This is a genomic window from Methylosoma difficile (genome assembly GCF_054657615.1).
The window spans coordinates 171,097-228,767 of the sequence record NZ_BAAHYJ010000005.1; the positions used below are offsets into that span (position 1 = coordinate 171,097).

Below are 57,671 nucleotides of genomic sequence, written 5' to 3' on the forward strand. Positions count from 1 at the left end.
AAGCGACCCAATGGGCATTAGCGAAATTATCGACCACTTTGTTGCTCAACGAAATGGGTTGCGCCGTTACAGAAACGTCGGCTGAGAGCGTTATTATCAAGCGCTAAGCTTTTTTTGTGGATTACAAACCTTCCCACGGCGTATAAAGCCCCGTTACATCAACGCCGAACATATCCAGTACCCGCCCGACAGTCTCGTTCACCATTCCCATCATAGAATCTGATTTGCTGTAAAACGCTGGCATGGGCGGAAACATAATCCCGCCCATTTCGGTGACGCTTGCCATATTGCGGATATGGACTAAGTTGAGTGGCGTTTCGCGCGGCATGACCACTAAGCGGCGGCGTTCTTTTAGCACCACATCGGCAGCGCGGGATATGAGATTGTCGCCAAAGCCATGGGCAACGGCGGACAACGTCTTCATCGAACACGGCGCAATAATCATCCCCTCAGTTTTAAAACCGCCACTGGAAATGCTGGCGGCAATATCGTTGACACCGTGGACAACATCGGCAAGTTCGTAGAGCGCCGCACGTTTCATGTCCAGTTCGTGTTTAAGGTTGACCACACCAGCCGATGAAATAATCAAATGGCTTTCCCATTGTTCTTGCTGTTGCAATACTTGCAGCATACGCACACCGTAAATTGCCCCGGTTGCGCCGGTCATACCAATAATCAGGCGTTTTTTTGCATTCATAGGGATGCACCAAAGCGGCCTGTGGCTGCAAATTCATCAGTTGCCGTTACCAGCGCGTCGATCATTTCCTCGTGCTGGGCGACATGACCAGCATTGGGCAAAATCACATAATCGGCGTGAGGCATGGCTTTGTGCAAACGCAAGCCCGCTTCAATGGGGCAAAGAAAATCTTGGCGACCGTGGATGATGCGCGTAGGGATGTGCTGCAACAAGCCGCAATTGGCGAGGATTTGATTTTCGCTGATGAAATAACGGTGTTTGGCAAAATTCAGTTCCATGCGGATTTGCTTAAAGGTCTGTTCGCTGATTTGCAGTTCCCTGACTTGATAGGCGTTACCCAACGCGGTTAATGCCCCCCAATTTAACCATTCTTGGGCGACGCGGGTTTGCGCTTCCTCATCACCCCCCCAAAATACACGGCATAGGCTGTCCAGCAAATCATCGGTGTCGGGATCAGGCAAACTGTTGATGAGCTTCTGCCATTGTTCGGGAAACAAGCGGTTGGCGCCGTCTTTGGCGTACCAATCCAAATCTTGCTGCCGTGCCAAAAACACGGCACGGACCACTAAGCCTGCCACATGCGCGGTATGTTGCTGGGCATACAACAGCGCCAGCGCACCGCCCCACGAGCCGCCAAATACCAGCCACTGTTCAATGCCTAATTGCATACGGATGCGCTCCATATCGGCGATCAGGTCTTGCGTGGTGTTGCCTTCCAGCTCGCCGAACGGCAACGATTGCCCGCAGGCGCGTTGGTCCATCAAAATGATGTGGTATTTTTCGGGGTTGAAAAATCGCCGATGGTCAGGTTTTGTGCCGGAACACGGGCCGCCGTGCAGAAAAATGACGGGAATGCCATCGGGGTTGCCGCATTGTTCGACATACACTTGGTGTACCGAGCCGGTTTGCAGAAAAAAAGTTTGGAACGGTTGGATTTCTGGGTAGAAAGTTTTCATGCTTAAGTGTGTGGGTTTAAAAATCAGTGTGGCTGGCGGCGTGTTTCAGTTTGTTGCCGCCATTGTTCGAGTTGCTGCGCCGCTTGTTTGACCGCTTCGGCAAAGGCGTTGACAGCACCTGCGGCATCGGCAGTTTGGCAAGCCTGTTGTAAGTCGAATTCGCGACGGCTACGGGTTGATTCGGAGGCTTCGCCTTGTTCGGCGATAAAGCGTAACGCCACTGTGGCTGTTTGGGCGTTGCTGAATTGCTGTTCAAAAGCCAATAAATGGATCGCCACCGGCGAGTCCAGTTTGATGCCTGCCGCCAGCCATTGTTGTTGCAGCATTTCAGGTGGCGGTGCAAGCCAGCGGTCAAGCTGATAGGTGCGCACCGTTGTTGGCGATGCGTACAGAAGGCGGTAGCGGATGGCGGTGTCCCAAAGCCATTTGGGCGCATCAACTGTCAGCAACGGTTGCGCGGCGTTGGTCACTTTCGGCGTTAGCATCACGCCAAAATCATGCAAGGCGGGTGCGGGTTTGTTGCTGGCGCAAGCGCTTAGCAGCGTGACCAGCAAGGTGGATCTCAGTAATAATCGTTTCATTTCGGTTCCTGATAGCCCGGTTCACCGGGTCCTGGCGCGCTGGGTTCGGAGCCTAGCAAAATGGCCTGTGGGTTGGCTTCCAGCAAGGCCGCCAGTTTTTGCACTTGGCGGCTGGTCAGTTGCAATTCGTCCAAGACTTGATTGACTTTCGGCAACGTGGTTTGTACCGCCACATCGCCCGCTGTTTTGGTTGTGTCGATCAGGCCGGCGGTTTTTGTACCTAAGGTTTTAACTTCCTTGCTTAAAGATTGCAGTTCTAAAGACAGCTGGTTGATATGCGCCAAGGTGCTGCGGGTGTCGTTGGTCAATGCGGGCACACCAGCCAAAGCCTTATCGACGCTGTCTTCCAAACGCCCCAGTTTGTCACTTAAGTTTTTCAGATTAACCAATATACCGCTAATATTTTTTTCGTTCTCATCATTTAACAAGGCGCTTAGGCGCAGCATTAAATGGTCGGCTTTTTTCAGCAAGACTTCGCCGGAATTCAGCAATTTGTCGGTTAATGAAGGCCGAAGCGGAATGCGGTAGAGCGGATTGTCGCCGGGCTGCAAAGGTTGGGGGATTGAGCCATCATCTTCCAATTGGATTTGCGTCAGGCCGGTGACACCTTTTAGCTGCAAGGTGGCGTATACGCCTTTGCTCAGCACAATCTGCTTGTCGATTTCGATAGGTACTAAAATGATGCCCGAATTGTTCGGGTCGAATAAGACTTTGCGGACTTTGCCCACGGCAATGCCACGGAAGAATACGGTCGATTCCGGATTAAGGCCCGATACCGAAGCGTGTGTCGAAATGACATAAGGGGTGCGTTCTTGGTGCAAGGAACCCAGCCAATAAACGCCCGCGATTGCCGCGCTGAGCAAACCCACTAAAAACACGCCCGTCATTAGGGCATGGTTATTTCTGCCCATTTGTTACCTCTGGTTGAAAGACCCGCTGGGCGCGGCGGTTATGGAAAAATTGCCCAATAAACGGATGCGGACACGCCAGCACTTCTGGCAATGCGCCCATTGCAATGAGTTGCTGGTCTGCCAGCACCGCCACTTGCGTACATAAATCCCGCAGAATATCCAAATCATGGGTGACCATGACCACGGTAAAGTTCAGCTCCCTGTGCAGTTCTGACAACAAACTGACAAATTCTTCGCTGGCAATCGGGTCTAGCCCTGAGGTCGGTTCGTCCAGCAACAACAAGCTGGGTTCCAAAATTAAGGCTCGCGCCAAGGCGACGCGCTTTATCATGCCGCCAGACAAGGCCGCCGGTTTTAAGCTGGCATCGGCTGCCGACAGCCCGACCCGCTCCAGCTTCATCATGACCAAGCGCTGAATCAGCCCGCTATCGGTAAACCCCAGTTCCCGAAGCGGAAAGGCTATGTTTTCGAACACATCCAAGGCGCTAAACAATGCGCCTTTTTGGAACAGCACGCCGCTGATACGCGAAGTGGCTTTATCCAGCGTACCCTCGATTTTCGGCAAAACATGCCCCATCACAAAAATATCGCCTTGGCTGGGTACTTGTAGGCCAATGATTTCGCGCAGCAATGTGGTCTTGCCGCAACCCGATGCGCCGACCAGACCTAAAATTTGCCCGTGCCGTAAACAAAAGCTTATGTCTTTATGGATCAGTTTATCGCCAAAGCGCGTCCAGACGTGTTCAAAGCGGATGGCGCAACGGTTTTCAGTGTTAGCGGTCATGGCACGCCAACATGCATCAGCAAAATGGCGAACACGGCATCAATCATGATGACGGAAGTAATTGAGGCCACTACCGAATTGGTGGTTTCCAAACCCAGGCTTTCGGTGTTGGGTTTGATGCGGAAACCAAAATGGCAAGCGACGAGGGCAATCATCAAACCAAACACCACGCTTTTGCCGAAACCGATGACAATGTTGACCACCGGCACCACTTCCGGCAATTTTAAAACAAACAATTGGCTGCCTATGTCCAGCGTGCTAAACGCCGCCACCATGCCGCCCAACAAAGCCGCAGCGCTTGTCCACACGCTAAGCAGCGGTAAAGCCGCCGACAACGCCACCACTTTGGGCAACACCAAACGCAAGGAATGGGCAATGCCCATTGCTGACAGCGCATCCAGCTCTTCGGTAACGCGCATAATGCCGATTTGCGCCGTCATCGCCGAGCCTGAACGGCCCGCCACCAAGATTGCCGCTAATAAAGGCCCTAATTCGCGGATGATGCTCATCCCTAAAATATTGATGATATAAATCTCCGCGCCGAACATTTTCAATTGCAGGGCGGATAGGTAACTTAACACAATGCCGATCAGAAAACCGACCAGCGCCGTGATGCCTAACGCCCTGACACCGGCATCGTAAATGGTGGTGGAAATTTCCCCCCATGGTGTTTCTTTGGGGTGGAGCAGCAAATAACCGATGTCCAAAACCAGCTGGCCCAGCAGTACCAACAGGCTTAACAGCTGATCCCAAAAGCCAGCCAACACACAACCCCAAGCGCTGAACGACCCTTTGGGCGTTGGCATGATAGGCAGGCTTTGGGTTTGCCAACGGACAAAAAGTTGCCGATGTTCCGGAGAAATTTGCATATTGGCAGGCCATTGTTTGCCCCACGCTTGCCAAAGGATGAGCGCCGTTGCGCCATCTAAACTGTCAATGGCGCGTAAATCCCAATTTTGGCAACGGTTTTTGCCCAGCTGTTTCAGCGCCGCCCTTAGTTTTGGCGCTTGGGCAATGCCGTTCAAATGCCAAGCACCTGACAACACGGCATGGCGTTCGCCATTGGCCTGTTGTTCAATTACCAAGACAGGCAATTGGCCCGAATAATCTGCTTGCTTAGACATCTGTTAACCCGCCACGATAAGTTTGCAGTGTATAACACGCCGCCAGTAAATCCCAAGCCAAGGCTTAACGGTTATCCTCACCAGCCACCAACCATTGGCAAGCGCCGCTGTCTTTTTGGATGGCTTCCAAACGCGATTGATGCGCGGCAAGTTCGTCTTCCTGGCAAGCAATCACTTTCAGGCGCGGTCGGTCGGTGGGCAATTGTGAAACGCTTGCCGCCAAAGCCGCCGCTGCCGACTCGCTGGGATCGACATCCAACAGCGACGACTGCCCGCCGGTCATCAGCAAAAATACGTCCGCCAAAATTTCCGCGTCCAACAGCGCGCCGTGCAGCTCGCGGTGGCTGTTGTCGATGTTGTAGCGTTTGCATAAAGCATCCAAGCTATTGCGTTGTCCCGGATGTTTTTTTCGGGCATAGCTTAAGGTGTCGAACACTTGGCTGTATTGGTCGACTTTGCCCAGCGCCGAAGATTGCCGCGCCAGTTCATGGTTGATAAAACCGACGTCAAACGGCGCGTTGTGGATAACCAATTGCGCGCCACGGATAAAGGCCAGAAAGTCGTCGACGACATCGGCGAAATGCGGCTTGTCTTGCAAAAACGCGCTGGTGATGCCATGCACCGCCACGGCACCTTCGTCAATCTCGCGGTCAGGGTTCAGGTAAGTGTGGAAGCGTTTGCCGGTCAGCCGACGTTTGACCATTTCCACGCAACCAATTTCAATGATCCGATGCCCGTCTTGCGGGTTAATGCCGGTGGTTTCGGTGTCCAGAACCACGAGACGGTCTGCAAAGTTGAGCTTTTCCAAATTGAAGTCCTTTATATAGAAGGTGAGGGGGGATTATAGGTGATTTGCCAAGCGGCAGTTGAATCAAGCCCGCAACTCAGTAACAATGCCCGTTTGAATGCCTTCATTTTAGCAAATCCTATGACAGCAACCCGTCCGATAGTTCTGTGTTTTTCCGGTCACGACCCCAGCGGTGGCGCGGGCGTACAGGCTGATATTGAAACGCTGGTGAGCCACCGTTGCCACGCTGCCAGCGTGATTACCGCGCTGACCGAACAAGACAGCCGCAATGTCAAAAAACTCCTGCCGCAGCAGCCCGAAGACATCATCAGCCAAGCACAGACAGTGTTGGCGGATTTTCCGGTCAGCGCCTTTAAAATTGGTCTGATCGGTCATCAGGAAACAGCTGATGCCATCCACCAGATCATCAGCCAATACCCTGATATTCCGGTCATTTTAGACCCCGTGCTGGCGGCGGGCGGCGGCGCAGGCTTGGCAAGCGAAGCCTTATTGCAAGCCATCGTGGAAAAATTGCTGCCTTGTACAACGGTGCTGACGCCCAACAGCGAAGAGGCTCGAAAGCTGGCAAACACCGACGACTTGCAAGCCAGCGGTTTGGCTTTGCTGGCACACGGTTGCCGTTATGTGCTGATTACCGGCACACATGAAACCACGCCGACCGTCAGCAACCAACTGTTCCACGACCAACGCCTATGGGAAACCTACCACTGGGCGAGGTTGCCAGCCAGCTACCACGGTTCGGGCTGCACCTTGGCTGCCAGCATTGCCGGCTTGGTCGCCCACGGACTGGACCCCATCCAAGCCCTGCAAGAAGCGCAAGAATACACCTGGAACGCACTCGATCACGCCTATTGTCCCGGCCAAGGCCAACACAACCCCGACCGATTATTTTGGATGGAAATCGAATGACCGCCAGCCTTAAATTTCCCAACCGTGGCCTTTACGCTATCACCCAAACTGAAGGCAAAACCCCGGATGCCATCGTTGCCGAGGTTGAAGCCGCTTTGCGTGGCGGTGTCCGCGTCCTGCAATACCGTGACAAAAACCCGCAGGATGCCGTTGCCCTCGCCAGCCGCCTATTGGCGCTTTGCCACCAGTTCCAAGTGCCGTTGCTAATTAACGATAATGTCGAGCTAGCGCAACGCATTGGCGCAGATGGCGTGCATTTGGGCAAAGACGACGGCGACATCGCCGCCGCCCGAAATCAACTGGGCGGTCAAGCCATCATTGGCGTGTCCTGCTACAACAGCGTGGAACGCGCCCTTGCCGCACAAGCACAAGGCGCAACTTACGTGGCGTTCGGGCGGTTTTTTCCGTCCAACTCCAAACCGCTTGCCGCCCCCGCGCAATTGCAAACCTTGCAACAAGCCAAAGCCGTCATCCACTTGCCCATCGTCGCCATTGGCGGCATTTTGCCAGACAACGGCGGCAGCTTATTAAAGGCCGGTGCCGATGTGTTGGCAGTGATCGGTGGCGTGTTCGACCACGCCCCAGAACAATCCGCACAAGCGTTCCAAGGTTTGTTTGTATGAAAACAGCGTTGTTGATCTTGCTGCTGGCGTTATCGGCCTGTGCCGCCAACACACCCACGCAAGCCCCCAACAGCGGCAAACAACTCGCCTTCAACCGCAACAAAGGCAACTGCCTGGCTTGCCACGTGATAGCCGATGGCGAATCGCCCGGCAACATCGGCCCGCCCCTCGCCAACCTGGCTAACCGTTTTAAAAAAAAACAACAACTGCGCGCGCAAATTTGGGATGCCCGGCAATTCAACCCCGACACCAGTATGCCGCCGTTTGGCGCGAACAAAATTTTAAGCGAAGCCGAGCTGAATGAACTGGTGGAATATTTGTGGGGTTTGTGAAGTGTCCGAAATAGGGTTTGGATTTTTGTCTGGTAGATTGGCGCTAGCCTAATACTGATTGCCTATATGTTACTGTTGCTGCTTGGGCTAGCCTTTGTACGTGAGGCGACATATTGGCAAAGTAAATAATTTTTGTATCCCTTAATTGCAATGACACAACCTGTCGCTACCCCATGCTATCGTTTAGCCATGTTCAATCATACGGCAGAACACAATGGCAAAAACAACTGCAAGCTCCCATGAAAAAGTCTCGGTGCGCCTTGCCGAAATTCTCATTAAACTGAATCGGGGCGAAAAACTCGACCCACGCCAACTTGCCGAAGAGTTCGGCGTGACCTTACGCACCATTCAACGTGATTTGCTTGAACGCTTGGCCTATTTGCCGTTCAGCAAAGACCAGCAGTATTTTGTCCTCGACCCTTATTATCTGGGCAAACTCTCCACTGCTGACATTCAACGCTTCGCCAGTCTGTCCGGCATCAAAGCTCTGTTCCCCGCTTTGAGCGATAATTTCCTGCGTGAGATTTTCGACACCCGTGTCAGCCACGCGTATTTAGTCAAAGGTCACCATTATGAAGACCTGCGCGAAAAAAGCGGTGAATTCAAACAACTGGAACAAGCCATCGTCCAGCATCGGCTTATCCACTTCCTCTACAAAGCCAAAACTTACACCTCCATTGCCCCCTACAAACTGGTCAACCATAAAGGCATCTGGTATCTAGCCGCCAAAGACGAATACCAGATTAAAACCTTCTGTTTTAGCCAATTAAAAAGCATCCAGACAGACGAGCGCACCTTCACACCCGAAGCTGATATTAACGCGTTGATTGAACAGGAAGACAGCATTTGGTTTGGTGTGGAAAAACGCGAAGTCGTGTTAAAAATCGACCGCAGCGTCGCCGCTTATTTTAAACGCCGCCCCGTATTGCCCAACCAACAGATTGATAAGGAGCTTGAAGACGGCAGTTTGATTGTGTCAACACGAATTTCTCACGACAACCAAATTCTGCCGATGATTAAATACTGGGTGCCAAATATAACCATCATTGCCCCCAATGAATTGCGCGACAGCTTATTGCAAAGCCTGCGTGAGTATGTGGGCAATGATGAAAATAAGTCCTAAGGCTTTGTCGTCCTAATGTATTGGGTTACGCTACCCTGACAATTATTTTCAGCTTGATTTTTTTAACCATCAATAAACCAAGGAATATCTTATGAGCCATGCACGCAACCCCGTTGTGATCGATAACGCCACAGGCCATATTTTGGCTGATGATGAACAAGAGCAAATATCAGAACAACCCTCAGCCGAAGCCGACCAAGCCACCACGGAACTATTCGGTGACGAAGACAACGCCAAAAAAACCACTGGAGTGATTGTCCATTTTGTCGAATCCTACAGCCGCAACAAAAACATGCTACCGCTTGCAGTCTGGTTGGAGCAAACTTTTAGCGAATATCCCGATATTTGGGCAGATGCAGCAGAACGTCAGGCTACGGCATTACAAATCATTGAAAAAATAGAGCAAAACAACCAAACCAAAGCCGATTTGTATGCCCATTTAGACAAAGGCAAAAGTCGCGAGAGTTGGCTGGCGAAAAAAATCGAACAGGGCGCAAGCAGTGGTGGTGTGGCGGAAGTCGGGACGTATGCACAAAGTATTGATGCGGCACTGGAAACAGCGAATAAAACCATGCGTGAACAAGTGCATAAAAAAGGCCTCGACAGTAATGGTAATCCAATCGTTAATGGCAATTGGCAACTGCACGGCCTCATTGCCGAAGCCGACTTAGCCAACCAATTCAACGTCAACGCCCGTACCTTAGGTTCAAGCTTAACAGCGGAAGTGCCCAGCACCACAACCTTGAACTCACCGGATATTGTTATCAAAGACGCATCGGGCAATGTGCTGGAACATGTCCAAGTCAAGTTGTACCAACCCAATCAGACAGGGCTTAACAGCCTGATCCAAAACATTAAAGAACATAATTACGACAGCCAAACCACCCTTGTCGTCAATAAAGAACACGTTGCCGCCCTACGCGAAAAGTTTCCTGATCTGAAAATCGTCAGCGAATATGAAAAAGGCGGTGTCAATATGAAGGTGGGTGAGTACACCGACTACAAACAGCAACAAGCCCAAGCTCAATTGGAAGCTGAAATTAGACAATACAATTGGAACGATGCCAATCGCCTGACCATTGCCAAAGAAATCGGTAGAAAGGCCTTAATTGCAGCGGCGTTCAATGCAGGTTTCCAAGGCGCACGGATTCTGGGGCGGCGGGCGTGGAATGCGCTGAACGGAAAAGAAAACCGCTCCGCCAACGAAGACATGCAAGAATTTTTCACCGCATCCTTGCAAAGTGCAGTTAATATCGGTGTGCAAGTCGCCGTTTCTGGCGCGTTAGTGGTGGCAGCAAAAAGCGGCTGGCTAAAAATCCTGCAAAACACCCCTGCCGGACAAATCGCTAATATCGCCTATATCGGACTGGAAAATGCCAAATGCCTGTACAAACTCGCCAAAGGCGAACTTAACCCGTTGGAAACACTGGACGCGATGGGCAACGTCACCAGTACCGCCGTGGGTGGTCTTGCAGGTTCGGTAAAAGGCGGCGTGGTTGGCTTCGCCTTAGGCGGCCCGGTCGGCGCATTTGTCGGTGCGGTGGCGGGCGGCATCGCAGGCAGCGCGGTGGGCGATTTGATTTATAACGGGGCGAAAGCTGTTGCCAAAACTGCCGCAAAAGTGGTGGAGTCGGCTTGGGAAGGAGCAAAATCGATAGTGAAAAGCCTTGCTAACACATTGACATATTGGTTGCCTTGGTAACCAGCTAAACCTATTACCTAAACACATCTTCCATTAACTCAACAAAACCAGCCATTATGACTAAAGCGATAAAATTCAACTTACTGTTAGACAAACACCCCGTTAGAGACTTAACTGATTTACGCGCAAATTTCAATTTGGATGATTTATTAACCGCATACCATAGCCAAGTGCTGCACCGTTGGCTGGAAGTGCGCGGGTTAAATGCGGAACTCAGCCAATTGCAGGACATCACGAGTAAAAATGAGCTAACTATTGCCCGCGCCTTATGCCAGTTATTCCATGCAGACATCAGCGAAGCACATATTCAAGCGGCAGTGTATCCATTTGAATTTCGGGAACAGCAGCGGCAACAGCTTGAAGCACTCACTAACCAGCAATTCCAAAGAAATGCGGTCATCAACAGCTATCACGCAGGTTATAAACAACTCTGTGAAGAGATGCTGCAAAAAGCTGAAGATTACCCATTTTTAAAAGCCGCTGTTAATACCCTTTGGACCGATTATGAACAATTGTTCCGGGTGGATTTTGATTTGTTTTTCGCCTTGTTTATAGAAAAAAGCCCGCTGACTCTGTTTACCATGCTGGCAAATGAGGTCTATCGGCAATCGGCTTTGTTTGATAAAGAACGTAAAGAAATAGCTTTTTTAAAAATACCTAACCCTTATACAGAAGAAGAAGGTGGTGTAGTTGCTATGGCAGGTGAGGGTTATGATTGGAAAAAAATTACCGACCAAAAAGTTATTGTAAAAAAAATTACTAATTCGTCGGGTCATGTAAAAATTAAGGAAAATAATTCTGGTAGAGAGTACGCAGCCAATAAGGGTAAATATATTGGACAAATATTCAACGGATTAATTTTTTATTCTTACGGCTCAACGGATGCCATAGAGTACGCATTAATCACAAGAAAATCTCAACCCTTACATCCGCCCTACCAATCCTATACAGGTCATACCGACGGCTATTGGAAAGACTTACAACCCAAAGGCACGAAATGCCTGATCTTAAAAATGGAAGTTGGAAACTTTATCCGCAATGCCAACAAAAACGGCGAAGAATTCAACGCTGAAGCGGTCAATAAAGACTTTTTGATTCTCGATGGCATTGATTACAAAAGTAATAACGCTGACCACGCTTTAATTTACATGGTGATTTAACAATGGAACTGAACGCCACCCAAAAATTAGCCAGTTATGTCGATGCCTTGCGCCCTATCATTTACATCAACAGCTTTGACTTTCAAGCGGTGGATGCTTTAATCGCCTCTGCCCGTAAAGGCTTTGACGTTTATGAATATAACGAAGCCAATAAATATGTCGATTTTGTCACCAAAGCCCCTAAGCACAGCTACGGCTTAAATGATTTTCTTGCGCTGTTGGATGACAATGAAGAGAAAAAAGCCTTTATTATCTTAAAAGATGTCCATCATCAGCTCAATAATCCAGAAATTATTGCCCGTTTAAAATCCATTGCCTTAAAAACTATTTATCAGGCTGATGTGTATGTCACAGTTTTTCTAGTCAATACCACTTTAGTGATCCCGCCCGAATTGGAAGCGATGATTACGGTTTTTGATATTCCGCTACCGAATCATGCGGATATTCTTGCCACGATCCAAGATTATGCACTGGGTTTTAAATTGGCCTTAAGCGAAACGGTCTTAAATGAATTGGCGGTGTCTTTTAAAGGCTTGAGTGATTTTGAAATCCGGCAAATTCTTAATTTGGCCTATCAGGAAAGCGGCACGATAGACGGCAACGATAAGCAGCTTATTTTGAATGAGAAAGAACAAATCATTAAAAAATCTGGGCTGCTGGAAATTATTCATGTTGAAGCGAATTTAGGTAGTGTCGGTGGTTTGGAAAAACTCAAAGATTATCTGACCGCGAAAGCCAAGATTTTTAATAACCTGGGTGAAGCGAAAAAATTCGGTATTGATTTGCCGAAAGGTTTGTTGATTGTCGGAATGCCGGGTTGTGGCAAAAGCCTGACCGCCAAAGCCACCGCCAATTTGTTTGCCGTGCCGCTATTGCGTTTGGATATTGGCAAGTTGATGGGTAAATATGTCGGTGAAAGCGAGGACAATTTACGCAAAGCCATCAAAACCGCCGAAGCGGTATCGCCGTGTGTGTTGTGGATTGACGAACTGGAAAAAGCCTTTGCAGGCGTTGGCGGCACGGGCGGCGGCAGCGACATTACCACGCGCTTGTTCGGCAATTTTTTAACCTGGCTACAAGAGAAAGAAAGTTCGGTTTATGTGCTGGCAACGTCTAACGATGTCTCGCAATTACCACCGGAGTTTTTGCGTAAAGGCCGTTTTGACGAATTGTTTTTAGTGGAATTGCCCAATGCCGAAGAACGCCGTCGAATCTTTGAAATCCACCTTAAAAAACGCGGTAAATTCAGCCAAGCGATTGATACGATTAAATTGCTCAAAGAAACCGATGGCTTTAGCGGTGCGGATATTGAAGCGGTGGTTAAAGAAACCATTGAAGCGGCGTTTGTTTCCGATGATAAAACCGTAACTACCGAGAAGTTGCTTACGGCTATCAGGGAAACAAAATCCATTTCCGTAACGCTGAAAGATAAAATTGAAGATTTGAAAGAAATATTTAAGAAGTTTGATTTTAAGGCGGCGAATTGAGATTGAAAAAACTTTTCGTGTGAACCTCAGGCACAGAAGTTTGAAAATCGGTCTGCATAGAAAATCATAAGCAAAGTCAAATCTAGAACTTAGCAGCCAGCCTTGAGGATGTCCGCTTTACATTGGGCGGTCGTATACATTAATTTTTAAAAAATATTCAACCATGATTCCAGCAAAGCATTGGGTCGAAACGCTCACACACACAATTCATCGATATTTCATATGGATAATTATCACTTCCTATTTTATCGCTGCCTTACTGCCAGGATTCGGTATTTGGATTCGTGAAGTTGGGTTGGGTGGCATCGTTTTGTTTCAAAATAAAATAGATTTTTCCTTACCGCCACTGATGCTCTCGTTATTGTTGTTCAATGCAGGTCTTGGGGTCAAAACCAAGGAGCTTACCCAATTGGCACACAAGCCCTGGGTGCTATTAAGCGGTTTATTGGGCAATGTAGTGACTTTATTATCGGTATCAGCTTCATTATGAAGTTCTGGCATAACCCAGAAGAAGTACAGCATATCCTTGTTGGACTCGCGTTGGTCGCATCTATGCCGATTGCTGGAGCGTCCACGGCATGGGCTCAGAATGCCAATGGCAACCTTGCTTTGAGTCTAGGCTTGGTATTGCTCACCACCTTACTCAGCCCATTACTCACACCACTAGTTCTGCATGCTGTCGGCTTCGTGACCACAGGTGATTATTCTGAAGATTTACACGAAATTGCTTCTGATGGTGTGATAACGTTTCTGGGTATTTGGGTCATCCTGCCGTCCTTGCTCGGCATTTTGGCGAATCTCCTCATCGGTGAATCACGACTTGCCAAGGTAAAATCCCCTATAAAACTCATAAACTATTGCATCCTGTTGTTGCTGAATTATTCCAACGCCTCGTTAAGCCTGCCCAAAGCATTGTCGCAACCTGACATCGACTTTTTGGCCATTATGTTGGCAATTGTTGTTGCTCTGTGTCTTGCTACATTTGCTACTGGTTATCTGCTGGCGAACATTTTCCGTACAAACCGCAAAGATATGGCTTCGTTGATGTTTGGTCTTGGCATGAATAACAATGGCACAGGGCTAGTGTTGGTATCAGTCGCTTTAGCCGACCACCCGCAAGTCATGTTGCCTATTATTCTTTACAATCTCGTCCAGCATCTCATTGCTTCATTTGTTGACTTTGCTTTGTTTCAGCGTGGAGCAAGCGCGTAGGGTTCGCATCGCGTACCTTTTAAAAATTTTCGTTATTTTGTTTTATTCACAGCTTCAAGCCTTCGCTGGGTTTTTTCTGGTGGTACACCTTTTAGCTCTGCGTTGGGCGTAGTCGTTTCATGAACTTACCTCTGTGTTTCATCATTTTAACGGTTCTAATCATGGGTTGTAATTCAAATGCCAATGAGCCTGACAACCAATTGATCCAACAAAACTTCCAACAGCACTTTAGCCGTTATGAAGAGCTGCTGAAAATGTTCCGCGCGGATTCGGCTGAATCGAATGTTAGTTTCGTGAGCGCGGAAGACCCAAGTCGCACACGGTGCAACCTGAGTCCGAGTAAAAATAGTTGCAGTTTAAATATCGGAAGGTGGAAAAAATACCAAAACCTCCTGCGGCAATCGGGTGTTCTTTGGATTGAACACAATAGCCCAACCGATCCATACTATTTTGTAACTTACTACGAACCCATGCTTATGAACGCCAGGTTGAAAGGGGTTGTTTTTTCTGAAGAAAAATACCCTCAGGATTCTGCATATCATTCAAATCAGCAAGGGTGGCCTATTCAAAATGGGTGGCATGTATTTCTAATAGTAGATGGGTAGTTGTTTTGTGTTGCTGGTTGTGGTTTTTTTCGGCGCTGCGTTTTTCAGCTTAGCGTTCGCAAATTTGTTAATCAGAAATTTAGATGTGGTGCTAATCGCACTTCAGAGCAAATTGGTCTGTTTTGAAATTCAAATTTAATTCAAGGTAAGTGGCTTCGCGAAAGCCCATTAGGCTTAGTGTACATTACCGTAACATTGGGGGTGCTCGTGTCATTCATTGCTGTACTCTTTGCTATCGCAGCCCTTTGGGCTCTGGTGTCCGGTCAAGCTCGTTGGTTTACAGGCGACGTTACACGGAAGAACAATCCCATCGCTTACTGGAGTTCTGTACTGGTATGTGCACTGGTTGCCGGACTATTCCTATCTCTTGGCCCCGTGCGCTAACACGGAAGTTTAGGTGATGTTATGAACTCAATCGATGGATGTAGCCCGATGTGTTGGGGTTTGTTCATCACCCCAATCTACGATATTAAGTACCGTTTGAATTAAAAACCAACCTCTGTAAGGTACCCATCGCGTACCTTCTCAAATCTTTCCGTTGAACTTACCTTATAGAGGTACGCAATGCGTACCCTACCGCCGGATACCTGACCGCTCTAGCTGATTTTTATCTTGATTGATGAGCTGGGTTTGTATGGCACATTGTTTTCAGGCATTTGTGATGGATGCCGCAGCTGATAAAATCTGTGCGATCACCCGCTAACTAAAAGCCAAGCCTATGCAACCTTTTCGCCGACAATTTTTAAAAAACACGCTGGTGTTATTCGCCAGTGCTTGGTTTGCCCCTGTAGCCCAGGCTTTATGGCCTGCGGAAAGCTTTAAACCGAACCTGCTGGAGGCCACGCTTAAGCAGTTGTTCAACGGCAAAGCCATCACGCCAACGGACAAAATCGACATTAAAATCCCGTTGATTGCCGAGAATGGCGCGGTGGTGCCGATTACCGTCACCAGCAGTTTGCCTGCCGTGCAAAAAATCTATTTGTTGGTTGAAAAAAACCCCATTCCGCTGGCGGCGGTGTTTGCTTTGTCGGAAGGCTTGCAGGCTTTTGTGTCGGCGCGTTTAAAAATGGCGGAAACGTGCGACGTGTGGGTGGTTGCAGAAACGGCGGAGGCGTTGTTTAGCGCCAAGGCCAATGTGAAAGTGACGATTGGCGGCTGTGGGGGCTGATATGGCAAGCATTAAAATCCGCGCGAAATTGCTTGATGGCAATACGCAAATCCGGCTGCTGATTGCCCACCCGATGGAAACGGGACGCGCCATCGACAAGCAAACCCAACAAAGTATTGTCGCGCATTTCATCCAAACGCTGACGGTGCGCCAAAACGGCAAGCTGATCGTGCAAACGGAGATGGGGTCGGGCATTTCCAAAGACCCGTATTTTGCTTTTATGGTCAACGGCGGTCAGCTGGGCGACACCATTAGCGTGGAATGGCAAGACAATTTGGGGCAGCGCGATGCTGTTAGCGATACGGTCAAATGAGGCGTGTTTTAGCCGTTGCGCTGCTGTTGCTTACCCTGCCTTTGGCGGCGGATCCGCTAAGCGACCAAAACCAGTGGCGGCAGTATTACCAAAGCCGCTTTCCGCAACTTCAATTGCAAGATTATGCCCATGGCGTGTATGCCATTGATGAGATTGCCCGCAGTTCCTGGCAGGCCATCGAAGAATTCCCGCCTTACCAACCCGCCATCGACCACGGCGAGGTTTTGTTCAACACCGCTTTTAAAAACGGCAAGCGTTACGCGGATTGTTTTGATAACCAAGGTTTGGGAATTGCCCAAACGTATCCCCGTTGGGATAGCCGCAAAGGCAAAGTGCTGACGCTGGCGCAAGCCATTAACGATTGCCGTGTCGCCAACCATGAAGCGCCGCTTAATCTGCTAAAAGGCGAAATTACTGAATTGTTGGCTTATCTGGTGTTCACCTCGCGCGGCAAAGCCATTGACGTGGTTGTGCCGGATAACGACTCCCGCGCTTTGGCGGCTTACCAGCAAGGCAAAGATTTTTATTACCAACGCCGTGGGCAATTAAATTTTGCCTGCGCGACTTGCCACGTGCAAAACGTCGGCAAAAAACTCCGCACCGAAATCCTCAGTCCGGCATTAGGACACACCAATGGTTGGCCCACTTACCGCCTAAAATGGGGGGAGATGGGCACGTTACCGCGCCGTTTTCTGGAATGTCTTGAACAAATCAAAGCGGCTGACGAGCCATTACCGCCGCAAGCATTGACGAATTTGGAATATTTTTTGACGGTGATGGGCAACGGCATTGCCATCACCGGCCCGAGTACCCGCAAGTAGGCTTCTTCGCGCTTTTCTGTGCAACATACAGAGAATCTGCCGTTGTCGAATAGTTATTCTATGATTTGCTTGGCTAATTGGCAGCCTGCTTCATACAGCGGGTGGATGACAAAGTTGGCACCCAAGCCTTCCAGCTTCTGTTTTTCTTCGGCATGGAAGCAAATCGTGCCAATTTGTCCGGTGAAGCCTTTTTGGCGTAATTCGCTGACTGTTTTGCAGCGCAGCCCGAATTCTGGCATGGTCAGGATAATGCCTTTTAAGCGGTTTAGCGGCAAGCGTTCCCATAATTCGCTGTCTTCGGCGTCGCCGTAAACCACCCTTAAGTTTTTGCCGATCACTTTTTTTAGCACAATCGGGTCGGAATCGATGCCCATCACCCGTTTGTCTTCCTGATGCAATGTCAAATAAGCCGCCACACCCATGCGTCCCATGCCCACAATCAGCCATTCTGCCCGACCAATGGTTTCAGGCAAGCGGTCCGGATGGCCTGATTTTTTCTCAAAACGCGACAGATAAGGTTCAAGGATTGAAAAAATCGGTTTGGAAAAACGGTTTAAAGGCGCGGCTAACGCCAGCGAGCCGGCAACCGCCAAGCTGATGATGGTTTTCCAATCGGGCGACAACAGGTGCGAGGCAACCATCGCATCGGTGGTGATTAAGGCAAACTCACTGTAAGTCATCAGCACCAGCGAAGACACAAATGCGGTTCGGGCCCGTAAGCCGGACAATAAAAACAGCATAAAAAACAAAATGCCTTGCAGCGGCAAAAACAGCAAAAGCTTCAAGGCTTCAAGCAAGTCGTGTTGGTTAGGCAATTCCGCCAAGCCGATCTGTAGAAAAAACGCCACCAACAACAACTCTTTAATGCTCCAAAGCTGATGCGCCAAATCTTCAGATTTAGGGTGCGACGCTAACATCACGCCCGTCAGCAAGGCGCCAATATCAGGCGCAATGGCAACCGATTCCGCCAAAAAACCTCCGCCTAAAGCCAAGGCAACACCCAATAGCAAACGCAATTCGGCAGCATGGCTAATGGTGAGGAAAAAATGGGCGACAGGTCTTAATAGCGGCAAGAGCAGCAAACACAATGCCCAAGGCGAGGGCTGTTTGCCTTCTGCCAAAGCCAGCAGGGCAATGGCGACAATGTCTTGAAAAATCAAAATACTCAGCACGTCACGACCATGCAGGCTGGACAGTTCGCTACTGTCTTCCAAGACTTTGGCTGCCAGCACCGTGCTGGAAAAAGCCAAGCTTGTTCCAAGGATTAACGCGCCGGTGACTTTTTCGCCCAAGCCAAAAAATACCGCGCCAGATACTGCGCTGACTATCAGCAAATGCAGTCCGCCCACGCTTAAGACTTCGCGCCGCAACAGCGAAGTTAATTTGATTTTCAAACCCACCGTAAACAATAAAAGCTCAATGCCAATATCAGCCCAGTGGCTTAGGTTAGGCATTGCACCAATCTCAAAGGCATTGAGCGCATAGCCTGCCAGCAGATACCCGACTAACGGCGGGAACGACAGGCGGCTGGCAATCAAGCCCGCCAGGTAGGCAGCACCTAAGCATAATAATTCTTGCATAACTCTCCGTACTTGAATGGGGGTAGGGTAGGACACATGGGTTTTAGTATTGGGGTTTTAGGGTAGATAAACAAGCAATCTACAGCCATTTTTGCCCATCCGATTAAAGGGTCAAAAAAACAAACCTTGGTTGATTTGAACCTTCCGAATATTTCCCCGCTTTTGTATATGTTTCATAAATAACATAAATTCAATGTCTTATGTTGATTATTGAAGTTGGCACATTAATCGCTTACTGTCTTATAGCCGCCTCAATACAGCTGTGGAGAAGGACGATAGCGGCTTAATTTTCTAAGCACCGGTTGTTTGGAAAACCAAAATTTGCGTAGGGCTTACCGAATAAGCCTTCAAAAACCACTAAAAACGGATAACGACATGAGCAAACACCACTACAAATTACTCGGCGCAGCGATTATCAACTTGGCTGTTATGACAATGTCGCCTGCTGCACAAGCGGTTGACGATCTGGCCCAAGACTCCGGCAGCTGGTTGCAAGCAGTAGGCGAGGGTAGTTTGAAAGTGCTAGACCCCAGCTTGGAAAAAGGCCGTATTTGGCTGGAGGGGCAATCACGGTTTAACAATGATTTCGACCATTGGTACCAAGGCATGGTGCGGACAGCGGTGGGCTATTCGCTGAGTGACCGCGCCACGATTTGGGCGGGCTACACTTGGTTGCCCACGCAAAACATCGGTAAAGACTTGGTTTCGCAACAAGATGTCTGGCCTGCATTCCGCTACGTGATGCCAACCAGCATGGGTACTTTGTCGTTTAGGACAATGGTGGAAAGCAACTTTATCCAAGGCAGCGAAGTGCGCGTACGCCCCCGGCAAATGATTAAGCTGATCCATCCGTTAGATGTTGAACCGCGCTTAAGCCTGATTGCGTGGGATGAGTTTTTTGTCCGCATCAACTCCACCCAATACGGCGGGCAATCGGGTTTCGACCAAAACCGCGCTTTTGCCGGTTTAGGATGGACGTTCAACAAAAGCGTACGCGGCGAATTGGGTTATATGAACCAATATTTGGATGACAATACCCATAACAATAATACGATGCGTCATTTGCTGATGGCCTCGGTGTTTGTCAATTTTTAACGGGCTTTCATGTTAAAGGCGTAAAACATTCCTTTAACGCCTTTTAAATAAACCAAACCATTCAATAACGATGAAAAACACCGCCAGCACAAGCAATCAAAATCCGACCAAACCTTTTTGGTGTACATCCGTTGTTGAGCAATTTGTCGAACTCGACACTTCGTTACAAGGCTTAAGTGCGGGTAAAGCTCGGCTAAGATTGGCAAAAGTCGGTGCAAACCGTTTAAATAAAGGCAATGAAACCAGTAATTTACGTTTGTTTTTGGCACAGTTTAAGAATGCCATCATTTTAATTTTGTTGTTTGCGACCGCCTTGTCGTTTTTTTTGCACGAACACGTCGATGCCGCCATTATTCTGGTCATCGTCATGGTGAGTGGCTGTTTGGGGTTTTGGCAGGAGAAAGGTGCGGCGGATGCCATTCGGCAGCTGCTGGCGATAGTGCAAATAACCGTGCGGGTTTTACGCGACGGTGTCGAGGTTGATATTGCCGCCGATTTAATCGTCCCTGGCGATCTTGTCGTTTTACACGCAGGCGATGTCATTCCGGCAGATTGCTTGCTCATGACAGCTGACAATCTGTTTGTAGATGAAGCCATCCTGACCGGCGAAAGCTATCCTGCCGAAAAACTGCCCGGTGTCTTGGCAAAAGATACGCCGCTTAGCCAGCGCAGCAATGCGTTATGGATGGGTACGCATGTGCAAAGTGGTTCGGCGACCGCCTTGGTGATTGCCACCGGTGCCAACACCGAGTTTGGCAAGCTTTCGCAACGGCTTAAATTTAAAGCCCCGGAAACCGATTTCGAACAAGGCGTGCGGCATTTTGGCTATTTGTTGATGGAAGTGACCTTAATCTTGGTCATCCTGATTTTTGCCGTCAACGTTTTCCTTGCCAAGCCCGTTATCGACTCGTTCTTGTTTGCGCTGGCGTTGGCGGTGGGATTGACGCCACAATTGCTGCCGGCGGTCATCAGTGTCAATTTGGCGCGTGGTGCCAGCCGGATGGCGGAGAAGAAGGTGATTGTCAAACAGCTTGCCGCCATTGAAAATTTTGGCAGCATGAATGTGCTGTGTTCAGACAAAACCGGTACGCTCACCGAAGGTGTGGTGCATCTGCACGGCGCATTCGATGTGAATGGTCAGGTGAGCGATAAAGTCGCCCGTTATGCTTATATTAACGCGATGTTTGAAAACGGCTTTGCCAACCCGATTGACGAAGCCATCCGCCTAGACCGCCAATTTGATCTGCAAGGATTTGAGAAGCAAGCAGAAATTCCTTACGATTTTTATCGCAAACGCCTCAGTATTTTAATTTCCGAAGGGACAAAAGCCACACTTATTACCAAAGGCGCGTTGGCGAACATCCTTAATGTGTGTTCCGAAGTGGAAATGGCGAACGGAGAAATTCTGGCGATAGACGATGTTCGTGCGCAAATTGACCAAGATTTCCAGACTTACAGCCGTGAAGGCTACCGTACTTTGGGCTTGGCTTATAAAAGTATGGGCGAGTCGGGTAAGTTGGAGAAAAGCGATGAAGCTGACATGCGCCTGCTGGGTTTTTTGCTGTTCCGCGACCCACCTAAAGCCGGTTGTGCGGAAACCATCACGCAGTTGCGCGATTTAGGCGTTGCCCTAAAAATCATTACCGGTGACAACCGCTTGGTAGCGGCTACCATCGGCAAAGAGCTGGGCTTAGGTGGCGAGTCATCGGCTAGCCACCGCGAACTGGCTGCCCATGAAATTTTAACCGGGCCTGAAATTGAGGCGATGGGTGATCTGGCTTTAATCAACAGAGTCGGTACCGTGCATTTGTTTGCCGAAGTGGAACCCAACCAAAAAGAACGCATCATCATTGCCCTAAAAAAAGCCGGTTATGTGGTTGGCTACATGGGCGATGGTATTAATGATGTATCGGCTTTACATGCCGCTGATGTCGGCATCTCGGTTGAAAGTGCTGCCGATGCCGCCAAAGAAAGCGCGCAAATCGTCTTGTTGGAAAAAGACTTGAGCGTGCTGATACACGGCGTCAAAGAAGGCCGCATTACCTTCGCCAACACCCTGAAATATGTGTTTATGGCGACCAGTTCCAATTTTGGCAATATGTTCAGCATGGCGGGGGCGTCGTTGTTCCTGCCATTTTTGCCACTGTTGCCCAAACAAATCTTACTGACCAACTTGCTGACCGATTTGCCGGAAATGACCATCGCCACCGATAACGTCGATAGCGATATGGTGGCCCAACCTCGGCGTTGGGATATTGGCTTTATCCGCAAATTTATGATGACGTTTGGTTTGGTCAGCTCGCTGTTCGATTTTCTGACTTTTGGGCTGTTGTTGTTGATGGACGTCACGCCCGAACAATTCCGCACCGGCTGGTTTGTTGAATCGGTGGTGTCGGCGGCTTTGATCGTCTTTGTGGTGCGCAGCAGCAAACCTTTCTTTAAAACCCGACCAGGCCGCTATTTGCTGCAAGCCACATTATCCATTGTTGTGGTTACTATTGCCTTGCCTTATTCGCCCATTGCGCCACTCATTGGGTTTGTACCGCTGCCCTTATCGCTGATGGCAATGCTAGGCTTGATTGTCGCCTTGTATTTGGCAAGTGCGGAACTGGCTAAAAACATTTTCTATCGGCAGGTAAGGGTTTAGTCATGCCGTGTCTAAAATCATCATTCATAACGAGTACGTTGACATAAATACAGCTTTATCTATTAATTCGTTACCCTTTGTTGCACAGGAGCATCACTTGAAAACACTAAGAGCTTCATCCCTCAGTCCGATTTTTTATCGTCCGGCACAGCTACGCGGCTTGATATTCTTGGGTTTGCTGTTGATGGCCTTGGGCATTTTGGGCGGCATGATCTGGCGTAATCACCAGCGTTTTGAATCGGTGCTGTCTTATGTTGATTATTCGCACCGCATCCAGCGCGTTTCGGCGGGTTTACAGCAAGTGCTGATAGGCTCTCAAACCGAGCAAACTTTGGCGGATGTTCCGGTTGCTTTAGCGCAGACGCTGTCGGAAATGGATGGCCTTATGCTCGACAGCCATTATTTGCTTGAAACAACGCATATCCGCTTGCAACGGGTCAAAAATATGCTGATGGCATTGGAACAATTGGATAATCTGGAAAAAAATGCACGCTTGCTGGAATCGCTAAAAATTATGGGCGAAACCCTGGATTTTGAAACCTTGCAACGTGAAAAGTTGTTGGAAGACATCAATCTTGATACTCAAAATGAGCTGTATATTGCGTTGGTTATTTTTACGGTGATTTTGATTAGCGCCTTCTTTTTCTTGAAGATTCAAATCCTGCATCCGCTCAACGACTTGAGGCGCTTATTGGAACGTTTGACCCAAGAGGATTTCACCCCTATCAACACCGACCATCTCGACCCGTTGCTGTTGCCGGTCTTTGTCAGCTATAACGATATGGTCAACCATTTGGCGGATTTGGAAGAAGCCAACCGTTTGCACGCGCAATCGCTGCAAAAGGAAGTCAAATTGGCGACACAAGCCTTGTTGGAGCAGCAATACAGTTTGGCGCGTGCCGAACGTTTGGCGGCGATTGGCGAAGTGGCGGCGGAGTTGGCGCACGAAATCCGCAATCCGTTGGCGGGCATTCAAATGGCGTTTAGCAATTTGCGCAAGGAAATCGATAATCAAGAACAAAACCAACGCATGGAACTGATTGGCGAAGAGCTAAAACGTTTGGCGAGATTGCTGAATGACATGCTCGACCAAAGCCGGCATTCGCCCGAAGCGTTTAGTGTTTTCTATTTTAAGCGGTTGATTGCCGATTTGACGGTGTTGGCGCGTTATCAAATTGCCGAAAACATCCATTTTTATATCGACGTACCGACGCATTTGTTAGTGAATTTGCCCGAAAGCGGTATTCGTCAGGTGCTGCTAAACTTAATTCTGAATGCGGCGGATGCTTTGGAAGGCAAGGCCGGAACAATCACCATTTGTGCATTGCCACGTCGCGAAAATTTGGAATTGTATGTTCAGGACACCGGCACTGGTTTTTCCGAAGAAGTGCTTAAGCAAGGCATCAGGCCTTTCCGAACCAGCCGCCAGCATGGCACGGGCTTAGGCTTGTCGATGGTGCAGCGTTTTGTCAAAGCCATCGACGGCAGTATCGTGCTTAGCAATGTTTTACCTCAAGGAGCGAAAGTGCTCATCGTTATACCCCATTGTATTTCAGGAGATAAGCAATGAAGAACAACCTTCTCATCATCGAAGATGAGCGACTACTCGGCTCGGAATTGGCCCACCATTACCGGCAACTGGGCTGGGATGTGGTCGTGGCGACCAGCCTGGAACAAGCCCGGCAGCTATTGAATAGCAAAACTATCGAGCCCTTGTTGATCCTGTCGGATATGAATTTGCCCGATGGCAATGCGCTGGATTTTATGGAGGTCATGAAAAAAACCGTCAGTTTTGCGGAATGGCTGTTTTTGACAGGTTATGGCAGCGTACCCGATTCGGTGCGGGCTTTACGCTTGGGCGCGTATGATTTTTTGGAAAAGCCTTGCGATTTGGACCGTTTGGATTTGGTGATCGCCAGTGCCGTCCGCAGTGCCACTATCCAGCGACGGGTGTTGGAGCAAACCCGACAAGGCCATCGGCGCTATTCGCCAGAAGCTTACGCCGGACACAGCAACCAAGCGATTGCTGTGCGTGAGCTATTGGCAAAATTGACAGAAGTACCGTTCAGCGCGCTGATTATTGGTGGTGAGAGCGGCACAGGCAAAGGCTTGGTGGCGCGTATCCTCCACTACGGTGGTACCCGCGCCCAGCAGCCGATGATTGAAGTCAACTGCGCTGCGCTGCCGCGTGAACTGTTGGAATCAGAGTTGTTCGGTCACGAGCCTGGCGCGTTTACGGGCGCCGCCGGACGTCATCGTGGCTTTTTGGAACAAGCCGATGGCGGCACCTTGTTTATGGATGAAATTGGCGAAATGCCGTTGGATCTGCAAGCGAAGCTGTTGAAAGTGATTGAAGATCATAAAGTGCGCCGTTTGGGCAGTGAAAAAGAAATATCGGTTGATGTGCAAATTGTTGCTGCCAGCAACCGCGATTTGGCGGCCATGGCAGAGGCGGGCAGTTTCCGCGCCGATTTGTATCACCGATTGAATGTGTTTAGGGTCAATTTGCCGCCGTTGCGCGATGCAGTCGAAGACTTGGATGAGCTAGTGCCATTGTTTGTCTCCGAATATAACGCCAAAGCGGGGCGGCGGGTCAGCGATATTCCTGCTGCTGTTTGGCAAAAACTGAAAAGCCACCATTGGCCCGGTAATGTCCGTGAATTGCGTAATGTCATCGAGCGTTGCGTTTTGTTTGCCGATAATGCGGTTTTCCCAGGGCAGTGGCTGCAATTGCCAGGCCAGAGCCAAGCCAGTTTTGCGGCGGCAAACCAGAATGCCATTTGTTTGCCCTTGGATGGCACAATGGCTTTGGATGATATGGACAGGTTTATTATCAAAACCGCATTGGAACGGTCCGACAATAATGTTGCAGCGGCGGCACGGGCTTTGGGTACAACCCGCGAAACTTTGCGTTATCGGGTGCGAAAATACAATTTAATAGCCAATGAAAGTGCCAACAAAGAGGAATGATCTCGAGTTTTTGTTAAATTGGCCACAGTTAAAAAATTGATATTTGTTAAATTACAACAGAGGTATAGCTATTAAGGCTTTCATTTTGTTATCAATTACGTTACCATGCGCTTGTAGATCGTCTTATTTTTACAACAAGTTTTGGTTTTTAGATAAATTGCAACAGCGATTCATCTGCCATTCATTGGACAAGCTGTAACTTTAGTCGCAAGAAATTAACCATGCATCTGATGTGATGATTAACTTCTAAATAACACTCGCTGGGTGTCTCTAATTATAACTAACAGAAGCAGGGTCGTTTATCCGTCTGTTGTCAATTTTGATGTCAGTTTTTAACTTCCTTACAGAGGGCTTTTTATGAACAAACAAACTTTACTGGCTGTAGCGTTAACTGCTGCAAGTGCTATGCAAATGGCAAGCGCCGAAGAATTTCTTGATAACAGATGGTACGCCTCGCCATTCGGTACATTCATCTCCCCAGGTGGTAATGACCTTCATCGCGGTCAACATGAAGGTTGGGGCGCAGGCTTAGGTATCGGTAAAATCATCAACGAACATTTCAACGTTGAAGTCAGAGGTATCTACGATAGCTTTGTCAGCAAAGACGGCGATTGGGATTCAGCGGGCGCCACTGCCGACGTGCAATACTACTTGTCACGCGGCAAATTCGCCCCTTACGGCGTTTTGGCCTTGGGTGGTTTGAACACTAGTGTTGGCAACAAAGATGCCGCTTCTTTCATCATCGAGCCAGGCGTAGGTTTGACTTATGAAGTGAATGACAACTTCTTGTTGCGCAGTGATGTCCGTTACCGTTACAACGATTCTGAAACCTTGTTCCCAGGCACTAAAGCAAATGACGAATTCCACGATGTGGTTGTCAACGTTGGCTTTGTTATCCCATTTGGCGCAAAACCAACTGCGGCTAAAGTTGAAATGCCAATGCCTGCACCAACGCCTGCTCCGATTGCCAAAGCTGTCGACTGCTCCACTTTAGATGAAGACGCTGACGGCGTTAACAACTGTGCGGACAAATGCCCAGGCACTATGTCTGGCAGCAAAGTGGATTTCGACGGTTGCCCAGTTAGCTTGGAATTGAAAGGCGTTAACTTTAAAGTTAATTCCGCACAATTGACCCCAGGCGCAATGGCTATTTTGGACCGTGTTGCCACAAGCTTGATGGGCTACCCAGAAAAGAATGAAATCGAAGTGCATGGTCACACCAGCAGCGAAGGTTCTACTGCCCACAACATGAAATTGTCACAAAAACGTTCACAATCTGTGGCGGACTATTTGAAAATGCGTGGCGTTACCAACCGTTTGGTTGCTAAAGGTTACGGCGAATCGACTCCTGTTGCTGACAACAGCACCGAAGAAGGCCGTTCAATGAACCGCCGTGTAGAATTGGTTTGGGGCAACTAAGCTCTAAATTGAAAGCTTAAGAAAAACCCGCCTGATGGCGGGTTTTTTTTTGCCCAAAAATAATCAGAAGCCAAGCCGCCTGGTGTGGGTTTGCGTCATTAAACCTGCACGGCCTGCCAAACCGGCAATAAGCGCGTTTGGCAATGTTGTTCAAAGTCTGCCCCCAAAACCGCCGACAAATCGGCATTGCCATACAGCCGCCGCAGTTCGGGTTCATAACCTCGTTGCATTTGGTAAGCCAGATAATCTTTAGCCGTATCGAGTGGTGATTTTTCTGCCCGCGACCCTGTTTCCAATTTATAAGCCTGTTGCACATAAAGCCAAGCCGCTTCGGTGAAAAAAGCATTCGGTTGCTGCTGGCCTTGTTGGTAAATGGCGAGCCAATCGGCTAAGGCCTCCAAGTCCGCCCATTCGGCGTCAAACCCATAATCGGCATCACTTGCCAAAATCGCAGTGGCTTGCGGTTGCACTTGATTAACCAGCAAGTGGTGCAGCCACGCCCCCAGAAAATCTTTACCTTTTAACGGCGAATAACGGTACAACAAACTGCCGTGCTGTTGGCAATGCGTCAGTTTGCCGACCAAACGGTAATTGCCGATACGCAAATCAATCGCCACGTCCGGTATGGTTTCGCCAAGGTTTTTGGCGCGGATTTTTTCGGCAAAAGCGTCGATGAGGGCTTGCTGGCGGTTAAATTCCAATTCACCTAACGCGCCCGACAGCCACAAGCCTTGCGCCTGTAATTTTTTTACCGACAACGGCGTTTGCTTTAAGGTTTGCTCCAACCAGCTTTGTTCCAGCAAGTAACGGTCTAAGCCGGTGACGGCAAACGGCTCGCGTTCTTCGGCAAGGCTTTCCAAGCCTTGAAAACGCAAACCCAATTGCCGCTGCATAAAATATTTTTGCGGATGCTGGAAAAACGCCAAAAAATCCGCCACTTCAACCACTGTTTCCTCGCTGTCTTCCGGCGCATCCTGATGGCTTTGCCACCATAAGCGGCTTGCTGTTTTTTCGCCCGACAAGGCTTTCGCGGTTTCGCAATCGGCCTGCGAAAAACTGTAAAAACCGTGGCTGCCATCAAAATAGCGCGGGCTGAAGGCTTGCAGCGGGTGCTTAGTGACCAAGCCTTTGAGCTGGTAACTGCTTTCCAGTACCTCCAGCAATTCGCTGATGACCACCGATGGTGGAATGCTGGCGTTGTCTTTAATCGACTGGCCCAGATAAGTGATAATCAGCTGCTGGCGCACCGACAGCAAAATTTCCAGAAACTGATAGCGGTCATCGGCACGGCGCGAGCGGTCGCCTTTGCGGAAATAATCCTTTTTGCCCAGCAAATCAAACGTCGGCAAACGGTCCACTTTGGGAAACTCGCCTTCGTTCATGCCCAATAAGACAATGACTTTGAACGGGATCGAACGCATCGGCAGCATCGAACAAAAAGTCAGCTGCCCGCGCAAAAAGCCGTTCGATGATTTGCGCTCCGCCATCATGCTTTCCAGCCAGCAGACCAACACCGTCAGATCAATGCCGTCTTCATGCTGCTGCAAATCATCGGCAGCCAAATCTGCCAAGAGTTCGTTGATTTCCCGGCGCTCCACCTCGTCTGCCGCCGCCAAGAACAAATCGGCATAGGCATACAGTTGGCTTGACCAGTCTTTTAAAGTTTTGGGTTTTTTTAAAGCGGCGCTGGCGGCAAACAGATTTTGTAAAAAATCCGCCAGACCGCCCAAGGCTTGCGCCGAAGCGCCTTCCAATTCGCTATAAGGCAGCACGCCATCGACAAAATCGGCATCGCTGCCGACCGCGTAACCCATCAGCAAGCGTTCCAGCGTCGCTTGCCAAGTGTTTTCACTCAGCTCGGGCAAGCCCAATTCACGCTTGTGCTGCGCCGACTTGCCCCAGCGTACGCGCGTGTCTTGCAGCCAATGGCGGATCAATTCCAAATCGGTTTCCGACAAACCAAAGCTGGCGTAAACGGCGGGCTGTTCCAGCAAATCCAACACCGCTTGCCAACCGAAACGGCTTTGGCTGACGCTCAGCAGGCGGATCAGCGCATCCAGCGCTGCGTTGCCAAGCCGCAAGCTGCGGTCGGCAACCGCATGTTGGATGTCATCAAACACGGCGGCGATAAACGGCTCGTAAGCTTCAATATCCGGAGCCATCACCACTATATCGCGCAGCTGCAAATCGGGATCGTTTTCCAGCGCGTGCAGCAACAGGTTCTTCACCACTTCCACTTCGCGCATACGGGTGTGGCAAGCGTGGATGCTGATGGACGCGTCGGGGCTTAAGGTTTGTTGGCTTAATGCGTTCATCAGCAAATCGTTTTGCAGATGCTGGAGATTGCTGTCGGCCTCGTTCAGCTCAAAACTGGCGGGTTCGACATCAAACTGCACCTGATCGAGCAACATATCCTGAAACTCGCGCCCTTGCTGGCCTAAAGCCACCAACAACGGATGCCCGCTGAATTCCTCGCTGCGCGCCTGGCGCTTGCCGGGCAAATCCGCCCAAAACTCCTGCGCGGGGTTGAGCAAATACACATGCAATTGGCAATGTCTGGACAAGCCTTGCAGAAAGCTTAAAAACAACGGCGGCAACGTGTTCAACCCAAACACCGACACCCGCTCCGGCAATTGCGCGCTGAATGCGCCCGGTTCGGCATCGGTCATTTTTGCAATCGCCGCCAGCCACAACGCGCCACGGTGCTGGGGGCCGGTTTGCGCGGTAATCTGCCGCCATAACGCCATTTGCCAGACTTCCGCCTCTTCGTTCGGGTAACAGCGCAGGCCTTGCTGCCATTTTGCCAACACATCGGGGCGCATAATTTGGTATTGGTCGAACAATTGCGCCAATTGCTGTGCCAACTGGAAACGCTTTAACGCCACATTGTCGCCCGACAAATACTGCTGCACCGGCACAAACGCTGCGCCTTCAAGCCGCCGCAACAAACTGTCGATACGCCATTGCATCAGATTGCGCTCAAACGCCGCATCGCTTAAACGGCTGTCAACCTGCGCCGCCATCCCGCTAAAAAACTTGCCCGGAAACAAAAACTGATAATTGCCAAACACCTGCAACTCGCTCGCCAACTGCTGCGCAATCCACCGCTCCATGCCTTGGCTTTGGATCAGCAACACTTCCTTGGCAAACGGCGACGACAACGGCGCATAACGGATCACCGCGCCCAAATGGGCAATCAGATTTTCGGTTTTGTTGGAACTGTGCAGGATGAACATGGCGGCAATGTATCTGGCGAGAGTGCAGGGGATTATAACGGCTGAAGATGGGCTTGCTGAAAAAAACGGCGGATTAGTGGGAGTGTGGCTTACGGAATTCGCAAACCTGTTTTTGGATTCCGCTTAAAGATAATGATGGCTTGGAAGAAATTGAACCGTTCCAAAAGGATTTCTGGGATTGCTGATGTGTGGATAGCTTGATGGCTTTCTTTAATCGTTTTAATCGTTGCAACGATTAAAACGATTTGCTAAGCTACCTCAAAACCACCACGAGGAAGCCGCCATGCCCGCCATTCAGCAACTCGAAAAACTTGCCTTACCCAACGCCCACGCCAGCCGTTTAAAACAACTGATCGGCATTTTAAAAACCAACCCCACGCCCAACTTGGCGCAGATTTTCCAAATCCTTTACCCGGAAGCGGACGAAAGCAAAGCCAAAAATGATTTTCGGCAATTGCTATTTGCTATCAATAACGCCCTAAAAGCGCATAACTCGCCGCTTGCCATCAGCACAGGCAACAAACACAAGCCGATCAGCGAACGCCAATTTAGCCTGCTGTCAACAGCGGAAGAATTGGATAAAGAACTGGAAGAATTCCACGAAAACACCGAGCGTTTCAGCGTTGCCGCCAGTTACGCCACCTCACAAATACTGGATGTCATCCCGCAACGCGCCTTAATGCTGCTGAAATGCTTCGTCAGTTACGCGCATGTCGATGCCGAAGACGATAACAAAACTGCCGAAAGCTTCTTTACCTTATTGCAGCAACACCTAAAACCCATACAAAACGTGCAATGCACTATTTGGCGTGATGACGGTTTAAGTTTAGGCAAAAACTATATAACGCAAATTAACCAAGCCTTAGATGAAAGCCACTGCGGCATTTTGCTATTTTCGCCAGGATTTTTTGGCAGCGATTTCATCCGCGACCACGAATTGCCCAAGCTTCTTAAAAAAGCTTATCTCGCGCCACTATTACTGAAACCCATTCTGCCTAAAAAGCACATCCCAGCCAATCTGGAAAAACTGCAATATTTCCATCAAAACAACCAAGCGTTTAGCGAACTCGATAGCGTCGGCAAAGCAGCATTTGTGCTGCAATTTGTTGATAAATTTATTGACGAAGCTATGCAGCAAATTTCAGCACCCACCAACGAAACCAGCCTATCCAGCCCAAAAAAGAAAACCAAAAGCAAATTAAAACCCACAAAAACTTGCGAAGACATCTGCTTGCCAGAAGACCTTGTTCAAGAATTACTAGATACACCACACCGCCCCAACTTCGATGTTGCCAATTTTGACCCCCATCTCCGTGAAAAAATACTGGCGGAATGGCGGGCCCAAACGGGTTTGCTAGGCGAAGCCGCACCCAGCGAAGCAGATAATTCGGTAATTGCGCTCGACAACTTGATGGCATGGTTTCAAGACCCCAGCAAAACCGCCTACGCCACAGTGCTGGCGGAATATGGCATGGGCAAAACCACGCTTTGCCAAAAACTGGTGCTGGATAACCAACACCGCCGCGCCGCTGGCGAAGACGTACCGCCGATTATCTATTTTGACCTTCGCAACCTCCGCGAACGTGCCACCTTAGCCACCGACACCATCGAAACCATTATCAACGAACTGATCCGCCGTAATTTCCAAGACGTCAGCAACCAAGATACTTTTACCGCCCAACAAGTCTTGCAAGCGGTGCGCGAAGACCACGCTTTAGTGATTTTTGATGGCCTTGACGAAGTGCTGACCACTGTCGATAGCCGCACGGGCGACGAATTCCTGCGCACTATTTGGAATGCCTTGCCGCCCAACCATGTTGCCGAACGCCGGAAACGGCAACTGCCTGTCGGCAAATTATTACTGACTTGCCGCAGCCATTACTTCCGCACTGTTACCAAAGAAGCCAATTTTTATACAGGACAAGGCCGGGATGGTTTCCGCGCTCAGGATTACCATGTGTTATGGCTGTTGCCGCTGACCGACGAACAAATCGACCAATACATCGAACAAAACTTTGCCACGCAAAGCCAACGCATTAAAGACGTGATTAAACAAGTCCATAACTTGGGCGATTTGGCGAAACGTCCGTTAAACCTAAGATACATCACCGAATTGTGGCCTCGCTTGGAGCAGCGCAAAACCCAACAAGGTAAGGCTTTACTCGCCAGCGATTTTTACTACGAACTGTTAGAGCAAGTGCTGGAGCGGGATGTCGCCAAAGCTCAATTCAGCCACGCCCACAAACGCGAACTGCTGGAAGCTTTAGCCGCTGAATTGCATCGTCGTGGTATCCGCAGTTGGGCGGTGGACGAACTGGAAGACTGGGCGAAAGATTACATCCACAATAATCCGCGTTGGCTGCGCGATTACGGACTCAGCCACGCAAAACCCAAAGACATCCAACAACGTTTGGAAGAACTGATTGAAGACCTGCGTACCGCCATGCTCATCGTCCGTGAAGGCGAGCAGAATTTCCGTTTTGCCCATACCTCCATCCAAGAATACGCGCTGGCGGCTTATCTTTACCGCGCCTTGAAACAAGGCGATGCCGCTGCCTGGATGATGCCGTTACCGACGGTAGAAACCTTGGATTTCCTCGGCGAACTGTTGCAAGGCGAGCAACAAGCCCTAGCCTTGGCAACTTTGAGTACACTAAGCCAACGCTACCAAGCACAAGCCAGCGAATTGCTGTTCGACTATGCGATTCGCGCCCATCGATCCGGCTATCCGTGCATCAGTTTACGTGGCTGCCAATTGCAAGGTGCAAAGCTAGACCATTTGCACATTCCCGAAGCTGCAACTGCTTTCGATATTAGCCAAGCTGATTTTACGAGTGCCGATTTAAAGCACAGCACTTGGTTTGGGCTACGGGCGGATGGCGCGATTTTCAACTATAGCGATTTGTCGTTTAGCGAATGGCATAACAGCAGTGCCTGCAATGCGCAATTCCAGCGCGCCGATTTAGTATCCTCGGTGTTTAGAAATACCGACTTTAGCGAAGCTGATTTTGGTTTTTCTAACGCAAAAAAAGCCGAATGGCGCCGTTGCCAAATGACAGGTGTGGCTTTTAATAACATAGGCGGCGATTTCGATAGCGTTGCCTGCCGGGTGCAAGGCCAATTACAAGAAGCCAAGCCCCAATCACTTGCCAAATTGGTAACAAACGTAGATTTGATCGACACTAGGTTGGTCAACGATTGTGCTTGGTCGCCGAACGACACGGTGCTGGCGAGTGCGTCCGATGACCACACAGTCAATCTCTGGGATACCACCAGCGGAAGGTTACGCATCTCACTGGTATGCCATGGAGAAGAGGTCAGGCAATGTGCGTGGTCGCCAGACGGCAAAATACTGGCGAGCGTGAGTAGTCACAACACAGTCAAGCTCTGGGATGCCGCCAGTGGCGGTTTGCGTGCCACACTGGTAGGCCATCAAAGCAGGGTAAGCCGCTGCGCTTGGTCGCCGGACGGTACGGTGCTGGCAAGCGCGTCCGGTGATGGCACGGTCAAGCTCTGGGATGCCACCAGCGGCAGCTTACGCGCCACGCTGGCAGACCATAAAGCCCGGATCACCTACTGTGCGTGGTCGCCGAACGGCACGATGCTGGCAAGCGCGGGCAGTAACGGCAAGATCAAGCTCTGGGATGCCACCAACGGCAGCTTGCACGCCCCCCTGGCAGGCCATGATCGCTGGGTCAGTCACTGTGCGTGGTCGCCGAATGGCAGAGTGCTGGCGAGCGCGTCCGTTGACGGCTCTATCAAGCTCTGGGATGCCGCCAGCGGCGGCTTGCGAGTCACGCTGGGAGGCCATAAAGCCGGGTTCACCTACTGTGCGTGGTCGCCGAATGGCAGAGTACTGGCGAGCGCGTCCGGTGACCGCACGGTCAAGCTCTGGGATGCTGCCAACGGCGGCTTGCGCAACACGCTAGCAGGCCATAAAGGCGGGGTCAGCCACTGTGCGTGGTCGCCGGATGGCAGAGTGCTGGCGAGCTCGTCCGTTGACGGCACAGTCAAGCTCTGGGATGCTGCCAACGGCGGCTTGCGCAACACGCTAGCAGGCCATGAAGGCTGGGTCAGGCTCTGTGAGTGGTCGCCGGACGATAAAACCATTGTATCGGCGGGTAATGATGGTGTGCGGCTATGGCGGGCAACTGACGGCAAAGCCTTACGGGCGTTTTACCATTTGCCCGCCAAGTTTAGCCCACAAGCGCAATACCTGAGCTTAGCCAATACCAATCTGGACAGCGATAACCCAGAGATAAACTGGGAAGTGGTGGATTATTCCGATGAAGCTTGGCGTTATGTGTTTTACCAAGGCCAAGACGCGCAAGGCCGTTTGCGCCGCTGGCCTTGGGAGCCTGTTTGATGGGGTGTTTGTAGGGGCTGTGGAGTGAAAAAACATGTTTTTTCACTCCTTTTTTGTGCAAGCAATTAATTTTTTGCCGCTAATTTCGGGTTGCCCTTACTTCACCGGCGCAGCATCTTCAGGGTTTTCCTGTTCAATAAAGGCGGTGTCGCAGCCGCTTTGGAAAAAGATGAATGAGGGTTGGAAGGCGACCACGTCTACGGTTAAGTGGTGGTCTTTTTTAAATTGTTTCAACGCGCCAGCAACGGCTTTTTGAAATTGGCTATCCAGTTGCTTGGCGAGTTTGTCTTGTGCTTCTTGGTTGTCCAGCACGAACGGGTCTTGGCCTAGGTTGGTTTGGTCAACGGCTTCTTGTAGGGCTTCGGCGGAAAATTCTTGGATTTTGGTTTCAAATTCGGCAAAGATTTTTTCGCCTTTTTGTTTTTTAATGTGTTTGATGTCGTCAAGGTCGGCGTAGATTAAAAAGCTGCCGCGTGTGCCTTGTTGTGGGTTTTTGCAGACACCGCCGTCCATAATTCTGACCAGCCCCAAGGTTTTTTTGCCTTGTTTGATCGACATCGGCGGGTTTTGGCCTTCTTGCATGTATTTTTCGTTGGCTATTACCGGTGGTTGTTGTGGTGCGGCGGGTGCTGTGGCGGTGCTGGCTTCGGGGGCAGCTGTGACGGCGGGCGTGTCTTTGCTGGGTTGGCTGCTGCAAGCCAGTAGGTTGAGGGTGGCGAAAACAGCCAGTGTTGCAAGTGCTTTATTCATTACGTTACCTACGCCTGATGGCGGTGTTGGGTGGGGTTGCCGATAAACGCGATATTATAGGCATTATGTGGGCTTGGCGGTATTATCATGCCGCTATTTGCTTGGGTGGCAAGTTTTTCATTTTAGGTGGGTTTTTTGTGTTTAAGATCAAAGTGTTAATTTTTTCTATAGGGTGTTTGGCGGGTAGTGTGACCGCTGCGTGGGGCAATTCGGCGGCAGATTGGGCAAAAGCCACGCATCCGGCGCAGATAGGCCCGACCAGTCAAGCGATTGGTACGTATAACGGCGGTTGCATCAGCGGCGCGGTGGCGATTGCCCGCGAGGGTTTGGGTTTTCAGCTGATGCGTTTGTCCAGAAACCGCGCTTATGGGCATCCGGACCTTAAGCAGTTTATTGAAAATTTGGGTGCTTATACGGCTAGCCAAGGCATGGGCGCGTTGCTGATTGGCGATTTGGGGCAGGTGCGTGGCGGCCCTACGTTAAGCGGACACCGCAGCCATCAGACGGGTTTGGATGTGGATATTTGGTTTTTGTTGTCCAAACAGGCGGCAAGCCGCATTTTAACGGCTAACGAGCGGGAAACGTGGAGTGCGCCGTCGGTGTTGCTGGGCAGTTCTGATGTGATCAATTACCGCGAGTGGTCGCCCGCCAATGAGAAAATCTTGCAGGCGGCGGCGTTGATGCCTGAGGTTGACCGTATTTTTGTCAACCCCAGCATTAAGCGTGAGTTGTGCAATAAACGCAGCGGCAATTCGGCATGGTTACGAAAAATCCGCCCGTGGTGGAAGCACGATGACCATTTCCATGTGCGCTTAAAATGCCCCGCCAATAATCCTTATTGCCAAAGCCAAGAGCCGCTGCCAGCGGGCGATGGTTGCGATGCCGGTTTGGCGTGGTGGTTTTCGGCAGAGGCGAAAAGCCCGACCGGTAAGAAGCCTGCGCCTTACCAGCCACCGGTGTTGCCCGCCTTGTGCAGTTCGGTTTTGCAGGCGCGCTAGCTTTTGCGGTGGTTAAGCGCAGGGCTTGCCAAAATAATCCAAACCCGCCAGCAAGCGCATATCGACGCGGTTGGCGTCCAAGTTGAGGTTTTTGAAGGTCTGTTTGATGCTTTGGGCTTTGATGGCTTCTAGCGATCCGTATCTGATTTTGAACAAGCGGTTTTTCATGGCGGGTGGATAAGCCGCCACGATGCCCGCAATTTGTTGGTCGATGAGGGCGCGGGCGGTGCGTAATTGTGCCGCTACGTCGGGTTTTAAATCGGGAAACTGGCTGTGTTCCGCAGGAGCGGTGGCTAGGGGCTTGGGCGAGGATTGGCCTGTCAAGGCTTGCAGCTTTTTGCTTTTCGCCAGCGGTACCAGCAGGCTGCTGTCGCTGATGCGCAGTTTGGCGGGGTGGTTTTGGGTTGGCTCTGACATGGTGGGATGAGGTCTTGATTCTGAATAGGCTTTGCTTAACGGAACGATGGGCTAGTTGCCAGCCCATCGGCTTTAGCTTAAGCGGTTAGAACGGGATGTCGTCGTCATAAGGTTCATCAAAATTATCGTGCGCCATGCTTTGTGGTTTGCTGGGCGCGGCTTGTCTGGGTTCGGCGGCGGGGTATGACGCGCCGCCTTCATTGCGTTTGCCAACCAAGTCGATAATGTTGGCAACCACTTCCAAGCTGGTTTTGGTGCTGCCGTCGTTGGCTTTGTATTCGTTTTGGCTCAGTTCGCCAGAGACGAACACTTGCTGGCCTTTTTTCAGGTAGTTTTGTAGTGAGCCTTCGGCGCGTTTGCCAAATAAGGAAACCCTAAGCCATAAGGTTTGTTGTTTGTCGCCAAAGCCAATGTTGTTGGCAACGGTAACGCTAAGGACCGCCATACCGCTGGCGGTGTAACGCACTTCGGCATCGCGCCCGATTGTGCCGGTAAAACTGAAGACATTGCTCATGATATTTCCTTGGGTAAAGTGGGATAGGCTTATTATCCTTGGCTTTGCCGGGCTATCCAAGTGGTTTAAGTGCTGATGCCGTTAAGTTAGGTTATTCATGGTTCGACAGGCTCACCACGAATGACTCTTAATGCTTCATCATAGTTTTTAAATGGATTGCTTAATTTAACGATTTGGGCTTTAACGCGGTTGGATTGTCGTTAGTGATTTTTTCAGATCATTTTTTCAAAACAAGTCAAGGTAATATTAACGTTTAAATTTTCTGGTATCTGGCTAGACTTTTTTCGAACAATCTAATGTCGAGTTAGGTTTTTCATCACTTAAAGTTTAATGGATAACAATTGGAGAATTTATGAAAGCGTTTATGAAAGTGGTTGTGATGGTGGTGGCGTTTGCAGCGGGGTTTGGTGTGTGTGCCGCACCGGTCAATATCAATACCGCTGATGCGAACACGATTGCCGATGCGTTGAACGGCATTGGCCTTAAAAAAGCCGAGGCGATTGTGAAATACCGCGAAGAAAAAGGGGCGTTTAAAACAGCTGAAGATTTGTTAAATGTACCTGGCATCGGCGAAAAAACCTTGGAGAAAAACAAGTCTGACATTTTGTTGGATGCGGCGGCAACACCTGAAGCTGCAGCGGCTAAGCCCGCCGAAAAAGCTAAAAAATAAGCGTTAGCCAATAAGGAGTTCAAAACCTGTTTTGGACTCCTTTTTTATTGTCCGCGTTGCCAAGCATGGAAACGCTTTAAGACGGGCAACAGCATTTTCGGCACCTGTTTACGTTTCCAAACCCCCGCCACATATTTATTGGCTTCCGCTTTGGTGGGATAAATATGTAGCGTGCCAAGCAGTTTGTTAAGCCCAATTTTGCACTGCATAGCCAAGACAAATTCGGCTAATAAATCGCCCGCATTCGTACCTACCAGCGTTACACCCAAAATACGGTCACTGTCGGGCGGCGTCAGCACTTTGATAAACCCTTGGGTTTCGCCGTCAATAATGGCGCGGTCCAGATCATCCAGCGGGTAAAGGCTGGTTTCATAGGCAATGCCTTGCGCACGGGCTTCTTGTTCGTTTATGCCGACTCTGGCCACTTCGGGATCGGTAAAGATTGACCAAGGGATGGCGGTGTAGTCGGTACGGAATTTTTTAAATTGCCCGAACAGCGCATTGACGGCGGCGTACCAAGCCTGATGAGCGGCAACGTGGGTCAGTTGGAAAGGCCCTGCCACATCGCCGCAAGCAAAAATGTTGGGGTAGTTGGTTTGTTGGAAATCATTGGTGGCAACGGTGTGATGTTCCGAAAGCGCAATGCCCAATTCCTCAATGCCGTAGCCTGTCAAATTGGCTGCGCGGCCCAGTGCCAGCAACACTTCGTCGAAAGCTATCCGTTCGGTTTTGCCTTGGTGTTCCGCCAGTAAGATTTTTTCGCCATTTTCGGTAACAAAACCTTTCGCAACATGGGCAAGTCGCAGCTGGATGCCTTCTTGCTGGAATTGGCTGGCGATAACGTTGGAAACATCTTCATCTTCATGTGCCAATAAGCGCGGTGCGATTTCCACGACAGTGACTTCTGCGCCAAACCGGGCGAAGCATTGCGCCAATTCGCAACCCATTGCCCCGCCGCCCAACACCAGCAAACGCTTGGGCAGCTTGCGCAATGTCCAGATGGTTTCTGAGGTGAAGTAGGCCATGTCAGCAAGACCTTCGATCGGCGGTAGCCAAGGCCGTGCGCCGGTGGCGATGACAATGGCGCGGGTTGAGATGATACGGGTTGCGCCTGCTTCGGTAACGCTCACTTGCCAAGGGGAAAGGATTTTGGCCTCGCCTATCAGCACGTCAACGCCTAAATCGGTATAACGTTGAACGGAGTCGTGCGGGGCGATGCGCTTGATGGTTGCTTGAACGCGGGCCATGATGTCGGCAAAGTCGAACTCGGCGCTGGCGCTTTTAATGCCAAAATCCTTGGCGCGTTTGAGTTCGGCAAGCCATTTTGCGGTGCGGATCAGGCTTTTTGAGGGTACGCAGCCGGTGTTGAGGCAATCGCCACCCATTTGGTGTTTTTCAATTAAGGTGACTTTCGCTTGGCTGGCGGCGGCAAGGTAGGCCGTTACCAAGCCACCCGCGCCCGCACCGATCACAACCATATTGGTGTCGAAATGCTTGGGTTTTTGCCACGCGGCGTATATTTTTTTGGCGTTAAAAAAATCGGCCGATTTCTTCGACAGTAACGGAAAAACGCCCAAGAGTATCAATGCGCCAAGAATATCGGGCAGCAAAATGCCTGATAAAGAATGCAGTTGCCCCAGTTGGGTACCCGCATTCACGTAAACCAGCGTACCCGCCAACATGCCCACTTGGCTGACCCAATAAAAGGTTCGGGTTTTTAGCGGGCTTAAACCCATCAGCACGTTAATTAAAAAGAACGGGAAGACCGGCACCAACCGCAAGCTAAACAAATACAGTGCGCCATCTTTGGCGATGCCGGCGTCGATGACTTTTAGGCGGTCGGCAAACCGGGCTTTAACAGCGTCCCTAAACAGATAACGTGCGGATAAAAAAGCCAGTGTCGCGCCTAGGCTGGAGGCGAAAGAAACCAGTACCGTTCCCCAAAACAGCCCGAAAACAGCACCGCCAGCCAAGGTCAGCAAGGCCGCGCCAGGCAATGACAAGGCGGTGACCGCAATGTAAATCAGCCCGTAAATCAGGCTGGCGAGGGCAGGGTGTTGCTGCCGATAAGCGGTCATATCGGCCTGTTTTGCTTGCAGCCACTCCAAGGTGAAATAATGCGGCAAGTCAGAGAGGAAAAATGCGGCTATTAGGCTTACCAAGACAGCAAGCAAACCGATGCGGAATAGATTCATAGCATTTTCTCGGCACGTTAAGACGCCACTTATTGCTGTGGCAAGCAAATCAAAGTCCGTTTTTGTGCAACGGGATACCATTGATATGAACCCACAGCGGGGTTTTGTCAATGATGCAAGGGGAAATTTGTTGGTTGGGCGGGGCGGAAGGCGGGGATTTGGCATGGGCATAACGGCAAATAGCCGTTATGCCCTACGATGATTACAAGCTATCTAAAATCGCTTTTTTAACATCGTCCAAATTGGCGTCAATGGTGACCGGTTTGGCCTCGGCACATTGCTGCATGGCAATTTCAGGGTCTTTAATGCCGTTGCCGGTCAGTGTACAAACAATGCGGCTGCCTTCTGGGATTTTACCGATGCTGATGTCATGCAAGGCACCTGCCAAGGAAGTGGCGGAAGCGGGTTCGCAGAAGACACCTTCAAATTGCGACAACATTTTTTGCGCCGCCAAGATTTGTTCGTCAGAAAACTTATCAAACCAACCGCCGGATTCTTTCTGCACGTTCCAAGCCAAATCCCAAGATTGCGGGTTGCCGATGCGGATGGCGGTTGCCAACGTTTCAGGGTTTTCAATCGGGTGGCCTGCCACAAAGGGCGCGGCACCGGCGGCTTGGTAGCCACACATGATGGGCAAACTGCGGGTCACTGCCGTGTGGGTCGCCGAATAGCGGGCGTATTCAGTGTAGCCTTTCCAGTAGGCGGTGATGTTACCGGCGTTGCCGACCGGCAAGCAGTGGTAATCGGGGGCAAAACCCAATTCATCAACGATTTCAAAGGCCGCCGTTTTTTGGCCTTCAATGCGGTAAGGGTTAATCGAGTTAACGATGGTGACCGGGGCTAGCTCGGCGACTTCTTTAACCAAAGCCATGCCTCTGTCAAAATTACCGTTGATTTGGATGATTTTGGCGTCGTACATTAAGGTTTGCGCCAATTTGCCCAACGCAATTTTGCCTTCAGGAATCAGAACGAAGGCTTTAATACCCGCACGGACGGCATAAGCGGCAGCTGCGGCAGAGGTGTTGCCTGTGGACGCGCAAATGATCGCTTGGCTACCGGCTTCTACCGCTTTGGTGACCGCCATGGTCATGCCACGGTCTTTGAAAGAACCGGTGGGGTTTAGGCCTTCAAATTTGACGTAAATATCGACGTCTTTGCCAATCAGGCGGGGGATGTTTTGCAGTTGTATCAACGGCGTATTGCCTTCGCCCAAGCTGATAATGCGCGTGTTGGCACTAACGGGCAGGCGAGAGCGGTAGCGTTCGATAAGTCCGGTGTAGCGGGTCATGGGAGTCCTATTAATCAATGATAAATATCTTTGCGATGTCCAACGGCAAGGATGTGGACAAGCAATTGTTGGTTTTGGATTTCGTAAATAATGCGGTAATTGCCGACACGAACCCTAAAACACGGCGGTTTTCTGCCTTTTAATTTTTTAGCACCGTCGGGATAAGGCTTGTCGGCAAGCTGATAAATCGCCGTCAACAATTCAGCGACTACATTCTTGGGCAATTTTAAAAGCTCCTTCTCGGCAGACGCTTTAACCAAGATTTCAAATTTTGCCATGCCGCTTTAGGTTTTCCACCACTTCCGCCAGCGGAATGCTGGCTTCGGGTTCGCGTTCTTTCACTAATGCCAAGTCCTCTAAATCTTCCAGCGTTTGCAGCAAGGCGTGATAGTCAGCTATCGGCAAAATGACGGAAATTTTGTCACCGTTTTCGTTAGTGATGTATTGGGTTGGCATCGGCATGGATTTATGATCCTAACCCAAAGTTTCCAGACGGATACGGTTGACTTTGCCGGTGACGGTTGGCAAAGCCTCAATTTCGGCAATCGCGGCGTTCATTTCTTTTTCTGGGGTGATTTGCGTCAACATAATCACTGGCACCACGGTTTCGTCTTTTAACGGTTGTTTTTGGATGAGGGCTTCGATGCTGATGTGGTGTGCCGCCAAAATTTTGGTGACATCAGCCAACACGCCCGGTTTGTCTTCGGCGGTCAGGCGCAGGTAATAAGCGGTTTTGAAGCTGTCTGCGCCAAGTACTTGTATGTCATCCAAACGGTTGGCTTGGAAAGCCAAATGCGGTACGCGGTTTTCAGGGTCACTGGTTAAGGCGCGGACGACATCAATGACATCCGCCACCACCGCTGAAGCGGTCGGCTCGGCACCTGCGCCTGCGCCATAATAAAGCGTAGGGCCAACGGCATCGCCTTTCACCAATACGGCGTTCATCACGCCATTGACGTTGGCAATCAGGCGGCGTTCGGGGATAAGGGTCGGGTGGACACGCAATTCAATGCCTTCGGCAGTTTTGCGGGCAATGCCTAAGTGTTTGATGCGATAGCCCAATTCTTCGGCATATTCGACATCGACACGGGTAATTTGAGTAATGCCTTCGGTATAGACTTTTTCAAACTGTAAAGGGATGCCAAAGGCGATAGAAGCCAAGATGGTCAGTTTGTGGGCGGCATCAATGCCTTCGACATCGAAAGTTGGATCGGCTTCGGCATAGCCTAAAGCTTGTGCTTCTGCCAAGACATCGAAAAAGTCACGGCCTTTGTCGCGCATTTCGGTGAGGATGAAATTGCCTGTGCCGTTGATAATGCCTGCCAACCATTGGATTTGGTTGCCGCTTAAACCTTCACGGATGGCTTTGATAATGGGGATGCCGCCAGCAACCGCCGCTTCGAAAGCGACGATGACGCCTTTTTCGCTGGCTTTGGCAAAAATTTCGTTGCCGTGCAAAGCAATCAGGGATTTGTTGGCGGTCACCACATGTTTGCCGTTGGCAATGGCTTGTAGCACCATGTCTTTAACAGGGCCAGCACCACCGATGAGTTCCAGGACGATGTCAATTTCAGGGTCATTGATGATGTCCATCGGGTCGGTCGATAAAACAATGCCTTGCGTATCACAGATACGGGGTTTGTTTAAATCTTTTGCCGAAGCGCGGGTGATGATAATTTCCCGACCTGCGCGTCTGGCTATTTCCGCTGCGTTCCGTGCCAATACATTGACAGTACCACCGCCAACAGTGCCCAATCCTAATACACCCACTTTTACCGGTTTCAAAATCTGCTCCCGCTTAACCAAAAAACAACATTATATTTCATAAACAGCCTGATGCGACCCAGAAAGCAAAGAAACTTGCCAAGCCATCAGTGGGTTTGGGGCTTGTCTGCCGCTTGTGCCAGCTTTTTGCGGACTTTTTTACTGACCATATCAATAAACTCGTCGCTGTTTTCGTAGCCTTGCTGTTGGATAAAGCCAATAAAACTGGCAACCAGTTGCTTAGTGCCTGCAATTTCTTCGTGCGAACGTCCGCAACCTTGACAGTGGGTGCCATCTTTTGTGCAAAGATCGGCGCAAGGGTTAAATCTCATAAAGTTTGCTCGGAATAGACTGAGGGAAATGGTTAAGGTTAAACGACTTGGTCTTTCTTCATCATCATGCGGATACCGCGAATAGCCTGACGGGTACGGTGTTCGTTTTCGATCAGGCCAAAGCGGACGTGGTCGTCGCCGTATTGACCAAAGCCAATGCCGGGCGCAACCGCCACTTTCGCTTCCAGCAATAGTTTTTTGGAGAACTCAAGTGATCCCATCGCTTGGTAGGCTTCTGGGATTTTCGCCCAAACAAACATGGTGGCTTTGGGTTTTTCCACGGGCCAACCGGCGGCATTCAGGCCATCGCATAATACGTCGCGGCGTTTGCGGTACATTTCCGAGATTTCTGCCACGCAATCTTGTGGGCCTTCCAAGGCGGCAATCGCGGCGATTTGGATGGGCGTAAACGTGCCGTAATCCAAATACGATTTGATCCGTGCCAAGGCCGAGACCAATTCTTTGTTGCCGCACATGAAGCCCACGCGCCAACCGGGCATGTTGTAGCTTTTCGACATGGAGAAAAATTCCACGGCAATGTCTTTGGCGCCTTCAATTTGCAAGATCGACGGGGGTTTGTAACCGTCAAACGCAATATCGACATAGGCAATATCGTGTACGACCCAAATGTTGTGCTCTTTTGCCAAGGCGATAATTTTCTCGAAGAAATCCAGTTCCACGCATTGCGCGGTCGGGTTGCCCGGGAAGTTGATAATCAACATTTTGGGCTTAGGCCAGCAATCGACAATGGCTTTGCGCAGCTCTTCAAAAAAATCCACGCCTGGAATAAGCGGTACATGGCGTAAGTCCGCACCGGCAATGACTACGCCGTAAGGGTGGATAGGGTAGGCGGGGTTCGGTACCAGTACCACATCGCCAGGGCCTAAGGTGGCTAACGCCAAATGCGCCAAGCCTTCTTTGGAGCCGATGGTGACAATGGCTTCGGTTTCAGGGTTCAAGTCCACATCGAAACGGGTTTTGTACCAGTTACAAATGGCTTTTCTCAGTCTGGGAATGCCTTTGGACATGGAATAGCGATGCGTATCTTCGCGCTGGGTCGCCTCAATCATTTTATTGACGATATGTTTAGGCGTTGGCTGATCGGGATTGCCCATGCCGAAATCAATAATGTCCTCGCCATCCGCTCGTGCTTTGGCTTTTAACTCGTTGACGATGTTAAAAACATAAGGTGGCAAGCGGCTTATTCTTTGAAATTGTTCCATTAACGGCTCTTAAGCAATCAGTAGATAAAGTGGGGAAGGGGTTAAAGTACTTATTGTACCTACAATCTGTCAATTGGTGATGCCAAGCTGGCAAGGTTTTGTGAAAGACAGTCGCGGTATTATAAACGCTTAGCGTCTTTAAAAGTATTTGTCCGCTTGGGGCGAAGCAATTTATAGGGAGAATAAGCGGGCTTTAATGCAGTCAAACGCTTTTTAAGATGGGCAGGTGAATGGCTTGGTCGGCGTCCAAATAGGTTTTGGACGCCGTTTTTGATAGGTAAAGGGCGGTTTAAACGTTGATTTCGACGGGTTTTCCCATACAAATCCGTAGATAAATCCGCGCAGCGGCAATGCCATTGATGACGAAACTCACGGCTATCAGCGCTGCAATCCACGCAAACTCCTTACTGGCGTGGTAAAGCAGCAAGTCTTCGCCGATAAATGCGGGGGTAATGGGGAAGCCCACCAAGCCTAAAAAACTGACAAATAAAACGACAGCTAGTACAGGATTGGTCTCTGCCATTGCCCGATAAGCGAAAGGCATATTTTTAAACTTTTCCGGTTTAGGCAATCTCAGCAACACCACCCAACCCAATAGCCAAGACGGAATAATACCGCTGGCAAACACGGCAATGTCGAAAGCCGCATCAGGGTGTAATAACCAAACCGACGCGCCTGCCAGCAAACAACTGGCGGCAACGGCGTTCCATGTGTTGATAAAGCTGTGTTTTTGGCTAAAGGCGCTGAGCGATGCCAATACCATCGCCAAGGCTAAAGGAATCGCCAGCCATTGGGTTTCGATAAAGTCACCTTGTTGCAAGATAACCAAGCCACCGATCAACAATCCGGCCAATAGGCATTTGACCCAAATATTGACAGCATTTATCAGTGCTCCGATGCGTTTTAACGGTGACCACAACAACCAACGCACCAGCAATTCCAAATTGCCTTCTTGCAAGGCGAACACATATAAGGTGTTTTGCAAAACCTCAGGCAAAGTGTCGCGGATAGAGACGGGTAAACGGGCTTTCAGCGCGGCGTTGGGCGCGGTCATGTTGGTATCTATCGCACCTTCTACGCGCATGGCGTGGGCGACAATGGAGGGCGATACCAGCAATTGGTAACAACGTAAAAACGCATTGCCCAAAAAATGCACCAGCACCAAGCTTTCTAAACCGAACGCCAATTCCATAAACATAAAGCCCACTTGGGTGATGGACGCATACGCCACTTGGCCTTTGATGTTGGATTGGGTTTTTTCGGCAAGGCTGGCGATGATGACGGTGAGCAGGCCGATCATAAACAAAATGGAGCAAGTCAGGATGTGATAGCTCCAAATCGGCAGGGTACGCAGCAATAAAAATACCCCTAAATGCACCGACAACGCGCCGTAAAAAATCGCGCTGGATGGCGTTGGCCCTTCCATCGCCCGTGGTAACCAAAAGCAAAACGGAAACTGTGCCGATTTGCCGGAAGCGGCAACGAAAACCAATAACGACATCAGCAACAAGGCCGGATAGCTGGCAGGTGCGGGGGCGTTATGTTCAAACAATACTGATAAGTTGCTGAAATGGTCACTTTCGTGGAACAGCTGGTGGCTCATCCACGCGCCCAACAACAAGCCGATGTCACAAAACCGATACACGGTGTAAGCGCGTAAGGCATTGCGGACGGGTTGTATACGTTCGCGGTAGAAAGCAATCAACAAAAACGAGGAGATGCCGACGATTTCCCAGCCCGCAAACAACATGTCGATAGAACCCGACAACACCACCATGTTAAGGCCAAAAGCAAAACCAAAAATGGTGATGAAAAAGCGTTTATAGCCTTGCTCGCGGTGCAAATAATTGCGGCAATAGCGCACGATGACCGAAAAAATCACCCAAACAGCAAACAAATACGCCGCGCTGATTTCGTCCAGATAAAACAAAATCGGTAGCTCATAGCTGCCGTGTTCGTACAGCGTAAACCATTCAAACTCATGGGCGACAAAGCCGCTGTTGGCCCATAAGGCAAACAAAGCGATTTTACTTAAGCCCATGGCATACGTTGTCCACGAGGAAATCACCGATATTTTCTTTTCAGAGCTGCCCAATAACGTGATCAGCAAGATGCCGACGAACGGTAGGAAAAGGCAGGAGAGGATTAATGCGTTCATTTAAGAGTTCCAAATTAAGCGAAAGGCGAAAGTTTTGGTAGGTTGGGTTAGGCGATAGCCGTAACCCAACATTTGTTGCCTCGATGTGTTGGGTTGCAAACGGCGCAGCCTTTCTCCGTTCGTCCTGAGCTTGTCGAAGTATGAATGGAGAAAGGCTGCATGCTCCCAACGTAAATCTGCCCATCCTTCGACAAGCTCTCGGCAACTGACCTGTCCTTAGACCCCCTTGGGGGCGTTGCTCTACCTCCTGCATCCGTGCAGTCGAGGACGAACGGATTTACGTTTACCTGTCAAAACCAAACTGACTGGGTACTAAGCCGCTTTCAAAATATGCACCGGAATCGTGTGCCGTTCGCCGCGAATAATGACGGCGGAACTGTCTGCCGTCGGCACTTGGTAATCGCTAGGCAATTCGATTTTTTCCCAGCCGCTTTGGTGGTAAAAATACAGCTCGCGGCTTTCAGGATGGCAGGCTGCCAAGCGTACCCAATCGTTATTCAGCCATTCCATCAAGGCCGCGCCTAGTTTGGTGAAAGCCTTATCCAGCAGTTCGGTGCTTTGCTCAATCACAATCAACAAGCGTGACGGCTCGTGGACTTCAATCATTTGCGACGGCAAACCGGTGCGTAAATCGCCTTCGACACCGTTGGCTACGCCCAGCAGACCAATGACGTTATGCGGCAATTTTGTGCCAGCGCCATACACGGAGTTATCGACGCGTGAGAACAAATATTCCAAATTAATGCCGCCGCACACCGGAATCACCGCCGAGAGGATTTTGACGATGATGTTGCCTTCGGGGTCGGTGTTGGGATCGTAAGAATGCAAGAACGAACGGCGGTCTAAAAACAGGCCGCTGGTCAGCTGCCGTCTGCCGACGACTGCATAGAGATTATTGGAATGGTTCAGCTCAGGCCTCGGTTCAAAAATCGACGTTGCCCGTGCTTGTACGTGGGCGTGGGCATCATCGTGGTCGTGGCCTTGTGGTGCCAATTCAAACCAGCGGCAACGTTCCAAGGCGTTTTTGTCCAACGCTTGCGCCATTGCTGCTTGGAAGGCTTCCAGGGTTTCGGTAGGGTAGCCTGCCAATAAATGTTGGTCGAAATAGGTGATTTCATCGCGGCTGGTGTTGTGCAATGCGCCGACGAAAAGCGTGGTGATAGGGATGGTAATGCCGCGTTCGCGTAAAATTTCGCGGACTTCCAAACTGTTCGCCATCCATGCAAACGCCCGCGCATTGGGTGCGCCGGGTTTGCCGGAACACGCGCCGCAATCGTAAGCGGCAAAATGCGGGTTGTTGGTGCTGCTAGAGCCGTGCGCGACCACGACCACCAACGGCGCAAAGTTTTTGGTCAGGCCAATATTGCGTAACAAGCCTTCAATTTTGTCCGCCATTTCAATGTAAGAAAAGCCCAGCAAACGCCCGTCTTCGGTGGGTTCGTCGCTTTCGCGCAATAAATGCAAATGCGTGTGCGCCGAGACTTCGCTGAGTTTTTGAATTTTTACCAATTGCGTGCCAGGCCGGAACACATCCCACAACATTCGTCCGGCATAGCTAAAACCTAACAATTGCGTATACAACCAGCCACGGAATAGCGAATGCGGTTTGATGTGCAAATCTGACAAGCCATCGGTGATGGCCTTTTTTTCCGGCTCGGTTGCCAAGCTGGTTTCTAAAATCAAATGCTTGGGGCTTAAGATGTTGGGGCATTGGGCGACCGGATACGCATCGTCAAAACCTTGGTATAAAAAGTCGATACCGAAAAAACCTGCCGCGCCGAAGGTTTCGATGGCGGGGTTGGCTTCTTCTAAATAACGGCGTAGTGAACACTCGCGGTCATCAATACAGAAGAACGCTTGGGCAATCGGTGTGGGCTTGGGTTTTTCCGCAGGCGCAGGTTGGCGTTGCAAGCCTGCCAATAATTCCGCGTGCAGCGAGTATTCCATGGCTTCGTGCCAGATTTTTAACGACAGCGGCACAGTAGCTTGTTCTTCATAATCGCTAAGCAGCGGAATATCGCCTGTTGCTGGCAATTGCGCGACAGCGATAAAGTGATCGCCGCGTTTTTTCGCCATAATGGCCCACTCCACCAACAGCTCCACGGCAATCATTTCTTTTAGGGAAATGTTGCGCCGCTCCAGCAAGGCTTTTTTATCCAGTTCAATCAAGCGCACCATACCAGCCCAGCCTGGATGACCTAGCAGCATTTCCAAAAGATATTGTTCGTACAAGGCTTCATTGCCAACCAAGCGATGTAGGCAGGCCGCAATCACATCATCAGGTGTGCCGTTGAGCATTTCCCGCATGGTTAAGCTATCGAAAGGGTATAGCGGCAATAAGCTGTTTTGCGCTAAACGCCACACGCAATCCCAAAACGATTCGTCCGGTTTCGCTAAAGTCCAACGGCTGATGCCTTGGTCGAGAAAATTGCCCAGCAAGCGGAACATCACCGGATGCACTAGCGAATTCAAATCCACTTCCAAGTGACTGATCCAGCGATTGCGGATGCCGTGGTTGGCTAAGGAAATCGGCGGGTAATGTTGGCTGTGGTCAACAATGAATAGATTGGTGCGTAACAGCGGGAAATGCTCGGGCGTGTAACCGGATTGTTTGATGGCCCAATCAATAGCGAAATCTTTAATCCGGCCTTTTTGGTACATGGCTTGGTAATCTGCCATCGGCAAATAACTGCGTGCACCGAACACTTTAGCGGCAACCGCTACGCCTTTGTGGAACGGGTAATGTTGTACCGCGTGTAAGGTGTTGTGGTGGATGAAATCTTTAATCGGACCTTGGGTGGGCAGCCAATGGGCAATATGCTCGATGGCGGTATCCAAATGGAAGGGGTGGTTGTTGGTGTGTCTTGCTAAAGTCATGAGCTGACTCCTAATAGGTTGAGAAAATTAATCCTCCCAACGGATGTGGCTTTTAGGTGTTGGGGTTAAGGCGTTGCTGAACAAAGCCTTCGACAGGCTCAGGCCGAACGGTAACTAATTGATTCCGTTCGTGCTGAGCTCGTCGAAGCATGAATGGAATCAATTAGTTCAGCGATTCCTTAGTAAATAACCCCAACTTGCATTGCGGTGGCGATAAACCTTTCAGGTTTTAAAAACCTGAAAGGTTTTTTATCAGCTTAATCCCACTGGACGATACGACGAGCTGCTAAAGGATGATCGGCATAAGCTTGGTGGTATTCCAAGCCTTCAAAAAGACATTTTCCGCCTTTGCCTTCGTAATCGTGTTGGAAATCGTGGAAGAATTCCATCACCGAGTGGTCCAGCATGTAAGCGTTGTTTAATTGAAAAATCACGGTTTTGCCTGCTTCGATTGCCAATACGGCATCTTTTAATTTCAACATGTTGGAGAAAATAGCCGCGCCACTGACTTCTACCACTACATCGCCGGAATGGGTTTGTTTAATTTCGAACTCAATTTTGAACAAGTTGTTGAACTTAACGCCGCGAATTAAATGGATGACGATTTTAGTCACGATACCAATCGCCACGCCCACCAATAAGTCGGTGGCAATCACGCCAATAATGGTGATGATAAAGATCAGCATTTGTTCTTTGCCCAAATTTAACACCTTGCCGAATTCTTTCGGTGATGCCAAACGGAAGCCAGTAAACACTAACAAAGAAGCTAAGGCAGCCAAGGGAATGCTATGGATTAAGCGTGGGAACAAGGCCACGAACAACAATAAAAACAAGCCGTGGAAAAAGTTCGCCCAACTAGTTTTTGCGCCATTGCTGACGTTGGCAGAACTCCGCACAATCTCGGCAATCATCGGCAAGCCGCCAACCAAACCTGCCAATAAATTACCGGCACCGACCGCAGTCAAATCTTTATCTAAATTGGAATGGCGTTTGTAAGGGTCTAATTTATCCACCGCCATTGCACTCAATAAACTTTCTAAGCTGCCTACTAAGCAGATACTAATCACGGCTTCCCAAAATTCCAGCGTGGCGAATTTGGAGAAATCAGGGAAGTAAAAGCTAGACATGAAATTATCGGAAATGGCGACCAAAAATTTCGGGCCAATGATGGCTTCGTGATGCGGCAAAAAAGCCGTATCGGGCAAGAACAAGTACATATGTTCATGTTCCAAATCAAAGTAATTGCCCAAACCAATGCCCACCAAAACCACCACCAACGGTGCAGGAATCATTTTTAACAGCGGATTTTTCAGCATCGACCAGATAATTAAAATCACCAAACCAGTGCCGCCGATAATGGCAATTTCTGGATTCAAATTCATCAAGCCTTGCGGAATTTGCATCATGGTTGAAATTAAACTACTGCCTTTTTCTGGCGAGCTGCCCATCACCACAAAAATCTGTTTAGTCATGATGATGATGCCAATCGCCGCCAACATGCCGTGGACGACCGATGCCGGAAAAAATGAGCTTAAGCGTCCGGCTTTAAAAAAGCCCATTAAAATCTGGAAGACACTGGCGACCACGATAGCCGCCAAAGTGTAGCGGTAGCCCGCCATAGCATCGCCTTCACCCAGCGCTTGCACCGCGCCCAAAACCACCACAATCAAACCCGCCGCTGGGCCGTTGATGGTAACGAACGAACCGCTTAAACGTGATACCAAAATGCCGCCGATAATGGCGGTGATAATTCCTGCTGAAGGCGGAAAACCGGAAGCCATCGAAATGCCCAAACACAAAGGCATGGCAATTAAAAACACCAAGAAACCGGACAATAAATCACTCTTCCAGTTTTCTTTCAAACCGGCGAATCCGGTTTTGGGTAATGCAGATAGGCTGCTAATGCTCATCGTTTATCCTCTAAATTAAGGCCAATTACGGACTGCTTTTTCACTGCAACCGATAGCGTTTCCCTAAGCGAGCAGTGATGACACCAGCAATGAAGCAATTGCCGAGCCAACTTGTTGATGCGAGTGAAAAGTCTTGACGATTTTTTTAAATGATTGAAAAAATAGACTTTGTTTTTGACGGCTGCTGTTAGCCGAAAGCGGGCGGATGCCTTGGCAAGGATGGCGAGCGGTTGAAATAAACCTGCCTTGGTGGATTTCAACCGCTGGAATTGGCGGGTGGTTTAAAAAAACTATTTTGTTTGGGCGGGTTTGCCCGCTCTGCTAAATTGGATGAAAGGTAAAAAATCCGGCCTGTGATAGAATTATTTAGTGTGCATATATGATGGCAGATTTGAATGGCGATTAAAGTTGTAGTCGATACCAATGTATTAGTCGCCGGATTAATCGGCGGAAAAGGCCCAAACCGGGAAGTGCTGCGCCGCTGTCTTTTAGGTGAATTGCAACCGTTTGTCGGCAACGCGCTTTATCTTGAATATCAAGACCTGCTCAATCGAGAAAACATTCAACGGCTTTGCCAGCAAACATCCGTATCCCTGATGGAATTTCTGGACGGCTTCGCGCAAGTTTGCACACCAATAGATGCCCGTTATCTCTGGCGACCTAATTTAAAAGACGAAGCTGATAATCATTTAGTCGAACTGGCGATTGCCGCCGGAGTGGCTTACATCGTCAGCAACAACACAGCGGACTTTGCCCAAGCCGAACTCAAACACCTAGGCTACCAAGTCATCACCCCAGAAAACTTGTTGAGGTTATTAAAATCATGACCACTTTATCCATACGCTTACCCGACGACATGGCAGAACGCCTGAAACACATCGCCAAACTGCGCGACATCAGCCTGAATAAACTGATGTTCGAACTTTCTACCCAAGTATTAGCGGAAGAAGATGCCAAACAACGCTTTTTAGCCGCCCAATTGCGCGGTAATCCCAAAAGGGCTTTGCAGATGTTGGATGAATTGGAGGGTTTGGGGCTTTAGTATGCTTGTTCCCAAGCTTGGAGCTTGGGAACGAGTAAAATGGCAATTCCATTTAAAATTGATATAGTCATGTAGTCATGTAGGGTGGGCAACGCTTTTCTGCCCACCAATCATGCCGCAAAAGGTGTACCCAAAGGGCATAAAAGGTACGAGCATCTGTCGAGTGACGCGAATGGTGCGCCTCCTATCGTCGGCACATCTTATACAGTGAACACGTCCAAACGTAAGCATTGGTAATCCACGCTTTGCTGAACGGCCTATATTCAGAAGCGATTTTTTAATGTGGTATACTTTTTAAACAATCAGTTACCAACAAAAACTCATGCAATTTGAATGGGATAAAAACAAGAATAAGCTAAATCAACAAAAGCATGGTGTTGCTTTTGAAGAAGCCCAAAAGGTTTTTGATGATCCCTTACAAATTTCAAAATTGGATCACCGATTTAGTTATTTTGAAGAGCGATGGATAACCATTGGCGCAACCCAAACAGGGCATATTTTAGTTGTCGCCAATCTTTTTTTTACCGATGATGGCGAAGAAATTATCCGCATCATTTCAGCACGACATGCGAATCCAAACGAGAGGGCAAATTATGAAAGATATTGAACAACGTGCCAGCTTTGACGATTTCGAGCTGGACGATAATTATGATTTTAGCGACGGGATTCGTGGGCGTTTTTATAAACCCAAAAAAATCCGCACAACACTTCAGCTAGATGACGATATTTTGTTGTTTTTAAAAAAGCAAGCGAGTGAAAAACATGTCAAATATCAGGTGTTGGTTAATACTTTGCTGAGGGATTATATGAGTGAGGCTGTTAAGTAAGTCTTCCAGCCGTTGGGGTTTTATAAAACATCAAGTCAGTATTCAATGCCACATCGCGTTTTTCGAATGGAATATTACGGCACATATAGTTTTGCCGCTCTGATTCAAGACTTAGCTTTTAACGGTTTTGATCTGTCTGAGATATTTGATGATTTTATAAAAGACCTCTCAAGTGATGTGTTTCGCCCTTTTTTAAAGTTTAGCGTTCTTCACCAATTTATTGCTTTTGTAGTACGTCGGAATTTTGAAGAAGAAGTCGATGATGTTGTTCTTGATAGCGTTGTAAATAACAAAAATTACATACTTTGGGTTGATGACGCCCTAAAAACCTACAAGATAACTCACCTAGAGTTCAACGATTGGTTACGAAAAAACTCTCTCACTGTAGAAAAGCTAGAGCATGAAGATACCATACTTGAATACTATGAATACCTTTATGAAATAGGCACATTCAAAGAATTGCTTCAGAAGATTGCTGATGAAGTATTTTTTGTTCTTTTGATAAATCGAACTTTTCTATATCACTTCAATAAGCAATTAAGCGCACACATCGCGAAAATCAAAACTCAAGATTTACAGGAATGTCAAATTAAGCACTTCAAGAATGACGGTGTTTTAAAACGTGTGAATATTCCGATATGGGCACGAAATGCCGTTTTCTTTCGAGACAGAGGGATTTGCAGCAACTGTCAGAAAAATATTTCCGGTTTACTCAACTTAAATAACTCAAAGCATTTTGATCACATAGTTCCCCTGATCTCTGGCGGTTTAAACGATATATCAAATTTACAATTGCTTTGCGAAACATGTAATCTGCATAAAGGTAGCAAAGCAATTCCGGCATCAAACATTTACGGAAAATGGTATTAATAAAAAACGCCTAACCACGCTACCTTAAGATTACAAACCGCTTAAATTATGTCAAACGCGATAAGATGCGCTACATAGGATGCTGTACCCAAGGGCATAAAATGTACGAAGCGCATCTTTCGAGTGACGCCAATGATGGGCTTCCTACCCAAAGAACTCCGCAAAAGCTTACAACCCCGTTCCAGCTTGGTGAAAAAACCTGTTTTTTTCACTCCAGTGCTGTATCGCTCCTGCCTAACCCTCACGTATCGCCTTAATATGCCCGCTGTCATCAAAACTTACGGTGACTAACTTGGCTGCTTTGCCTTGCGCCAACTGTTCAGCATCAATTTGAAAATAGCCGCAGAGTTGTTGGTTATCAACAACGGGCTTAGCGTTGGCGGCGGGCGGCTTAATGACCTTTCTTAACAAACTCCAAACAATCCACAACAAGGCAATCACCAAAACCACCCCGCCGTAAATCTGCAACAATTCCAGCAAAGTTTTGTAGCCGCCGAACCAGCGGACTTCGTTGGACAGGCTTTTTACTCCCAACAGCCAGCCTGATAAGGTCAGCAGCGGTAACAAAAAATACAGCCAGAGCAGCCAGCTTAAGGCGGCGACGCAAAAAGCCCCGCTTCTTTGCATCTTGGATTGCAAATGCGGTTTATTGATGATGAGTTTTTGCATGATCTTTTAAGCCCCTGTCCAAAGTCACCCAAACCGCGCGTTGCCCGCGTTTTTTCCGCACGGCTTTAATGAAGCCATTCACCGCCGTGCCGATGTTGATTAGCCAATACACAATCGGGTACCAAATAATCCAATAATAATATCTGCCGCCGGATTGCTGTTCGTAGCGGGCATCAATGCTGAGGCTGACGGCAAATTGCAGCAAGCAGGTGAGGCTTAATAACATGCTGGTCCAACTCGGCGATAAATCGCCCAGCATGGCTTGTGGATTGTCTAGCCAGACATGCAGCGGGGCTAGCAAAATCAACAGCAGCACCGTTAATGACCACAGCAAGCTGATGCAGCATTCCAAATACAAAGGCCACATTGGCAAGGCGCGGCGGTTGAACAGCGAGGAAAAATAGCGCATCAGCACTTCCACGCCGCCTTGCGCCCAGCGGCTGCGTTGCCGCCACAAGCCGTTCAAGGTTTCCGGCATCAACACCCAACATAAGGCTTGGGTTTCAAAGGGGATTTGCCAGCCCGCCAATTGTAGTTTCCAGCTGATGTCGATGTCTTCGGTAATCATGTCTGGACTCCAATAACCCACCTCATGCAAGGCGGATTTGCGGAAGGCGGCGATGACGCCGGAGATGGTAAAGATGCGTCCGTAGCTGCGTTGGGCGCGTTTTATCATGCCGACAATCGCCGAAAATTCGCCGACTTGGATTTTGCCGAGCAAGGTGGAGCGGTTGCGGATGCGCGGGTTGCCGGTAACTGCGCCGACTTTGGGGTTGCTCAGAAAATGCCGCAGCATCCAGGCGACAGCGTTGTCCGCCAGCAAGGCATCGCCATCAATGCAGACCAAATACTCGCTATTCGCCAGTAAGGCGGCGGTGCGTAAGCCGACCGCTTTGCCTTGGTTGCTGGCTAAATTCACCACCCGCACTTGCGGATGTTGCGCCGCCAGTTCTTGCAAGATTGCCAAGGTGTTGTCTTTGCTGCCGTCATTAATAGCGATAATTTCGTAATTCGGGTAGTTCTGGTGCAGCAAATGGCTGATGGTTTCGCGGATGTTTTCGCCTTCGTTATAACAAGGGATGAGGATGGACACGGGCGGGTAGTCGGGCAATTCCGGCGTTGCGCTGAGTATTGCCGGATTGCGCCATTCCTTGCGGAAAAAATACAGGCTGCCGCCGATCATCCAAATGTAGGCCATTATCAACGGATAATAAAAAACAAACAGCGACACCGCTTCTTCAAGCGCTTGCCAAGGCATGGCTTCCAGTTGTTCTTGCCAAATCCACAATTGGCTAGTCAACCAGTGGTTAAGCGAATCTACCCATGCACCCATTGTTTTAATTGTCCGTCACGATCACGGAAAACGCGGGTTGTAAGCGTTTTAACTCCGGTTGGTCGTTAAAAAAATCGTCGGGGTAATAGCCAATATGCTTCGCGCCCAGTTTTTTCAATAATTCCAGTTGGCTGATGAAAGTATCCATCGGGATTTTCTGTTTCTTCTCCCAATCGGTGGTTTGCAGTTCAAACACCATTTTTTTCAAACCGTCGGGATATTGCGCGGTTTTTTCCACCAATTGCTTTAGCCATTGCTCAGGATTGCTGGCCTTTTCCATAAACGGCATGGCTTCGACGGCGACATAATCGTAATGCGCCAAAAACACCGGAAACGATTGTGCAAACCATTCTTCACTTTGCGGTTCTAGCAAGGGCAAGGCGTAAAAGTTGCGCGCGGTTTTGATGCCAGGACGGTAATAGCGGACTTTATCGGTCAAACTGTCAGTGAATTCGGCAAGCAAGGCGGTTTTGTGTTGACCCCAACGCAACCGTAATGCCGGCGATTTTTGAATGCTAGCGACATCGGCAGGTAAGCCCCAAACGTCGTGGGTGAAGTTCATCGCCAACTCGGACGCGTCTTCAAAGTCCGACAAAATGCCGTCGTCATGGAATAGCAAACCGTCAAAGCTGCAATATTTCGCTAAGTCTTCGTAAATTTCGCTGATGAACTGGCGCGCTTCTGGATTGAAAGGCGAAAGTCGTGTGTAAATATGCTGCGGCACTTGGGCTTTGCCATCGCGCCATTCTTTTACATACCATTTTGCGGGGATGTTGCCCTGATACGCCAAAATCGGCATCCAGGCATACACCTTCATTTTGGCGATGGACTTAAATTGCCAAGCCACGCGGTTGAACAAATCCCGCCGTACTGGCAAATGGCGATTCGGGAAATACAAAGCATCGGCATTGCCGTCGCCATCGGGATCGGCATAGGCTTGCAGATAAACGGTGTTGGCACCGCTGTGCAGAATGCGCTCAACCTCGCGCGCCAAATTGGCTTCGGTCTGCTTTTCGTCCGCGTCGTAAATGTAATCCAAATCCACATGCGCCACCCGTAACTGCCGCGACAAGCGTTGTTTGGTCATCAATTCGGCAAACTCATGGCTATTGGGGTTGCCATAAATCATGATGCGTTTGATGGTGTTGATGTCCGCCAAGGTATTGCTGCCGTCTTCCAAGTTCATGGTGATGCCCAAGCCCGCC

52 protein-coding genes (2 of these 52 only partly in view) are annotated in these 57,671 nt (G+C 49.5%); 27 read left to right on the forward strand and 25 right to left on the reverse strand.

Going from position 1 to position 57,671, the window contains the following annotated elements; translation table 11 throughout:
* A protein-coding gene (locus tag ACYQ1O_RS14200; protein ID WP_459992641.1) for a hypothetical protein crosses the window boundary here: on the forward strand, positions 1-107 show its end. It extends 280 nt beyond the left edge of the window; the window shows 107 of its 387 coding nt (coding positions 281-387); the start codon falls outside the window, past its left edge; it ends in the stop codon at positions 105-107.
* A 14-nt stretch (positions 108-121) separates the two neighbouring features.
* Here the strand turns inward: ACYQ1O_RS14200 and ACYQ1O_RS14205 are convergent, their stop codons facing one another.
* From ACYQ1O_RS14205 to dnaQ, 7 genes are all read right to left on the reverse strand, one after another.
* Positions 122-697, reverse strand: coding sequence for a UbiX family flavin prenyltransferase (locus ACYQ1O_RS14205; protein ID WP_459992642.1), 576 nt, complete (start codon positions 695-697; stop codon positions 122-124).
* Positions 694-1,653 carry a prolyl aminopeptidase gene (gene pip / locus ACYQ1O_RS14210; protein ID WP_459992644.1) on the reverse strand — a complete coding sequence of 320 codons (960 nt, stop codon included), beginning with the start codon at positions 1,651-1,653 and terminating at the stop codon, positions 694-696. The genes ACYQ1O_RS14205 and pip overlap by 4 nt, the downstream gene beginning before the upstream one ends.
* Before the next feature lie 23 nt (positions 1,654-1,676).
* Positions 1,677-2,234 carry an ABC-type transport auxiliary lipoprotein family protein gene (locus ACYQ1O_RS14215; RefSeq protein ID WP_459992646.1) on the reverse strand — a complete coding sequence of 186 codons (558 nt, stop codon included), beginning with the start codon at positions 2,232-2,234 and terminating at the stop codon, positions 1,677-1,679.
* Positions 2,231-3,145 (reverse strand): MlaD family protein, encoded by a 915-nt coding sequence (locus tag ACYQ1O_RS14220; RefSeq protein ID WP_459992648.1) that lies wholly within the window; start codon positions 3,143-3,145, stop codon positions 2,231-2,233. The genes ACYQ1O_RS14215 and ACYQ1O_RS14220 overlap by 4 nt, the downstream gene beginning before the upstream one ends.
* Entirely contained in the window at positions 3,132-3,929 is a 798-nt protein-coding gene (locus ACYQ1O_RS14225; protein WP_459992649.1) for an ABC transporter ATP-binding protein, read from the reverse strand. The genes ACYQ1O_RS14220 and ACYQ1O_RS14225 overlap by 14 nt, the downstream gene beginning before the upstream one ends.
* On the reverse strand, positions 3,926-5,053 hold the full coding sequence (locus ACYQ1O_RS14230) for an MlaE family ABC transporter permease (RefSeq protein ID WP_459992650.1): 1,128 nt from the start codon (positions 5,051-5,053) through the stop codon (positions 3,926-3,928). Before ACYQ1O_RS14230 ends, ACYQ1O_RS14225 begins: the two co-directional genes overlap by 4 nt.
* Positions 5,054-5,117: 64 nt before the next feature.
* The gene (gene dnaQ, locus ACYQ1O_RS14235) at positions 5,118-5,861 is read right to left on the reverse strand and encodes a DNA polymerase III subunit epsilon (RefSeq protein WP_459992651.1); all 744 of its coding nucleotides are present in this window, start codon (positions 5,859-5,861) and stop codon (positions 5,118-5,120) included.
* A gap of 120 nt (positions 5,862-5,981) precedes the next feature.
* Between dnaQ and thiD the strand changes: the two genes are divergently transcribed.
* From thiD to soxA, 13 genes are all read left to right on the forward strand, one after another.
* Positions 5,982-6,770 (forward strand): bifunctional hydroxymethylpyrimidine kinase/phosphomethylpyrimidine kinase, encoded by a 789-nt coding sequence (gene thiD, locus ACYQ1O_RS14240; protein ID WP_459992652.1) that lies wholly within the window; start codon positions 5,982-5,984, stop codon positions 6,768-6,770.
* Entirely contained in the window at positions 6,767-7,393 is a 627-nt protein-coding gene (gene thiE, locus ACYQ1O_RS14245) for a thiamine phosphate synthase (protein ID WP_459992653.1), read from the forward strand. The genes thiD and thiE overlap by 4 nt, the downstream gene beginning before the upstream one ends.
* Positions 7,390-7,725 carry a sulfur oxidation c-type cytochrome SoxX gene (gene soxX, locus ACYQ1O_RS14250; RefSeq protein WP_459992656.1) on the forward strand — a complete coding sequence of 112 codons (336 nt, stop codon included), beginning with the start codon at positions 7,390-7,392 and terminating at the stop codon, positions 7,723-7,725. The genes thiE and soxX overlap by 4 nt, the downstream gene beginning before the upstream one ends.
* A gap of 214 nt (positions 7,726-7,939) precedes the next feature.
* A complete protein-coding gene (locus ACYQ1O_RS14255; protein ID WP_459992658.1) occupies positions 7,940-8,848 on the forward strand; it encodes a helix-turn-helix transcriptional regulator in 909 nt (302 codons plus the stop codon).
* Between the two features lie 91 nt (positions 8,849-8,939).
* Positions 8,940-10,550 (forward strand): hypothetical protein, encoded by a 1,611-nt coding sequence (locus ACYQ1O_RS14260; RefSeq protein WP_459992659.1) that lies wholly within the window; start codon positions 8,940-8,942, stop codon positions 10,548-10,550.
* Between the two features lie 221 nt (positions 10,551-10,771).
* Complete coding sequence (locus ACYQ1O_RS14265; RefSeq protein ID WP_459992660.1) at positions 10,772-11,710, forward strand: hypothetical protein; 939 nt, start codon at positions 10,772-10,774, stop codon at positions 11,708-11,710.
* Between the two features lie 2 nt (positions 11,711-11,712).
* Positions 11,713-13,197, forward strand: coding sequence for an AAA family ATPase (locus ACYQ1O_RS14270; RefSeq protein ID WP_459992661.1), 1,485 nt, complete (start codon positions 11,713-11,715; stop codon positions 13,195-13,197).
* 163 nt (positions 13,198-13,360) lie between these two features.
* Positions 13,361-13,687 (forward strand): hypothetical protein, encoded by a 327-nt coding sequence (locus tag ACYQ1O_RS14275; protein ID WP_459992663.1) that lies wholly within the window; start codon positions 13,361-13,363, stop codon positions 13,685-13,687.
* Positions 13,684-14,409: a bile acid:sodium symporter gene (locus ACYQ1O_RS14280; RefSeq protein ID WP_459992664.1), complete on the forward strand. Its 726-nt coding sequence runs from the start codon at positions 13,684-13,686 to the stop codon at positions 14,407-14,409. The genes ACYQ1O_RS14275 and ACYQ1O_RS14280 overlap by 4 nt, the downstream gene beginning before the upstream one ends.
* A gap of 119 nt (positions 14,410-14,528) precedes the next feature.
* Positions 14,529-15,014 (forward strand): hypothetical protein, encoded by a 486-nt coding sequence (locus tag ACYQ1O_RS14285; RefSeq protein ID WP_459992665.1) that lies wholly within the window; start codon positions 14,529-14,531, stop codon positions 15,012-15,014.
* Positions 15,015-15,732: 718 nt separating this feature from the next.
* The gene (gene soxY / locus ACYQ1O_RS14290; protein ID WP_459992666.1) at positions 15,733-16,182 is read left to right on the forward strand and encodes a thiosulfate oxidation carrier protein SoxY; all 450 of its coding nucleotides are present in this window, start codon (positions 15,733-15,735) and stop codon (positions 16,180-16,182) included.
* 1 nt (position 16,183) lies between these two features.
* Positions 16,184-16,495 (forward strand): thiosulfate oxidation carrier complex protein SoxZ, encoded by a 312-nt coding sequence (gene soxZ / locus ACYQ1O_RS14295; protein WP_459992667.1) that lies wholly within the window; start codon positions 16,184-16,186, stop codon positions 16,493-16,495.
* Positions 16,492-17,316 (forward strand): sulfur oxidation c-type cytochrome SoxA, encoded by an 825-nt coding sequence (gene soxA, locus ACYQ1O_RS14300; RefSeq protein ID WP_459992668.1) that lies wholly within the window; start codon positions 16,492-16,494, stop codon positions 17,314-17,316. The genes soxZ and soxA overlap by 4 nt, the downstream gene beginning before the upstream one ends.
* A gap of 53 nt (positions 17,317-17,369) precedes the next feature.
* Here the strand turns inward: soxA and ACYQ1O_RS14305 are convergent, their stop codons facing one another.
* The gene (locus ACYQ1O_RS14305; protein WP_459992669.1) at positions 17,370-18,896 is read right to left on the reverse strand and encodes a cation:proton antiporter domain-containing protein; all 1,527 of its coding nucleotides are present in this window, start codon (positions 18,894-18,896) and stop codon (positions 17,370-17,372) included.
* Between the two features lie 375 nt (positions 18,897-19,271).
* Between ACYQ1O_RS14305 and ACYQ1O_RS14310 the strand changes: the two genes are divergently transcribed.
* From ACYQ1O_RS14310 to ACYQ1O_RS14330, 5 genes are all read left to right on the forward strand, one after another.
* On the forward strand, positions 19,272-19,991 hold the full coding sequence (locus tag ACYQ1O_RS14310) for a DUF2490 domain-containing protein (protein ID WP_459992671.1): 720 nt from the start codon (positions 19,272-19,274) through the stop codon (positions 19,989-19,991).
* A 70-nt stretch (positions 19,992-20,061) separates the two neighbouring features.
* A complete protein-coding gene (gene mgtA / locus ACYQ1O_RS14315; protein ID WP_459992672.1) occupies positions 20,062-22,638 on the forward strand; it encodes a magnesium-translocating P-type ATPase in 2,577 nt (858 codons plus the stop codon).
* A gap of 97 nt (positions 22,639-22,735) precedes the next feature.
* Positions 22,736-24,208, forward strand: a complete 1,473-nt coding sequence (locus tag ACYQ1O_RS14320) for a sensor histidine kinase (protein WP_459992674.1) — start codon at positions 22,736-22,738, stop codon at positions 24,206-24,208.
* Positions 24,205-25,608: a sigma-54-dependent transcriptional regulator gene (locus tag ACYQ1O_RS14325; protein WP_459992676.1), complete on the forward strand. Its 1,404-nt coding sequence runs from the start codon at positions 24,205-24,207 to the stop codon at positions 25,606-25,608. The genes ACYQ1O_RS14320 and ACYQ1O_RS14325 overlap by 4 nt, the downstream gene beginning before the upstream one ends.
* 357 nt (positions 25,609-25,965) lie before the next feature.
* Positions 25,966-27,027 (forward strand): OmpA family protein, encoded by a 1,062-nt coding sequence (locus ACYQ1O_RS14330; protein ID WP_459992678.1) that lies wholly within the window; start codon positions 25,966-25,968, stop codon positions 27,025-27,027.
* Between the two features lie 98 nt (positions 27,028-27,125).
* On the opposite strand, the gene recC is transcribed toward ACYQ1O_RS14330, so the two are convergent.
* Entirely contained in the window at positions 27,126-30,263 is a 3,138-nt protein-coding gene (gene recC / locus ACYQ1O_RS14335) for an exodeoxyribonuclease V subunit gamma (protein ID WP_459992681.1), read from the reverse strand.
* Positions 30,264-30,546: 283 nt separating this feature from the next.
* Between recC and ACYQ1O_RS14340 the strand changes: the two genes are divergently transcribed.
* A complete protein-coding gene (locus tag ACYQ1O_RS14340) occupies positions 30,547-34,629 on the forward strand; it encodes a WD40 domain-containing protein (RefSeq protein ID WP_459992683.1) in 4,083 nt (1,360 codons plus the stop codon).
* A gap of 96 nt (positions 34,630-34,725) precedes the next feature.
* Here ACYQ1O_RS14340 and ACYQ1O_RS14345 read toward each other — a convergent pair whose 3' ends face one another.
* Positions 34,726-35,379 (reverse strand): hypothetical protein, encoded by a 654-nt coding sequence (locus tag ACYQ1O_RS14345; RefSeq protein WP_459992684.1) that lies wholly within the window; start codon positions 35,377-35,379, stop codon positions 34,726-34,728.
* Here ACYQ1O_RS14345 and mepA point away from each other — a divergent pair.
* Positions 35,367-36,377: a penicillin-insensitive murein endopeptidase gene (gene mepA, locus ACYQ1O_RS14350; protein WP_459992686.1), complete on the forward strand. Its 1,011-nt coding sequence runs from the start codon at positions 35,367-35,369 to the stop codon at positions 36,375-36,377. The genes ACYQ1O_RS14345 and mepA overlap by 13 nt on opposite strands.
* A 12-nt stretch (positions 36,378-36,389) precedes the next feature.
* Here mepA and ACYQ1O_RS14355 read toward each other — a convergent pair whose 3' ends face one another.
* Both ACYQ1O_RS14355 and ACYQ1O_RS14360 read right to left on the reverse strand, forming a co-directional pair.
* Positions 36,390-36,794 (reverse strand): hypothetical protein, encoded by a 405-nt coding sequence (locus tag ACYQ1O_RS14355; protein WP_459992688.1) that lies wholly within the window; start codon positions 36,792-36,794, stop codon positions 36,390-36,392.
* Between the two features lie 85 nt (positions 36,795-36,879).
* Entirely contained in the window at positions 36,880-37,308 is a 429-nt protein-coding gene (locus ACYQ1O_RS14360; protein WP_459992689.1) for a single-stranded DNA-binding protein, read from the reverse strand.
* Positions 37,309-37,660: 352 nt separating this feature from the next.
* Between ACYQ1O_RS14360 and ACYQ1O_RS14365 the strand changes: the two genes are divergently transcribed.
* The gene (locus tag ACYQ1O_RS14365; protein WP_459992690.1) at positions 37,661-37,978 is read left to right on the forward strand and encodes a ComEA family DNA-binding protein; all 318 of its coding nucleotides are present in this window, start codon (positions 37,661-37,663) and stop codon (positions 37,976-37,978) included.
* A 44-nt stretch (positions 37,979-38,022) separates the two neighbouring features.
* Here the strand turns inward: ACYQ1O_RS14365 and ACYQ1O_RS14370 are convergent, their stop codons facing one another.
* The 10 genes from ACYQ1O_RS14370 to ACYQ1O_RS14415 form a co-directional block, all read right to left on the reverse strand.
* A complete protein-coding gene (locus ACYQ1O_RS14370) occupies positions 38,023-40,173 on the reverse strand; it encodes a dihydrolipoyl dehydrogenase family protein (protein ID WP_459992692.1) in 2,151 nt (716 codons plus the stop codon).
* A 202-nt stretch (positions 40,174-40,375) separates the two neighbouring features.
* On the reverse strand, positions 40,376-41,461 hold the full coding sequence (gene thrC, locus ACYQ1O_RS14375; RefSeq protein ID WP_459992694.1) for a threonine synthase: 1,086 nt from the start codon (positions 41,459-41,461) through the stop codon (positions 40,376-40,378).
* A 14-nt stretch (positions 41,462-41,475) separates the two neighbouring features.
* The gene (locus tag ACYQ1O_RS14380; RefSeq protein ID WP_459992695.1) at positions 41,476-41,739 is read right to left on the reverse strand and encodes a type II toxin-antitoxin system RelE family toxin; all 264 of its coding nucleotides are present in this window, start codon (positions 41,737-41,739) and stop codon (positions 41,476-41,478) included.
* On the reverse strand, positions 41,726-41,923 hold the full coding sequence (locus ACYQ1O_RS14385) for a hypothetical protein (RefSeq protein WP_459992696.1): 198 nt from the start codon (positions 41,921-41,923) through the stop codon (positions 41,726-41,728). Before ACYQ1O_RS14385 ends, ACYQ1O_RS14380 begins: the two co-directional genes overlap by 14 nt.
* A gap of 12 nt (positions 41,924-41,935) precedes the next feature.
* Positions 41,936-43,246 (reverse strand): homoserine dehydrogenase, encoded by a 1,311-nt coding sequence (locus ACYQ1O_RS14390; RefSeq protein WP_459992698.1) that lies wholly within the window; start codon positions 43,244-43,246, stop codon positions 41,936-41,938.
* A gap of 86 nt (positions 43,247-43,332) precedes the next feature.
* Positions 43,333-43,557: a DUF1289 domain-containing protein gene (locus ACYQ1O_RS14395; RefSeq protein WP_459992701.1), complete on the reverse strand. Its 225-nt coding sequence runs from the start codon at positions 43,555-43,557 to the stop codon at positions 43,333-43,335.
* A 38-nt stretch (positions 43,558-43,595) separates the two neighbouring features.
* Complete coding sequence (gene alaC, locus ACYQ1O_RS14400; protein WP_459992703.1) at positions 43,596-44,780, reverse strand: alanine transaminase; 1,185 nt, start codon at positions 44,778-44,780, stop codon at positions 43,596-43,598.
* A 289-nt stretch (positions 44,781-45,069) separates the two neighbouring features.
* The gene (locus ACYQ1O_RS14405; RefSeq protein WP_459992704.1) at positions 45,070-46,938 is read right to left on the reverse strand and encodes a proton-conducting transporter transmembrane domain-containing protein; all 1,869 of its coding nucleotides are present in this window, start codon (positions 46,936-46,938) and stop codon (positions 45,070-45,072) included.
* Between the two features lie 312 nt (positions 46,939-47,250).
* Positions 47,251-49,815 (reverse strand): YbcC family protein, encoded by a 2,565-nt coding sequence (locus ACYQ1O_RS14410; protein WP_459992705.1) that lies wholly within the window; start codon positions 49,813-49,815, stop codon positions 47,251-47,253.
* 257 nt (positions 49,816-50,072) lie between these two features.
* Positions 50,073-51,725: a SulP family inorganic anion transporter gene (locus ACYQ1O_RS14415; RefSeq protein ID WP_459992707.1), complete on the reverse strand. Its 1,653-nt coding sequence runs from the start codon at positions 51,723-51,725 to the stop codon at positions 50,073-50,075.
* Between the two features lie 395 nt (positions 51,726-52,120).
* On the opposite strand from ACYQ1O_RS14415, the gene ACYQ1O_RS14420 reads away from it, so the two are divergent.
* From ACYQ1O_RS14420 to ACYQ1O_RS14440, 5 genes are all read left to right on the forward strand, one after another.
* The gene (locus ACYQ1O_RS14420) at positions 52,121-52,552 is read left to right on the forward strand and encodes a putative toxin-antitoxin system toxin component, PIN family (protein WP_459992709.1); all 432 of its coding nucleotides are present in this window, start codon (positions 52,121-52,123) and stop codon (positions 52,550-52,552) included.
* On the forward strand, positions 52,549-52,767 hold the full coding sequence (locus tag ACYQ1O_RS14425; RefSeq protein ID WP_459992710.1) for a CopG family ribbon-helix-helix protein: 219 nt from the start codon (positions 52,549-52,551) through the stop codon (positions 52,765-52,767). Before ACYQ1O_RS14420 ends, ACYQ1O_RS14425 begins: the two co-directional genes overlap by 4 nt.
* A 322-nt stretch (positions 52,768-53,089) precedes the next feature.
* Entirely contained in the window at positions 53,090-53,374 is a 285-nt protein-coding gene (locus ACYQ1O_RS14430) for a BrnT family toxin (protein WP_459992711.1), read from the forward strand.
* Positions 53,361-53,594 (forward strand): BrnA antitoxin family protein, encoded by a 234-nt coding sequence (locus ACYQ1O_RS14435; protein ID WP_459992713.1) that lies wholly within the window; start codon positions 53,361-53,363, stop codon positions 53,592-53,594. Before ACYQ1O_RS14430 ends, ACYQ1O_RS14435 begins: the two co-directional genes overlap by 14 nt.
* Positions 53,595-53,660: 66 nt before the next feature.
* Complete coding sequence (locus ACYQ1O_RS14440; protein WP_459992714.1) at positions 53,661-54,464, forward strand: HNH endonuclease; 804 nt, start codon at positions 53,661-53,663, stop codon at positions 54,462-54,464.
* Between the two features lie 234 nt (positions 54,465-54,698).
* Here ACYQ1O_RS14440 and pgaD read toward each other — a convergent pair whose 3' ends face one another.
* The 3 genes in view from pgaD to pgaB are tightly spaced (at most 4 nt apart) and all read right to left on the reverse strand, a layout consistent with a single transcriptional unit that may run on beyond the window.
* Positions 54,699-55,133 (reverse strand): poly-beta-1,6-N-acetyl-D-glucosamine biosynthesis protein PgaD, encoded by a 435-nt coding sequence (gene pgaD / locus ACYQ1O_RS14445; RefSeq protein WP_459992715.1) that lies wholly within the window; start codon positions 55,131-55,133, stop codon positions 54,699-54,701.
* Positions 55,111-56,466: a poly-beta-1,6-N-acetyl-D-glucosamine synthase gene (pgaC, locus tag ACYQ1O_RS14450; RefSeq protein ID WP_459992716.1), complete on the reverse strand. Its 1,356-nt coding sequence runs from the start codon at positions 56,464-56,466 to the stop codon at positions 55,111-55,113. The genes pgaD and pgaC overlap by 23 nt, the downstream gene beginning before the upstream one ends.
* 4 nt (positions 56,467-56,470) lie before the next feature.
* Positions 56,471-57,671: the 3' portion of a poly-beta-1,6-N-acetyl-D-glucosamine N-deacetylase PgaB gene (gene pgaB, locus ACYQ1O_RS14455; protein WP_459992718.1), read on the reverse strand. The gene runs 713 nt beyond the window's last position; the window shows 1,201 of its 1,914 coding nt (coding positions 714-1,914); the start codon falls outside the window, past its right edge — the gene reads right to left on this strand; it ends in the stop codon at positions 56,471-56,473.

Excerpts from the sequence above, each read along its gene's own strand:
- ACYQ1O_RS14205 (WP_459992642.1), bottom strand. The coding sequence starts at position 697 with ATGAATGCAAAAAAACGCCTGATTATTGGTATGACCGGCGCAACCGGG.
- pip (WP_459992644.1), bottom strand. The coding sequence starts at position 1,653 with ATGAAAACTTTCTACCCAGAAATCCAACCGTTCCAAACTTTTTTTCTG.
- ACYQ1O_RS14215 (WP_459992646.1), bottom strand. The coding sequence starts at position 2,234 with ATGAAACGATTATTACTGAGATCCACCTTGCTGGTCACGCTGCTAAGC.
- ACYQ1O_RS14220 (WP_459992648.1), bottom strand. The coding sequence starts at position 3,145 with ATGGGCAGAAATAACCATGCCCTAATGACGGGCGTGTTTTTAGTGGGT.
- ACYQ1O_RS14225 (WP_459992649.1), bottom strand. The coding sequence starts at position 3,929 with ATGACCGCTAACACTGAAAACCGTTGCGCCATCCGCTTTGAACACGTC.
- ACYQ1O_RS14230 (WP_459992650.1), bottom strand. The coding sequence starts at position 5,053 with ATGTCTAAGCAAGCAGATTATTCGGGCCAATTGCCTGTCTTGGTAATT.
- thiD (WP_459992652.1), top strand. The coding sequence starts at position 5,982 with ATGACAGCAACCCGTCCGATAGTTCTGTGTTTTTCCGGTCACGACCCC.
- thiE (WP_459992653.1), top strand. The coding sequence starts at position 6,767 with ATGACCGCCAGCCTTAAATTTCCCAACCGTGGCCTTTACGCTATCACC.
- soxX (WP_459992656.1), top strand. The coding sequence starts at position 7,390 with ATGAAAACAGCGTTGTTGATCTTGCTGCTGGCGTTATCGGCCTGTGCC.
- ACYQ1O_RS14255 (WP_459992658.1), top strand. The coding sequence starts at position 7,940 with ATGGCAAAAACAACTGCAAGCTCCCATGAAAAAGTCTCGGTGCGCCTT.
- ACYQ1O_RS14260 (WP_459992659.1), top strand. The coding sequence starts at position 8,940 with ATGAGCCATGCACGCAACCCCGTTGTGATCGATAACGCCACAGGCCAT.
- ACYQ1O_RS14270 (WP_459992661.1), top strand. The coding sequence starts at position 11,713 with ATGGAACTGAACGCCACCCAAAAATTAGCCAGTTATGTCGATGCCTTG.
- ACYQ1O_RS14275 (WP_459992663.1), top strand. The coding sequence starts at position 13,361 with ATGATTCCAGCAAAGCATTGGGTCGAAACGCTCACACACACAATTCAT.
- ACYQ1O_RS14280 (WP_459992664.1), top strand. The coding sequence starts at position 13,684 with ATGAAGTTCTGGCATAACCCAGAAGAAGTACAGCATATCCTTGTTGGA.
- ACYQ1O_RS14285 (WP_459992665.1), top strand. The coding sequence starts at position 14,529 with ATGAACTTACCTCTGTGTTTCATCATTTTAACGGTTCTAATCATGGGT.
- soxY (WP_459992666.1), top strand. The coding sequence starts at position 15,733 with ATGCAACCTTTTCGCCGACAATTTTTAAAAAACACGCTGGTGTTATTC.
- soxZ (WP_459992667.1), top strand. The coding sequence starts at position 16,184 with ATGGCAAGCATTAAAATCCGCGCGAAATTGCTTGATGGCAATACGCAA.
- soxA (WP_459992668.1), top strand. The coding sequence starts at position 16,492 with ATGAGGCGTGTTTTAGCCGTTGCGCTGCTGTTGCTTACCCTGCCTTTG.
- ACYQ1O_RS14305 (WP_459992669.1), bottom strand. The coding sequence starts at position 18,896 with ATGCAAGAATTATTATGCTTAGGTGCTGCCTACCTGGCGGGCTTGATT.
- ACYQ1O_RS14310 (WP_459992671.1), top strand. The coding sequence starts at position 19,272 with ATGAGCAAACACCACTACAAATTACTCGGCGCAGCGATTATCAACTTG.
- mgtA (WP_459992672.1), top strand. The coding sequence starts at position 20,062 with ATGAAAAACACCGCCAGCACAAGCAATCAAAATCCGACCAAACCTTTT.
- ACYQ1O_RS14325 (WP_459992676.1), top strand. The coding sequence starts at position 24,205 with ATGAAGAACAACCTTCTCATCATCGAAGATGAGCGACTACTCGGCTCG.
- ACYQ1O_RS14330 (WP_459992678.1), top strand. The coding sequence starts at position 25,966 with ATGAACAAACAAACTTTACTGGCTGTAGCGTTAACTGCTGCAAGTGCT.
- recC (WP_459992681.1), bottom strand. The coding sequence starts at position 30,263 with ATGTTCATCCTGCACAGTTCCAACAAAACCGAAAATCTGATTGCCCAT.
- ACYQ1O_RS14340 (WP_459992683.1), top strand. The coding sequence starts at position 30,547 with ATGCCCGCCATTCAGCAACTCGAAAAACTTGCCTTACCCAACGCCCAC.
- ACYQ1O_RS14345 (WP_459992684.1), bottom strand. The coding sequence starts at position 35,379 with ATGAATAAAGCACTTGCAACACTGGCTGTTTTCGCCACCCTCAACCTA.
- ACYQ1O_RS14355 (WP_459992688.1), bottom strand. The coding sequence starts at position 36,794 with ATGTCAGAGCCAACCCAAAACCACCCCGCCAAACTGCGCATCAGCGAC.
- ACYQ1O_RS14360 (WP_459992689.1), bottom strand. The coding sequence starts at position 37,308 with ATGAGCAATGTCTTCAGTTTTACCGGCACAATCGGGCGCGATGCCGAA.
- ACYQ1O_RS14365 (WP_459992690.1), top strand. The coding sequence starts at position 37,661 with ATGAAAGCGTTTATGAAAGTGGTTGTGATGGTGGTGGCGTTTGCAGCG.
- ACYQ1O_RS14370 (WP_459992692.1), bottom strand. The coding sequence starts at position 40,173 with ATGAATCTATTCCGCATCGGTTTGCTTGCTGTCTTGGTAAGCCTAATA.
- thrC (WP_459992694.1), bottom strand. The coding sequence starts at position 41,461 with ATGACCCGCTACACCGGACTTATCGAACGCTACCGCTCTCGCCTGCCC.
- ACYQ1O_RS14380 (WP_459992695.1), bottom strand. The coding sequence starts at position 41,739 with ATGGCAAAATTTGAAATCTTGGTTAAAGCGTCTGCCGAGAAGGAGCTT.
- ACYQ1O_RS14385 (WP_459992696.1), bottom strand. The coding sequence starts at position 41,923 with ATGCCGATGCCAACCCAATACATCACTAACGAAAACGGTGACAAAATT.
- ACYQ1O_RS14395 (WP_459992701.1), bottom strand. The coding sequence starts at position 43,557 with ATGAGATTTAACCCTTGCGCCGATCTTTGCACAAAAGATGGCACCCAC.
- alaC (WP_459992703.1), bottom strand. The coding sequence starts at position 44,780 with ATGGAACAATTTCAAAGAATAAGCCGCTTGCCACCTTATGTTTTTAAC.
- ACYQ1O_RS14405 (WP_459992704.1), bottom strand. The coding sequence starts at position 46,938 with ATGAACGCATTAATCCTCTCCTGCCTTTTCCTACCGTTCGTCGGCATC.
- ACYQ1O_RS14410 (WP_459992705.1), bottom strand. The coding sequence starts at position 49,815 with ATGACTTTAGCAAGACACACCAACAACCACCCCTTCCATTTGGATACC.
- ACYQ1O_RS14415 (WP_459992707.1), bottom strand. The coding sequence starts at position 51,725 with ATGAGCATTAGCAGCCTATCTGCATTACCCAAAACCGGATTCGCCGGT.
- ACYQ1O_RS14420 (WP_459992709.1), top strand. The coding sequence starts at position 52,121 with ATGGCGATTAAAGTTGTAGTCGATACCAATGTATTAGTCGCCGGATTA.
- ACYQ1O_RS14425 (WP_459992710.1), top strand. The coding sequence starts at position 52,549 with ATGACCACTTTATCCATACGCTTACCCGACGACATGGCAGAACGCCTG.
- ACYQ1O_RS14430 (WP_459992711.1), top strand. The coding sequence starts at position 53,090 with ATGCAATTTGAATGGGATAAAAACAAGAATAAGCTAAATCAACAAAAG.
- ACYQ1O_RS14435 (WP_459992713.1), top strand. The coding sequence starts at position 53,361 with ATGAAAGATATTGAACAACGTGCCAGCTTTGACGATTTCGAGCTGGAC.
- ACYQ1O_RS14440 (WP_459992714.1), top strand. The coding sequence starts at position 53,661 with ATGGAATATTACGGCACATATAGTTTTGCCGCTCTGATTCAAGACTTA.
- pgaD (WP_459992715.1), bottom strand. The coding sequence starts at position 55,133 with ATGCAAAAACTCATCATCAATAAACCGCATTTGCAATCCAAGATGCAA.
- pgaC (WP_459992716.1), bottom strand. The coding sequence starts at position 56,466 with ATGGGTGCATGGGTAGATTCGCTTAACCACTGGTTGACTAGCCAATTG.